The sequence below is a fragment of the Streptomyces sp. GLSS-08 genome (genome assembly GCF_056387915.1).
Genome location: NZ_JBWJAQ010000009.1, coordinates 114,103 through 171,773, shown reverse-complemented (window position 1 = coordinate 171,773; position 57,671 = coordinate 114,103). Strand labels below are relative to the sequence as shown.

The 57,671-nt window shown below is 68.4% G+C and carries 51 protein-coding genes and 1 pseudogene (1 of these 52 running past the window's edge); 26 read left to right on the top strand and 26 right to left on the bottom strand.

Annotated elements, in window-relative coordinates:
* Nucleotides 1–829: 829 nt before the first annotated feature.
* Nucleotides 830–2,899 (bottom strand): chromosomal replication initiator protein DnaA, encoded by a 2,070-nt coding sequence (gene dnaA / locus AC0ZLC_RS18255; protein WP_476753016.1) that lies wholly within the window; start codon nt 2,897–2,899, stop codon nt 830–832.
* Between the two features lie 396 nt (nt 2,900–3,295).
* On the opposite strand from dnaA, the gene rpmH reads away from it, so the two are divergent.
* The 9 genes from rpmH (at nt 3,296) to AC0ZLC_RS18210 (ending at nt 10,344) form a co-directional block, all read left to right on the top strand.
* Nucleotides 3,296–3,433, top strand: a complete 138-nt coding sequence (rpmH, locus tag AC0ZLC_RS18250; RefSeq protein WP_006381191.1) for a 50S ribosomal protein L34 — start codon at nt 3,296–3,298, stop codon at nt 3,431–3,433.
* A gap of 20 nt (nt 3,434–3,453) precedes the next feature.
* Complete coding sequence (rnpA, locus tag AC0ZLC_RS18245; protein ID WP_476753015.1) at nt 3,454–3,825, top strand: ribonuclease P protein component; 372 nt, start codon at nt 3,454–3,456, stop codon at nt 3,823–3,825.
* A complete protein-coding gene (gene yidD / locus AC0ZLC_RS18240) occupies nt 3,822–4,187 on the top strand; it encodes a membrane protein insertion efficiency factor YidD (RefSeq protein ID WP_476753014.1) in 366 nt (121 codons plus the stop codon). The genes rnpA and yidD overlap by 4 nt, the downstream gene beginning before the upstream one ends.
* Nucleotides 4,188–4,190: 3 nt before the next feature.
* Complete coding sequence (gene yidC, locus AC0ZLC_RS18235; protein ID WP_476753013.1) at nt 4,191–5,471, top strand: membrane protein insertase YidC; 1,281 nt, start codon at nt 4,191–4,193, stop codon at nt 5,469–5,471.
* Nucleotides 5,472–5,486: 15 nt separating this feature from the next.
* Nucleotides 5,487–5,996: a Jag family protein gene (locus AC0ZLC_RS18230; protein ID WP_476753012.1), complete on the top strand. Its 510-nt coding sequence runs from the start codon at nt 5,487–5,489 to the stop codon at nt 5,994–5,996.
* 159 nt (nt 5,997–6,155) lie between these two features.
* Nucleotides 6,156–6,872: a 16S rRNA (guanine(527)-N(7))-methyltransferase RsmG gene (gene rsmG / locus AC0ZLC_RS18225; protein ID WP_476753011.1), complete on the top strand. Its 717-nt coding sequence runs from the start codon at nt 6,156–6,158 to the stop codon at nt 6,870–6,872.
* A 353-nt stretch (nt 6,873–7,225) separates the two neighbouring features.
* Nucleotides 7,226–8,299: a ParA family protein gene (locus AC0ZLC_RS18220; RefSeq protein ID WP_476753138.1), complete on the top strand. Its 1,074-nt coding sequence runs from the start codon at nt 7,226–7,228 to the stop codon at nt 8,297–8,299.
* On the top strand, nt 8,296–9,405 hold the full coding sequence (locus AC0ZLC_RS18215) for a ParB/RepB/Spo0J family partition protein (protein WP_476753010.1): 1,110 nt from the start codon (nt 8,296–8,298) through the stop codon (nt 9,403–9,405). The genes AC0ZLC_RS18220 and AC0ZLC_RS18215 overlap by 4 nt, the downstream gene beginning before the upstream one ends.
* Before the next feature lie 321 nt (nt 9,406–9,726).
* Nucleotides 9,727–10,344, top strand: a complete 618-nt coding sequence (locus AC0ZLC_RS18210) for a GNAT family N-acetyltransferase (protein WP_476753009.1) — start codon at nt 9,727–9,729, stop codon at nt 10,342–10,344.
* A 105-nt stretch (nt 10,345–10,449) separates the two neighbouring features.
* Here AC0ZLC_RS18210 and trxA read toward each other — a convergent pair whose 3' ends face one another.
* The 7 genes from trxA to AC0ZLC_RS18175 form a co-directional block, all read right to left on the bottom strand.
* Nucleotides 10,450–10,782 (bottom strand): thioredoxin, encoded by a 333-nt coding sequence (trxA, locus tag AC0ZLC_RS18205; RefSeq protein WP_007383275.1) that lies wholly within the window; start codon nt 10,780–10,782, stop codon nt 10,450–10,452.
* Nucleotides 10,783–10,825: 43 nt separating this feature from the next.
* Nucleotides 10,826–11,797, bottom strand: a complete 972-nt coding sequence (gene trxB / locus AC0ZLC_RS18200; RefSeq protein WP_476753008.1) for a thioredoxin-disulfide reductase — start codon at nt 11,795–11,797, stop codon at nt 10,826–10,828.
* Between the two features lie 249 nt (nt 11,798–12,046).
* Nucleotides 12,047–12,979, bottom strand: a complete 933-nt coding sequence (locus AC0ZLC_RS18195) for an anti-sigma factor family protein (RefSeq protein ID WP_476753007.1) — start codon at nt 12,977–12,979, stop codon at nt 12,047–12,049.
* 5 nt (nt 12,980–12,984) lie between these two features.
* On the bottom strand, nt 12,985–13,731 hold the full coding sequence (gene sigM, locus AC0ZLC_RS18190; protein ID WP_476753006.1) for an RNA polymerase sigma factor SigM: 747 nt from the start codon (nt 13,729–13,731) through the stop codon (nt 12,985–12,987).
* A 28-nt stretch (nt 13,732–13,759) separates the two neighbouring features.
* Nucleotides 13,760–15,478 carry a protein kinase family protein gene (locus AC0ZLC_RS18185; RefSeq protein WP_476753005.1) on the bottom strand — a complete coding sequence of 573 codons (1,719 nt, stop codon included), beginning with the start codon at nt 15,476–15,478 and terminating at the stop codon, nt 13,760–13,762.
* Nucleotides 15,479–15,596: 118 nt separating this feature from the next.
* Entirely contained in the window at nt 15,597–17,819 is a 2,223-nt protein-coding gene (gene murJ, locus AC0ZLC_RS18180) for a murein biosynthesis integral membrane protein MurJ (protein ID WP_476753004.1), read from the bottom strand.
* 46 nt (nt 17,820–17,865) lie between these two features.
* Nucleotides 17,866–20,286: a DUF6049 family protein gene (locus AC0ZLC_RS18175; RefSeq protein ID WP_476753003.1), complete on the bottom strand. Its 2,421-nt coding sequence runs from the start codon at nt 20,284–20,286 to the stop codon at nt 17,866–17,868.
* Between the two features lie 233 nt (nt 20,287–20,519).
* Here AC0ZLC_RS18175 and AC0ZLC_RS18170 point away from each other — a divergent pair, with 233 nt between their 5' ends.
* A complete protein-coding gene (locus AC0ZLC_RS18170; protein WP_476753002.1) occupies nt 20,520–21,986 on the top strand; it encodes a CCA tRNA nucleotidyltransferase in 1,467 nt (488 codons plus the stop codon).
* A 111-nt stretch (nt 21,987–22,097) separates the two neighbouring features.
* Here AC0ZLC_RS18170 and AC0ZLC_RS18165 read toward each other — a convergent pair whose 3' ends face one another.
* From AC0ZLC_RS18165 to AC0ZLC_RS18150, 4 genes are all read right to left on the bottom strand, one after another.
* Nucleotides 22,098–22,568, bottom strand: a complete 471-nt coding sequence (locus AC0ZLC_RS18165; protein ID WP_358854524.1) for an LppU/SCO3897 family protein — start codon at nt 22,566–22,568, stop codon at nt 22,098–22,100.
* Nucleotides 22,569–22,684: 116 nt separating this feature from the next.
* The gene (locus AC0ZLC_RS18160) at nt 22,685–23,947 is read right to left on the bottom strand and encodes an MFS transporter (protein WP_476753001.1); all 1,263 of its coding nucleotides are present in this window, start codon (nt 23,945–23,947) and stop codon (nt 22,685–22,687) included.
* Between the two features lie 77 nt (nt 23,948–24,024).
* Nucleotides 24,025–25,107: an inositol-3-phosphate synthase gene (locus AC0ZLC_RS18155; RefSeq protein ID WP_476753000.1), complete on the bottom strand. Its 1,083-nt coding sequence runs from the start codon at nt 25,105–25,107 to the stop codon at nt 24,025–24,027.
* Between the two features lie 44 nt (nt 25,108–25,151).
* Complete coding sequence (locus tag AC0ZLC_RS18150) at nt 25,152–25,835, bottom strand: PadR family transcriptional regulator (RefSeq protein WP_358854521.1); 684 nt, start codon at nt 25,833–25,835, stop codon at nt 25,152–25,154.
* A 374-nt stretch (nt 25,836–26,209) separates the two neighbouring features.
* On the opposite strand from AC0ZLC_RS18150, the gene AC0ZLC_RS18145 reads away from it, so the two are divergent.
* Nucleotides 26,210–28,927, top strand: a complete 2,718-nt coding sequence (locus AC0ZLC_RS18145) for a transglycosylase domain-containing protein (RefSeq protein WP_476752999.1) — start codon at nt 26,210–26,212, stop codon at nt 28,925–28,927.
* A 108-nt stretch (nt 28,928–29,035) separates the two neighbouring features.
* On the top strand, nt 29,036–30,544 hold the full coding sequence (locus tag AC0ZLC_RS18140) for a glycosyltransferase family 87 protein (protein ID WP_476752998.1): 1,509 nt from the start codon (nt 29,036–29,038) through the stop codon (nt 30,542–30,544).
* Nucleotides 30,545–30,641: 97 nt separating this feature from the next.
* Here AC0ZLC_RS18140 and AC0ZLC_RS18135 read toward each other — a convergent pair whose 3' ends face one another.
* The 3 genes from AC0ZLC_RS18135 to AC0ZLC_RS18125 form a co-directional block, all read right to left on the bottom strand.
* A complete protein-coding gene (locus tag AC0ZLC_RS18135) occupies nt 30,642–31,673 on the bottom strand; it encodes an alanine racemase (RefSeq protein ID WP_476752997.1) in 1,032 nt (343 codons plus the stop codon).
* Nucleotides 31,674–31,801: 128 nt separating this feature from the next.
* Nucleotides 31,802–32,923, bottom strand: coding sequence for a peptidoglycan bridge formation glycyltransferase FemX (gene femX, locus AC0ZLC_RS18130; protein ID WP_358854517.1), 1,122 nt, complete (start codon nt 32,921–32,923; stop codon nt 31,802–31,804).
* A 210-nt stretch (nt 32,924–33,133) separates the two neighbouring features.
* Entirely contained in the window at nt 33,134–33,448 is a 315-nt protein-coding gene (locus AC0ZLC_RS18125) for a hypothetical protein (protein ID WP_358854516.1), read from the bottom strand.
* A 287-nt stretch (nt 33,449–33,735) separates the two neighbouring features.
* On the opposite strand from AC0ZLC_RS18125, the gene rpsF reads away from it, so the two are divergent.
* The 4 genes from rpsF (at nt 33,736) to rplI (ending at nt 35,450) form a co-directional block, all read left to right on the top strand.
* Nucleotides 33,736–34,026 (top strand): 30S ribosomal protein S6, encoded by a 291-nt coding sequence (gene rpsF, locus AC0ZLC_RS18120; protein WP_004950685.1) that lies wholly within the window; start codon nt 33,736–33,738, stop codon nt 34,024–34,026.
* Between the two features lie 78 nt (nt 34,027–34,104).
* Nucleotides 34,105–34,704: a single-stranded DNA-binding protein gene (locus AC0ZLC_RS18115; RefSeq protein ID WP_476752996.1), complete on the top strand. Its 600-nt coding sequence runs from the start codon at nt 34,105–34,107 to the stop codon at nt 34,702–34,704.
* Nucleotides 34,705–34,748: 44 nt separating this feature from the next.
* Entirely contained in the window at nt 34,749–34,985 is a 237-nt protein-coding gene (gene rpsR, locus AC0ZLC_RS18110) for a 30S ribosomal protein S18 (RefSeq protein ID WP_003949403.1), read from the top strand.
* A gap of 18 nt (nt 34,986–35,003) precedes the next feature.
* On the top strand, nt 35,004–35,450 hold the full coding sequence (rplI, locus tag AC0ZLC_RS18105) for a 50S ribosomal protein L9 (RefSeq protein ID WP_121404978.1): 447 nt from the start codon (nt 35,004–35,006) through the stop codon (nt 35,448–35,450).
* A gap of 170 nt (nt 35,451–35,620) precedes the next feature.
* Here the strand turns inward: rplI and AC0ZLC_RS18100 are convergent, their stop codons facing one another.
* Nucleotides 35,621–36,967, bottom strand: coding sequence for an MATE family efflux transporter (locus AC0ZLC_RS18100; RefSeq protein ID WP_476752995.1), 1,347 nt, complete (start codon nt 36,965–36,967; stop codon nt 35,621–35,623).
* Between the two features lie 450 nt (nt 36,968–37,417).
* Here AC0ZLC_RS18100 and dnaB point away from each other — a divergent pair, with 450 nt between their 5' ends.
* On the top strand, nt 37,418–38,896 hold the full coding sequence (gene dnaB, locus AC0ZLC_RS18095; protein ID WP_476752994.1) for a replicative DNA helicase: 1,479 nt from the start codon (nt 37,418–37,420) through the stop codon (nt 38,894–38,896).
* 91 nt (nt 38,897–38,987) lie between these two features.
* Complete coding sequence (locus AC0ZLC_RS18090; protein WP_476752993.1) at nt 38,988–40,373, top strand: serine hydrolase domain-containing protein; 1,386 nt, start codon at nt 38,988–38,990, stop codon at nt 40,371–40,373.
* A gap of 70 nt (nt 40,374–40,443) precedes the next feature.
* On the opposite strand, the gene AC0ZLC_RS18085 is transcribed toward AC0ZLC_RS18090, so the two are convergent.
* Together AC0ZLC_RS18085 and AC0ZLC_RS18080 are read right to left on the bottom strand one after the other, a co-directional pair.
* A complete protein-coding gene (locus tag AC0ZLC_RS18085) occupies nt 40,444–40,896 on the bottom strand; it encodes an N-acetyltransferase family protein (protein ID WP_476752992.1) in 453 nt (150 codons plus the stop codon).
* A gap of 61 nt (nt 40,897–40,957) precedes the next feature.
* Entirely contained in the window at nt 40,958–41,416 is a 459-nt protein-coding gene (locus AC0ZLC_RS18080; protein WP_476752991.1) for a MarR family winged helix-turn-helix transcriptional regulator, read from the bottom strand.
* 142 nt (nt 41,417–41,558) lie between these two features.
* On the opposite strand from AC0ZLC_RS18080, the gene AC0ZLC_RS18075 reads away from it, so the two are divergent.
* Nucleotides 41,559–42,767 carry an MFS transporter gene (locus tag AC0ZLC_RS18075; RefSeq protein WP_476752990.1) on the top strand — a complete coding sequence of 403 codons (1,209 nt, stop codon included), beginning with the start codon at nt 41,559–41,561 and terminating at the stop codon, nt 42,765–42,767.
* A 54-nt stretch (nt 42,768–42,821) separates the two neighbouring features.
* Nucleotides 42,822–42,936 (top strand): annotated as a pseudogene (locus tag AC0ZLC_RS18070) (heme-binding protein); the annotation flags it as partial.
* Nucleotides 42,937–42,968: 32 nt separating this feature from the next.
* Here the strand turns inward: AC0ZLC_RS18070 and AC0ZLC_RS18065 are convergent.
* The gene (locus AC0ZLC_RS18065; RefSeq protein WP_476752989.1) at nt 42,969–43,835 is read right to left on the bottom strand and encodes a GNAT family N-acetyltransferase; all 867 of its coding nucleotides are present in this window, start codon (nt 43,833–43,835) and stop codon (nt 42,969–42,971) included.
* A 563-nt stretch (nt 43,836–44,398) separates the two neighbouring features.
* Here AC0ZLC_RS18065 and AC0ZLC_RS18060 point away from each other — a divergent pair.
* Entirely contained in the window at nt 44,399–45,973 is a 1,575-nt protein-coding gene (locus tag AC0ZLC_RS18060; RefSeq protein WP_476752988.1) for a globin domain-containing protein, read from the top strand.
* A gap of 32 nt (nt 45,974–46,005) precedes the next feature.
* Here the strand turns inward: AC0ZLC_RS18060 and AC0ZLC_RS18055 are convergent, their stop codons facing one another.
* From AC0ZLC_RS18055 to AC0ZLC_RS18040, 4 genes are all read right to left on the bottom strand, one after another.
* Nucleotides 46,006–46,488 carry an NUDIX domain-containing protein gene (locus AC0ZLC_RS18055; protein ID WP_476752987.1) on the bottom strand — a complete coding sequence of 161 codons (483 nt, stop codon included), beginning with the start codon at nt 46,486–46,488 and terminating at the stop codon, nt 46,006–46,008.
* A gap of 106 nt (nt 46,489–46,594) precedes the next feature.
* Entirely contained in the window at nt 46,595–47,500 is a 906-nt protein-coding gene (locus tag AC0ZLC_RS18050) for a LysR family transcriptional regulator (protein ID WP_476752986.1), read from the bottom strand.
* Nucleotides 47,501–47,744: 244 nt separating this feature from the next.
* On the bottom strand, nt 47,745–48,890 hold the full coding sequence (locus AC0ZLC_RS18045; RefSeq protein WP_476752985.1) for a cystathionine gamma-lyase: 1,146 nt from the start codon (nt 48,888–48,890) through the stop codon (nt 47,745–47,747).
* 145 nt (nt 48,891–49,035) lie between these two features.
* Nucleotides 49,036–49,416: a phage holin family protein gene (locus AC0ZLC_RS18040; RefSeq protein WP_476752984.1), complete on the bottom strand. Its 381-nt coding sequence runs from the start codon at nt 49,414–49,416 to the stop codon at nt 49,036–49,038.
* A gap of 81 nt (nt 49,417–49,497) precedes the next feature.
* On the opposite strand from AC0ZLC_RS18040, the gene AC0ZLC_RS18035 reads away from it, so the two are divergent.
* The 4 genes from AC0ZLC_RS18035 to AC0ZLC_RS18020 all read left to right on the top strand — a co-directional run bounded on the left by AC0ZLC_RS18035 (nt 49,498) and on the right by AC0ZLC_RS18020 (nt 51,854).
* Nucleotides 49,498–49,815, top strand: a complete 318-nt coding sequence (locus tag AC0ZLC_RS18035; RefSeq protein ID WP_476752983.1) for a cupin domain-containing protein — start codon at nt 49,498–49,500, stop codon at nt 49,813–49,815.
* A 195-nt stretch (nt 49,816–50,010) separates the two neighbouring features.
* Entirely contained in the window at nt 50,011–50,223 is a 213-nt protein-coding gene (locus AC0ZLC_RS18030; RefSeq protein WP_358852275.1) for a DUF5326 family protein, read from the top strand.
* Nucleotides 50,224–50,435: 212 nt separating this feature from the next.
* Nucleotides 50,436–51,317 (top strand): IclR family transcriptional regulator, encoded by an 882-nt coding sequence (locus tag AC0ZLC_RS18025; RefSeq protein ID WP_476752982.1) that lies wholly within the window; start codon nt 50,436–50,438, stop codon nt 51,315–51,317.
* Between the two features lie 99 nt (nt 51,318–51,416).
* Nucleotides 51,417–51,854: an SsgA family sporulation/cell division regulator gene (locus AC0ZLC_RS18020; RefSeq protein ID WP_476752981.1), complete on the top strand. Its 438-nt coding sequence runs from the start codon at nt 51,417–51,419 to the stop codon at nt 51,852–51,854.
* 42 nt (nt 51,855–51,896) lie between these two features.
* Here the strand turns inward: AC0ZLC_RS18020 and AC0ZLC_RS18015 are convergent, their stop codons facing one another.
* A complete protein-coding gene (locus AC0ZLC_RS18015) occupies nt 51,897–53,447 on the bottom strand; it encodes a YibE/F family protein (protein ID WP_476752980.1) in 1,551 nt (516 codons plus the stop codon).
* A gap of 220 nt (nt 53,448–53,667) precedes the next feature.
* Between AC0ZLC_RS18015 and thiC the strand changes: the two genes are divergently transcribed.
* The gene (gene thiC, locus AC0ZLC_RS18010) at nt 53,668–55,470 is read left to right on the top strand and encodes a phosphomethylpyrimidine synthase ThiC (RefSeq protein WP_476752979.1); all 1,803 of its coding nucleotides are present in this window, start codon (nt 53,668–53,670) and stop codon (nt 55,468–55,470) included.
* A 147-nt stretch (nt 55,471–55,617) separates the two neighbouring features.
* On the opposite strand, the gene AC0ZLC_RS18005 is transcribed toward thiC, so the two are convergent.
* Both AC0ZLC_RS18005 and AC0ZLC_RS18000 read right to left on the bottom strand, forming a co-directional pair.
* A complete protein-coding gene (locus AC0ZLC_RS18005) occupies nt 55,618–56,484 on the bottom strand; it encodes a hypothetical protein (protein ID WP_476752978.1) in 867 nt (288 codons plus the stop codon).
* Between the two features lie 183 nt (nt 56,485–56,667).
* Nucleotides 56,668–57,671, bottom strand: partial view of a metallophosphoesterase gene (locus AC0ZLC_RS18000; RefSeq protein WP_476753137.1) — the 3' portion only. It continues 82 nt past the right edge of the window; 1,004 of the gene's 1,086 nt are visible here — the last part of the coding sequence; its start codon lies beyond the right edge, outside the window; the stop codon is at nt 56,668–56,670.

Below are 57,671 nucleotides of genomic sequence, written 5' to 3'. Positions count from 1 at the left end.
CTCTAGTTGGGAGTAGTAGTAGGGGTTGTGGAAACCGTGGATAACCCTGTTTTCGCAGCTCAGACGGCAGATTTTGTCCACCGGCCCTGTGGGTGACGTCGGTGGACAACCGGGGCTCGCTGTGGACGGGGAAAAGTTCTGCACACCCGATGCACAGGCTCGGGGCACTTCTCCCCAGCGCCGTCCCCAGTTTTACCCGCGTTCCCCACAGGCCAACCAGACACCTTGGTGTGACGCCTTTCACTCGACACGGTGAGAAGGCGCGGCGCGTTGCCGAACAGTGGACAGGGGTGTGGAGAAGGTGCGAGACGCTGGGGACAACCCGCCCGGTCCTGTGGGCCGCCGGTGGACAACTTCGTGCACACCCTGTGGATCATTTCTTCGTCCACAGTCTGTGGAGAACCTTCGTCCACCGATCCACAGCCAGCTGACCTGGTCTGATGATCTTTCACCAGAGCGACCTGTGGACACCGTCTGGACAACTTTCCGGTCCCCAGGGTGTGGACGCAAGAAAGTCCCAGGATCTGTGGAGGAGGGCCGTAACCAGGACCGTATTCGAACAGTGGATGTCGGTTGTGCGTCGGCCTGTCGGCTCGGAGAGGGCGCCGAAAGCCTTCGGGAGGACCCACCGGGTGCCCGCCGAGGGCGTTCCGGGGGCGTTCCGGAGGTCCGGGAGGACGTTTCTGAGCGCCTCGGGGAGACGCGACGGCACCCGGGGAGAGCGCCAAGAGATCCGAGCCGCAGGGTGCCGGCCGGCGCACGAGGACGGCGAAAGGCGCCCCCGGGAACTCCTCCCGGGGGCGCCTTCGAAGCCGTACGGCTCTGGAAATCAGCCGTTCTTGATGCGGTTGGTCAGCTCGGTGACCTGGTTGTAGATCGAGCGCCGCTCGGCCATCAGCGCGCGGATCTTGCGGTCGGCGTGCATGACTGTCGTGTGGTCGCGGCCGCCGAACTGCGCGCCGATCTTCGGCAGTGACAGGTCCGTGAGCTCGCGGCACAGATACATGGCGATCTGGCGAGCGGTCACCAGCACGCGACTGCGGGAGGACCCGCACAGGTCTTCCACCGTCAGACCGAAGTAGTCGGCGGTGGCCGCCATGATGGCCGGCGCCGTGATCTCGGGGGCGGAGTCCTCGCCGCCCGGGATGAGGTCCTTGAGGACGATCTCCGTGAGCCCGAGGTCCACCGGCTGCCGGTTGAGCGACGCGAACGCCGTCACCCGGATCAGTGCGCCCTCCAGCTCACGGATGTTCCGCGAGATCCGGGACGCGATGAACTCGAGGACCTCCGGCGGAGCGTTGAGCTGCTCCTGCACCGCCTTCTTACGGAGGATCGCGATACGCGTCTCCAGCTCGGGCGGCTGGACGTCCGTGATCAGCCCCCACTCGAAGCGGTTCCGCAGCCGGTCCTCCAGTGTCACCAGCTGCTTGGGCGGCCGGTCCGAGGACAGCACGATCTGCTTGTTCGCGTTGTGGAGCGTGTTGAACGTGTGGAAGAACTCCTCCTGCGTCGACTCCTTGTCCGCGAGGAACTGGATGTCGTCGACGAGCAGGATGTCCATCTCGCGGTACCGCTTGCGGAAACTGTCGCCCTTGCCGTCGCGGATGGAGTTAATGAACTCGTTGGTGAACTCCTCGGAGCTCACGTACCGCACGCGCGTGCCGGGGTAGAGGCTGCGCGCGTAGTGCCCGATCGCGTGCAGCAGGTGCGTCTTGCCCAGCCCCGACTCCCCGTAGATGAAGAGGGGGTTGTACGCCTTCGCGGGCGCCTCGGCGACGGCGACCGCCGCGGCGTGCGCGAAGCGGTTCGAGGCGCCGATGACGAACGTGTCGAAGAGGTACTTCGGGTTCAGGCGTGCGGTGGGCTCACCGGGACCCGATGCCGGCGCGGGCTGCGCCGCGAGCGGCCCCGGGGCTCCGCCCGCCGCGGGCAGGGCGGGTCCGCCGCGGTGCACGTGCCCGGTGCCCGTGGGGGACGACTCCGACAGGTCGCGGCGGTCCATGTCGCGCCGGCCGTCACGCTGGTCGTAGTCGGGCCGCTGCTGCTCGTAGTCGGAGCGTGCCTGCTCGTAGTCCTGGCGCTGCTGGTCGTAGGACGGCCGCTCCATCGACTGCGGGCGGTAGTCCTGCGAGGGCGACGCGTACGGGTCGCGGTCGGGGAAGCCGAGGCGCTGCTGCTGCCAGCCGTAGTCGTCCTGCGACGGACGGGGCCAGGACCCCGGCTCGGGCCGCTGGTAGTCGGGATAGGCGGGGCGGGCGGTCGGCAGATGATCGCCGGGGCCGCCGGGCAGCTGCTCGGAGCGGTGGGGACGATGGTCGTCCGCGCGGTGCCGGCCGTAGCGCTCGTATCCGTCGCGGCCCTGGCTGTCGTAGGGGTTCCGCTCGTCGCGTCCCTGGCCCTCGTATCCGTCGCGGCTGTCGCGTGAGTGGCGCCCGCTTCCCTGGCCGCTGTGGCCGTCGCGCCCGTCACGGCCGTCACGCGGGTCACGGCTGTCGCGTCCCTGGCCCTCGTATCCGTCACGCCCGTCACGCCCGTCGCGGTTCGGGGCGTCGTACGCGTCACGGCCCTGATCCGGTCCGGCCGGGAGTTCCGCCTCCTCGTAGCGGGGCGGAGGGGGCTCGCCCACGGAGTCGTCGACGGTGATCGCGATGCGGATCGGCCGACCGCACTCGCGGCTCAGCGTCTCGCTGACCACGGGGGCCAGCCGCCCTTCCAGTACGCCCTTCGCGAACTCGTTCGGAACCGCGAGCAGCGCCGTGTCCGCGACGAGTGCCAGCGGCTGGCAGCGCTTGATCCAGTGCTCGTCCTTCGCCTCGACGCCCTGCACACGGCCCTCACCGAGGAGCTGTTCCAGTACTCGTGGCCACACTGCGGCAAGATCGGCAGGTACGTCAGCCACAGGGCACGCTCTCTCACGGGTCCCACGAACGTGTGGTTCTGGGAACAGGTCGGGATGTAACTCGGGTGGGGCGGCGGGAACGAATCAGATGGCGCGGGGGGAAGGGAACGAATCGGAGTCCAGCCACGGTAGTCAGGGCGACCCATACGGTTCAAGTTGTTGTCCCCAGCCTGTGGACAGTGTCCCCCGGCGACACCGGTTTGACCGAATGGCGTAGCCGCGCGTACCGTAACCAGGTCGAGTTGTCGATGGCTGCTGCCGCCTGCCTCCGATGGGCACAGGTCACGTTCAGTGATCGGGAAGCGGTGCACTCGGGCGTAATGCGAGCTACTCGTGGGCGCACGGTGACAGCCAGGACGGCACCCCGCCACCACCGATTCTTTCTGGAGCCCCCGAGTGAGCAAGCGCACCTTCCAGCCGAACAACCGTCGTCGCGCCAAGACCCACGGCTTCCGCCTGCGGATGCGCACCCGTGCCGGCCGCGCGATTCTCGCGAACCGTCGTGGCAAGGGTCGCGCGAGCCTGTCCGCCTGATCACTTAAACAGGTCATGACGTGCTGCCTACCGAGCATCGGCTGAGGCGGCGCGAGGACTTCGCGACCGCGGTACGTCGAGGACGCCGGGCCGGACGCCCGCTCCTCGTCGTCCATCTACGCAGCGGTGCAACGGACCCGCACGTGCCTGGGGAGAGCGCTCCCCCGACGCGTGCGGGTTTCGTTGTCAGCAAAGCCGTGGGCGGAGCCGTCGTACGCAACAAGGTGAAGCGCAGGCTTCGTCATCTGATGCGGGACCGGGTGGCCCTGTTGCCCCCCGGTAGCCTGGTAGTAGTACGAGCGCTGCCCGGTGCGGGCGACGCCGACCATGCACAGCTGGCCCGAGACCTGGATGCCGCCCTGGGGCGGCTGCTGGGAGGGGGCGCGCGATGAAGTACCCGCTGCTGGCGCTGATCAAGCTGTACCAGTGGACCATCAGCCCGTTGCTCGGGCCGGTGTGCAAGTACTACCCGTCGTGTTCCCACTACGGCTACCAGGCCATCGACCGGCACGGCGCGCTCAAGGGAACGGCACTCACCGCCTGGCGCATCCTCCGGTGCAATCCGTGGTCGCCCGGCGGTGTGGACCATGTGCCACAGCGCAGGCGTCCGCGGTGGCACGAGATGCTGCGCAACGCTTGGCGTGCACGCAAGGGCGGGACCTCCGCCGCCGAACCGGCCATCGAGGGGCATGGAATGTCCGACCATCCCCCGAGCCCGGCCGCCGAGACCCCGTCCCATGCTCAAGGAGCCTGATTAGTGGACACGATTGCCAGTCTTTTCAGCTTCATCACGACACCCGTCTCCTGGGTCATCGTCCAGTTCCACTCCGTGTACGGAAAGCTCTTCGGGGCCGACACGGGCTGGGCCTGGGGCCTGTCCATCGTGTCCCTGGTGATCCTGATCCGTATCTGCCTGATCCCGCTCTTCGTGAAGCAGATCAAGGCGACCCGGGCGATGCAGACGCTGCAGCCCGAGATGAAGAAGATCCAGGAGCGCTACAAGAACGACAAGCAGCGCCAGTCCGAAGAGATGATGAAGCTGTACAAGGAGTCGGGTACCAACCCGCTCTCCTCGTGCCTTCCCATCCTGGCGCAGTCGCCGTTCTTCTTCGCGCTGTACCACGTGCTCAACGGCATCGCGACCGGCAAGACGATCGGCGTCATCGACGACCAGCTGCTCGAGAGCGCACGTAAGGCGCACATCTTCGGTGCCCCGCTGGCCGCGAAGTTCACCGACGGCGCGGCGAAGGTCACGTCCCTCGGTGCCACCCTGACCGACGTCCGCGTGGTGACCGCGGTCATGATCGTGATGATGTCGGCGTCGCAGTTCTACACGCAGCGCCAGCTGATGACGAAGAACGTCGACACCACCGTGAAGACGCCGTTCATGCAGCAGCAGAAGATGCTGATGTACGTCTTCCCGGTCATGTTCGCCGTCTTCGGCATCAACTTCCCCGTGGGTGTCCTCGTCTACTGGCTGACCACCAACGTGTGGACCATGGGCCAGCAGATGTTCGTCATCCACAACAACCCGACTCCGGGCAGCAAGGCGCAGGCCGCCTACCTGGAGCGCCTGCAGAAGCACGTGCTGAGCCACGGCAAGGTCCGCAGGCGTGGCGAGAAGGCCATCGTCAAGGCGATCGTCGCCAAGGGGCGTGACCGCAACGAGTTCGAGCGCAAGTTCATCAACAGCCTGACGAAGGCGGGTCTCGCGGCCCAGTCCGACGGCACGGTGGTCAAGAGCGAGACTGCGACCGTCACGGAGCTCGAGGACGGCACGACGACGACTGTCACGGGCGCCCCGAAGCGGCAGCAGCCGAAGCGGCAGTCGAAGTCGCAACGCCAGGCGGCCTTGGCCAGGCCGGCGGGAGAGGCCGAGCCGAAGACCTCGTTGATCAAGTCGGACGATCCTCAGGACGCCAAGCCCGGCACCGCCAAGCCGGCGGGCGGCGGCACCAAGCCCGGCGCCGGTACCCGCAGCAAAGCCCAGTCCGGGCGCAAGGGCCCACAGCGGCCCAAGTCCCCGTCCAAGAAGTAAGAAGGAGTCCATCCCGTGACGGAAGGCACCATCTCCGCCGCCGCCGAGGGCGACACCCTGAGCCGCCTGGAGCAGGAGGGCGAGATCGCGGCGGACTACCTCGAGGGTCTGCTCGACATCGCCGATCTCGACGGTGACATCGACATGGACGTCGAGGCCGACCGCGCCGCTGTCTCGATCATCAGCGATGCCGGCGGCCGTGACCTGCAGAAGCTGGTCGGCCGGGACGGCGAGGTGCTGGAAGCCCTCCAGGAGCTCACGCGCCTGGCCGTGCACCGGGAGACCGGCGAACGCAGCCGCCTGATGCTGGACATCGCGGGCTATCGCGCACAGAAGCGTGAGGAACTCTCCGAGCTCGGCGCCAAGGCCGCGGCGGAGGCCAGGAGCTCCGGTGAAGCCGTGAAGCTGCCGCCGATGACGCCCTTCGAGCGCAAGGTGGTCCACGACGCGGTCAAGACCGCAGGACTGCGCAGCGAGTCCGAGGGCGAGGAGCCGGAGCGCTTCGTCGTCGTGCTTCCCGCCTGATCGGTACGTACGTCCCTCCGGCCCCGTCTGTTGCGCAGACGGGGCCGAGCTTTGTCAGCCTGGTAGTCCCCCGGCAGCTGCGGTTCCGACAGCTGTAGTCCCTGATAGTCCTGGAAGTCAGCGCCAAGTGCGCTTATGCGGTACGGAAGGACGGTCCCCGTGACGGAGGCAGCGGAACTCCCCCCTACGCCCGAGGAGGCCCGCGCGGTATTCGGCGATCGCTTCGCGGACGCGGTCCGGTACGCGGAGCTGCTGGCCGAGGCGGGAGTACAGCGTGGCCTGATCGGTCCTCGCGAAGTGCCCCGCCTGTGGGAGCGGCATCTGCTGAACTGCGCGGTGCTCTCGGAGGTCGTTCCCGAGGGCGTGACCGTGTGCGACGTCGGCTCCGGCGCCGGACTGCCGGGCATCCCGCTGGCCCTGGTCCGTGAAGACCTCAAGATCACGCTGCTGGAACCGCTTCTGCGCCGCACCACCTTCCTCACCGAGGTGGTCGAGCTGCTCGGCCTCGACCACGTGACCGTCGTGCGTGGTCGGGCCGAGGAAGTCATGGGGAAGTTGCCGCCGGTTCACGTCGTGACCGCTCGGGCGGTCGCACCGCTGGACCGGCTGGCGACGTGGGGCATCCCCCTGCTGCGGCCCTACGGGGAGATGCTCGCGCTCAAGGGGGACACTGCCGAAGAGGAGCTGAAGAGCGCCGCCACGGCGCTGAGCAAGCTCGGCGCCGTGGAGACGTCCGTCCTGCACGTGGGTGAGGGAGTCGTGGATCCTCTCTCCACCGTGGTGCGGGTCGAGGTCGGGGAGAGCCCGGGCGGGGTGCGCTTCGCGGCGAAGCGGGCCAAGGCGGCCAGGACTACTCGGACCCGACGCCGTCGCTGACCCCCAAGAACGCCACGACGCCCCTGAACTCTCGGCTCCACTGCGGTGGAGCCGAGAGTTTTTTGTCACTCGGGCTCTCGCGCATTGATCCGTCCTGCCGGTGAGTCGTACGCCACACAAGCTGCCAAACCTACGCATATCGGAGTGTCGCGCCACTATGGGGACGGCCGCTAGGCATCGTGTTTCACGTGAAACGTCGCTCACTGCTGCACGGCATCATCAGTCGCGGCCGCGCCGCGGCCGAACCCCGCGACCGGAGGCCTCTCGGTTCACTCGAAGAGGGTGCGGAGTTGTCCACAGAGGTGGATATCTCCACAGAAGAACGGGCCTCGCTGGTTCATGACCCCGAAGACATGGGAGGCTCTGTTCATTGCGAGCCTGAAGTCGAGGAGAGTGAATCCTTGCGGTCCAACGCCAACATCGCGGGACCGATGACCGATCCGGTCCCCGGTCCCCGTACCGAGTCGATGGGGGAGGATGTTTCACGTGAAACACCGCCCCCGATGGACGACACTCCCATCGGTCGTGCTGCCCAACTGGCAGTAGAGGCTCTGGGGCGTGCCGGCGAGGGCCTGCCACGGCCGGAGCAGACACGCATCATGGTGGTCGCCAACCAGAAGGGCGGGGTGGGCAAGACCACCACCACGGTGAACCTGGCCGCGTCTCTCGCCCTGCACGGTGGCCGTGTCCTGGTGATCGACCTCGACCCTCAGGGCAATGCCTCCACCGCGCTGGGCATCGACCATCACGCCGAAGTGCCTTCCATCTACGACGTGCTGATCGACAGCAGGCCGCTTTCCGAGGTCGTCCAGCCGGTCCCGGATGTCGAGGGACTCTTCTGTGCACCCGCCACGATCGATCTCGCCGGTGCGGAGATCGAGCTGGTGTCTCTGGTGGCACGGGAGAGTCGTCTGGAGAGGGCGATCCAGGCGTATGAGCAGCCGCTGGACTACATCCTCATCGACTGCCCGCCCTCGCTCGGTCTTCTCACGGTCAATGCCCTCGTCGCCGGCGCGGAAGTCCTGATCCCGATCCAGTGCGAGTACTACGCGCTGGAGGGGCTGGGTCAGCTTCTGCGTAACGTCGATCTTGTCCGGGGTCACCTCAACCCGAACCTGCATGTGTCAACCATCCTCCTCACCATGTACGACGGCCGGACGCGCCTGGCGTCCCAGGTCGCGGACGAGGTGCGCAGCCACTTCGGCAAGGAGGTCCTGCGGACCAGCATCCCGCGCTCCGTCCGTATCTCGGAGGCCCCGAGCTATGGGCAGACGGTGCTGACTTACGATCCAGGATCGAGCGGTGCCCTCTCCTATCTGGAGGCGGCACGAGAAATCGCTTTGCGCGGCGTCGGAGTGGCCTACGACGCGCAGCATGCCCACGTGGGCGCACAGAAGGATCAGAGCATGGTGGAGGGGATCCAGTGAGCGAGCGACGGAGGGGGTTGGGCCGTGGTCTCGGCGCACTGATCCCGGCTGCCCCGACAGGGGAAAAGGTAGCGGGGCCGGTTTCGGGCGGCGCCGCAGGTGGCGCATCCACCTCGCCGACAGCCGTACCTGTACTCACCGCCGAGCGCGGGGTGGCGGCGGCGAGGGTGGCCGCGCTTCCCCCTGTTCCACGTGAAACAGAGGAGCAGTCGTCCTACGCGGTAGTGGAGGCGCCTGCCGAGCCGGTCGGCGCCCACTTCGCGGAGTTGCCGCTGGACTCCATCACCCCGAACCCGCGGCAGCCCCGTGAGGTGTTCGACGAGGACGCGCTCGCCGAGCTGGTCACCTCTATCAAAGAGGTCGGACTGCTTCAGCCGGTCGTCGTACGTCAGGTCGGCCCCGGGCGCTACGAACTCATCATGGGGGAGCGGCGCTGGCGAGCCTGCCGGGAGGCCGGGCTCGATGCGATTCCCACCATCGTGCGCGCCACGGACGACGAGAAGCTCCTCCTGGACGCTCTCCTGGAGAACCTGCACCGGGCTCAGCTGAACCCGCTGGAAGAGGCGGCCGCCTACGACCAGCTCCTCAAGGATTTCAACTGCACCCACGACCAGCTGGCAGACCGCATCGGTCGTTCGCGTCCACAGGTGTCCAACACTCTGCGTCTGCTGAGGCTTTCGCCCTCGGTCCAGAAGCGGGTGGCGGCAGGGGTGCTGTCCGCGGGGCATGCGCGGGCTCTGCTCTCCGTCGACGACTCGGAGGAGCAGGACCGGCTTGCTCACCGGATCGTGGCCGAGGGGCTGTCGGTGCGGGCCGTCGAAGAGATCGTCACTCTTATGGGATCCCGACCACAGAGTGCGCCGCGGTCCAAGGGCCCACGAGCCGGGGCGGTGCTCTCTCCAGCCCTGAGTGATCTCGCGACGCGCCTCTCGGACCGCTTCGAGACACGGGTGAAGGTCGACCTGGGGCAGAAGAAGGGCAAGATCACCGTCGAGTTCGCCTCCGTGGAGGATCTGGAGCGGATCCTCGGCAGTCTTGCCCCAGGGATGGGTCCAGTCCTGCAGAAGAGTCTTCAGAACGACGACTCCGACGAGACGGACGCGTGAGACAGACGGCGTAACGATCCCGTCTGCCACGTTGAGCGGGCCGTGTCCGGTGTGTACCGGAAAACGGCCCGCTCTTTGCTTTCTGGCGGTATCTATGGAATCGCATCGTGGATACGATGCGATTGGGTATGGCTTCTACACCTGGCGACACTTTCCTCGGGGAGGCGGACGGGGGCATGCGGACCGTGAGCGTTGCGGACTGGTCACCACCGGCCTGGGCCCAGTGGTGGTCGGCGGCTTCGTCGGCAGCCTCCTCGGGGAGCGAAGCACTCTGACAGCCGCCCGTGGCGCAGCGGGCGAAGGAAGCGAGGAACTGCCTTCATGGGGCGACGGCTCGTACCGCTCACGCTGGACAACCTTCAGGACCTTCCCCAGCGCTGCCGCTCGTGTGTCTTCTGGGAACTCGACCCCGTCAGCGGTGAAGCCGCGATAAAGGCGGGCACGCCCGCCTTGGAGAAGGAAGCCTGGATCTCGGCTGTCCTGCTCGACTGGGGATCATGTGGCCGCGTCGTCTACGTCGACGAGGAGCCGGTCGGATTCGTGATGTACGCGCCACCGGCCTACGTCCCCCGCTCCACGGCCTTCCCCACCAGCCCGGTCTCGCCGGACGCGGTCCAGCTGATGACCGCCTTCATCCTGCCGGGGTATCAGGAGCAAGGACTGGGCCGCGTGATGGTTCAGACGGTGGCCAAGGATCTGCTGCGCCGGGGCTTCAAAGCGATCGAGGCCATCGGGGACGCTCAGTGGAAAGAGCCGGCGTGCCTGCTGCCGGCCGACCATCTGCTGGCCGTTGGTTTCAAGACGGTGCGACCCCACCCCAGGTATCCGCGACTCCGCCTGGAGCTGCGTACGACGCTCTCCTGGAAGGAAGACGTGGAGCTGGCACTGGACCGCCTGTTGGGGGCGGTCCAGAAGGAGCCCGCACTGCGCCCCTTGTGATCACGCGTGGGCGCTGAGACTTCTCATGCCAATGGGCCAACCCCAGCGGGTTGGCCCATTCGTGTTTCACGTGAAACATCGCCGTCGGCGTGACGGCCTCCACGACTACTCGGCGATGAAGTCCTCGAGGTCACGCACGATGGCCGCCTTCGGCTTCGCACCGACGATGGTCTTGGCGACCTCTCCGCCCTGGTACACGTTCAGGGTCGGGATGGACATGACGCCGTACTTGGCGGCCGTGCCCGGGTTCTCGTCGATGTTCAGCTTCACGATCTCGATCTTGTCCCCGTACTCGGCGGCGATGGCCTCGAGCGACGGGGCGATCTGGCGGCACGGACCGCACCAGGCGGCCCAGAAGTCCACCAGGACGGGCTTGTCGCTCTTCAGGACGTCCTGCTCGAAGGAGTCGTCGGTCACGTTCTTGAGGGTGCCGGCCACGGCGGGCTCCTTAACTCGGTGATGCGGTGAGGCGTACGGGGGGTCAGACAGTGGTCTTCTCGGGCTCGGCGGTTGCCTCGCCGTCAGCCAGGGCGGCGAGGAAACGCTCCGCGTCGAGAGCGGCGGAACAACCGGTGCCGGCCGCGGTGATCGCCTGCCGGTACGTGTGGTCCACGACGTCGCCGGCACCGAAGACGCCAGTGAGGTTCGTCCGGGTCGAGGGAGCGGCGACCTTGAGGTAACCCTCGTCGTCCAGCTCGAGCTGACCCTTGAAGAGCTCGGTGCGCGGGTCGTGGCCGATCGCGATGAACAGGCCGGTCACCGCCAGGTCGGAGATCTCGCCGGTCTTCAGGTTCCGCAGTTTGAGGCCGGAGAGCTTGGGGTCGCCCTCGATCTCGGCGACCTCGCTGTCCCAGATGAACTTGATCTTCGGGTCGGCGAAGGCCCGCTCCTGCATGGCCTTGGAGGCGCGCAGGGTGTCCCGGCGGTGGACGATCGTCACCGACTTGGCGAAGCGGGAGAGGAACGTGGCCTCTTCCATCGCGGTGTCGCCGCCGCCGATCACAGCGATGTCCTGGTCCTTGAAGAAGAAGCCGTCACAGGTGGCGCACCAGGAGACGCCACGTCCGGAGAGAGCGTCCTCATTCGGCAGGCCGAGCTTGCGGTGCTGCGAGCCGGTGGTGACGATCACGGCCTTCGCGCGGTGCACCGTGCCCGCGGTGTCCGTGACGGTCTTGATCTCGCCGGTCAGGTCGGCGGAGACGACGTCGTCCGGGACGAGCTCGGCACCGAAGCGCTCGGCCTGGGCACGCATGTTGTCCATGAGCTCGGGGCCCATGACCCCGTCCTGGAAGCCGGGGAAGTTCTCCACCTCGGTGGTGTTCATCAGCGCGCCGCCCGCGGTGACGGCGCCTTCGAACACCAGCGGCTTCAGTGACGCGCGCGCGGTGTAGAGCGCCGCCGTGTAGCCGGCGGGCCCGGAGCCGATGATGATCACGTTACGGACGTCGCTCACGGCTTGTTTCCTCGTCTCTGGAGACTGCTGCGTACTGCCGGTGGGAGCCTCGCTCTGAACTCTCACCCGACCCAACGGATCCTAAGGGGCTTGCATTCCCAGTGTGTCCGGGCACACGGAGTCGGCACAGGGTACGCGGGTGCGGCGGATGGCGCAGACCGAGTCCGCCCGACGTCCAGGACGGCACGGACAGCGCCGGTTCGGTGTGCGCGGACCGGACCGCTCGGCAGTCCGCCCCGCACGTGATGATCAGCGCCTCGCGTAGGAGCGCTTCACCAAAACCTTCCCCGCGGACGTTGACTGCTGGTCCACGCACGTCGCGTCGACGACATAGACCGTGACCTGTGCGGTGTCCGATGTGTGTGGCAGGACGACCAGGTAAGCACTCGTGCCCTTGTACACACCTTCGGAGGCGGCGAGGACGGTGTCGCTGCGGTTGATGGCCCGTTCAATGCACACCGGCACCTGTACGCCGGTCTCCTGGAGAGTCCTCGGCTCGCTGCTCCCGGACCCCGAGGTACCCGACTCGACGCCCCAGGGCTTCTTGCTGCCGGTGCCGGAGCCGGATTGCGCCAGCAGATCCGCCACTTGGTTTCCCAGCTTGCCGTCGACGAAGGTGTGCGCCTCGTCGGTGTGCCTCTGCGTCGCTGTGGCGGGAGTGTCCCCGGGTTTCTCGTCGGTCAGCGATTGGACGAGGAGCGTTCCGAGCCCGAGTGCGGCGGCAGCGAAGGCGGCACCCAGAGCAAGGGTGCCCCGGCGACCGTGCCGCAGGCGAGGGGCGCGCCCCGGGCCGGTGGTGGCGCGGGCATGACCGCGGGGCCGGTTTCCTACGGAGGTGGTGGATGTTTCACGTGAAACACGCTCGCCCTCGGCATCGAGCTCGGCCGACGCGTCGGACCGGGCGGGAGCATCCGCACCATCCAGGCCGGCAGTCGTGGCGCTCAGCAGGGCCTCCGCTGCCAGCGCGGCATCGATCCGTTCCGCCACGTCGGCGGGCATCCGGGCGGGACCGGGCAACGTACCCAGCAGTCCTCGGACTTCCTCCAGGGAGGCGTAGACGTCGGCGCAGAGCGGGCAACCGTCCAGGTGCTGCCGGACATCCGCACTGCGGGAAGGGGGGAGCAGGCCTTCGGTGAGGTCGGAGAGCTCCGATACGTCCGGGTGGCCGGCCGTGCCGGTCATGGATGTCACGCTCGCCCACCTCCGCCCTTCACCGCGGCCGAGTCGCTCGGCCCTGACTCCTGTGATCCCGCGTCCTGCGGTTCCGTGTCCCGTGACGCTGCTGCGGGTGGGACGGATGTCCCCTGCGTCCGGTTCCTTCCGCCGCCCGGCTTCTCTCCGTCCTGGTCGCTTCCGCTTCCCGTACGGAGATGGGCGAGCAACGGCAGCAGTCTGGCTCTGCCCCGGGCGCAGCGGCTCTTCACCGTGCCGGTGGGTACGTCGAGGACGCGAGCGGCTTCGGCCACGGGGTACCCCTGCATGTCCACCAGAACGAGGGCCGCTCGCTGGTCGGGCGGGAGCGTGCCCAGAGCCTCGACGAGTTCGCGGTGGAGGTCGTTGCGCTCGGCAGGCGCGGAAGCCGACTCGTGTGGCCCGAGGAGCTGTTCGAAGCGCTCGGCGTCGTCGACCGGTGACGTTTTTCTGGACGCGGTCTTCCTGGCTCGGTCCAGGCAGGCGTTCACCGTGATGCGGTGCAGCCAGGTGGTGACGGCGGACTGGCCACGGAAGGTGTGGGCGGCCCGGTAGGCGGACACCAGTGCGTCCTGAACCGCGTCAGCGGCCTCCTCGCGGTCTCCCAGCGTTCGCAGGGCCACCGCCCACAAGCGGTCGCGGTGTCGCCGCACGAGCTCGCCGAAGGCCTCGGAATCCCCCTCGACGTGGCGGGCCAGGAGATTCTGATCGCTCACGTCGCCGTATGCGCCGTCATCGGCCATCGGACCCCTCCCCTCCGTCGACGAGTCGTCAGCCGGTGAACTTCACATCCGTCACGGCCTGCTTGAAGCCGGCACCGCTGAACTCGTCCTTGCCCGCGTACGGCGCCGCCGTGATCCACACCAGGACGTACCGCGTCTTCACGGCCTTGTCCGCGGGGATCTTCAGCTGCCGGCCGGAGGTCGTCGCCGAGGCGATCTTCTTCATGGAACCGAGCGAGGCGGACGAGGAGAACGAGTCCGCCGCATACAGCGAGACCGTGGTGTGGTCGCCGATGTAGTTCAGCCCTATCGATGCCGACGCGAGGCTGCGGTCGGGTCCGAGGTCGTAGATGATGCCCACACCCTGCTTGAACGGTGCGAGCACCGGCCCGTCGTTGTAGGAGTAGGTCCGCCAGTACGTCGAGCTGTCGCCGTCGTAGGTCAGGCCGACATCGCTGGCGTGCTGCGGCTTCCCGTCCGGGAAGTACTCCTGGGCGCCCCGGATCGAGATGGGTCTGACCGGCCTGTTCTTGTCGCTGTTCTTGTCGTTGCCGTCGGTGGTCTGCGTCTTGTTGGTCTCGTCGTTCTCGCTGCGGTCCTTGAGGGCGTCCGCCAGTTGCCAGCTGCCGAGACCCAGCGCGGCGATGAGCAGTGCGGAAACCGCCCACTTCAGCGCCTTGCCGGTGCGACTTTGCAAGGGGGACGGCGGGGGTGCGACGGACTGGGTGACGCCCGGATGGAGCGTCTGGCGCCCGTACGTGCCCTGTTGATAGGTGGTGCGCTGATAGTCGGGCGGGGCGGTGAAAGCGGGCTCCGGCGGGCGGATGCGGGGCATCTCACCGATCGCCTTCACCAGCTCCTCCGGCGTCGTGCACGCCGGCTCCTGGCGCGAGGCGGTCGCGCCGTCGTTGGCGAGCGCGCGCATGGCCAGTTCCGACAGGCCGCGGTGGACGCCGGCCCGGACCTGGTCGGGAGCGATCAGTCCGACGCCCTTGGGCAGCCCGGACAGGCCGTACGCGTCGTCTTCGTAGGGCCAGCGCTGAGTGAGTGCCGCGTACAGCAGTGCGCCGATCGCCTCGGTGTCCGTGCGCTGCGGCGTGTCGGAACTGATACCGCGCAGGGCGGCGTTGACGGCGAGGCCGCGGATGCGCCACTGGCCCGACGAGGAGCGCAGGACGGCACCCGGTGTCAGCCGGAGATGTGCGAGCCCTTCGCGGTGGGCGGCAGCCATGGCCTGGGAGACCTGGGTGACCATCTGGTAGGCCTCGTGCACCTCCAGCGGACCCGCGGCGAGGAGGGCGGTCAGCTCCGTGGCGTCGGGGAGCCACTCGTGCACGACGTAGACGAGGTCGTTCTCCTCGACCGCGTCCAGGACCTGGACGAAGCGGGGGTCACCGAGCAGCGCGGAGGACCGGGCAGCGGCCAGCACCGAGCGGGCCCGGCTGTGGTCGGCGGGAAGCAGATGCACGCCGACGGCGCGGCGGAGCTTCTCGTCCACCGCGCGCCAACTGCTGAAACCGTCCAGACGAGTGACGCACTCCTCGAGACGGTAGCGTCTGGCGAGCTTGTGACCGCTGTGCAGTTCGGGCGGTGAGACCCTTCCGGGACTCTCGATCCCCCCGCTCACTTGTGCCTCGTCGCTCTCCGTGTCCCGCTCCAGGTTCTGGGCCACCCCGTCGGCCGTGGACTGGTCCGCCTTCGCGGTCAGCGGCTCGTCATCACCGCTGTTGTCTGCCACGTCGACGGCAGCCGTGCTCCGTTCCGCCACCGTCGCTCCTGCCTCCCCATCCGTTGCGCGCTGTCCGACGCAGAAACCAATTGTGCCCACAGTCCGGTGCTATGCACGACACACAGCAGCGAACGATGGTTGTGCGCTTACCCGCGCGTCAACGCCCCAGCCGCCCGCGGACCATGCCGACCATGGAGTTGAGCTCCTCGATGCGCATCTTCCGCGCGGCGACGTAGAAGACGCCGAGCAGGAGAGCGCCGCCGCCGACGAGCGCGAGGAAGGAGCCACCGACACCCTGTCCGAGGGAACGGCTCATGCCGTAGCAGGCCGCACCGCTGATGAGCGCGGCCGGGACCGCCGCGATAGCCAGCCGTGCGTACGTGCGCAGGACGCGGGCTCCGTCCAGGTCGCCCCCGAGCCGCTTGCGCAGCCTGCCCCAGGCGATACCGACGCCGATCGCGTAGGCGAGGCCGTACGAGGCGGCCATACCGACCACCGCCCACCGGGAGGGCAGTACGAAGAAGCAGAGGGCGGAGGCACCGGCGTTGACGGCGGCGACGATGACCGTGTTGTAGAAGGGCGTCCGCGTGTCCTCGTAAGCGTAGAAGGCGCGGAGGACCACGTACTGGACGGAGTAGGGGATCAGGCCGAGGCCGAACGCCATCAGCATGTAACCCATGTTGGTGGCTTCGCTGGTTCCGGAGGAACCGAAGATCAGCGTGCACATGGGGATGCCGAGCGCCACGAACCCGAACGAGATGGGCACGATCGCGACGGCCGTGGTGCGAAGGCCCTGGGAGATGTCGTCGCGGACGGCGCCGGTGTCGCCCTCGTTGGCCGAGCGGGACAGCCGCGGCAGCAGGGCGGCCATCAGCGACACCGTGATGATGGCCTGCGGCAGACCCCAGATGAGCTGGGCGTTGGCGTAGGCGGCCAGACCGGTGCCGCCGACAGGTGAGGCCTTGCCCGCCGAGGTGGAGAGCTGGGAGACCACGAGCGCGCCCGCCTGGTTGGCCAGGACGAACAGCACGGTCCACTTGGCGAGCATCGCCGCCTTGCCCAGGCCGTGGCCCTTCCAGTCGAACCGGAGCCGCAGCCGGAACCCGGTCTCCCGCAGGTACGGGATCATCGCGAGGGCCTGCACGACGAGGCCGAGCAGAACGCCGACGCCCAGGAGCTTCTGGCCCTCCGGAGGGATGGTCGTGACATTCATGCCCGAGTTCGCCGCGGAGCCGTACACCCAGATGAACAGGCCCAGGGTGACGATGATGACGATGTTGTTGAGGACCGGCGTCCACATCATCGCGCCGAACCTGCCGCGCGCGTTGAGGATCTGCCCCATCACCACGTGGACGCCCATGAAGAAGATCGTGGGCAGGAAGTAGCGGGTGAAGGTGACGGCCACGTCGTTGGCCGCCGGATTGTCGGCGATCCCCGTCGACAGCATGCGGACCAGCAGCGGTGCGCCGAAGACCGCGAGCACGGTGAGCGCCCCAAGGACCACCATGACGAGCGTCAGCAGCCGGTTGGCGTAGGCCTCGCCGCCGTCCTCGTCGTCCTTCATCGCGCGGACGAGTTGCGGTACGAAGACGGAGTTGAGTCCGCCGCCGATGGTGAGGATGTAGATCATCGTCGGCAGCTGGTAGGCGATCTGGAAGGAGTCGCCGAGGACGCCGAGACCCAGTGCCGAGACAATGAGCGCAGAGCGGATAAACCCGGTGAGCCGGGACACCATCGTGCCCGCGGCCATCACCGCGCTCGACTTCAGGAGCCCGGAGGCCCGGCCGCCCTTTTTCGGTGCGGCGGCCGGAGACGAGGCGGCGGGCGCCGGGGAGGCCGCGTCCGGCCCCTGGTGGGAGGCGGGCGCAGGGGACGGGCTGGGCACCGTCGCGGACGCCATGGCAGGCCGGGTGCCGTCCTGCTGCTGGTCCCGGAAGAGGTGGGCGAAGGCGTCGGGCTCGTGACGCTCCTCGCCGGCCTGGGTGACCAGGTCGTCCACGCCCACGAACTGGGTCGTGCGGGGGTCCTCACCGTAGGGGAGGTGCCGGGTCGGCCCGGCGGGCTCGGGCGGGGGCGTCTGGGCCCACACACGCGGGTCGGGTGCGTACTGCTGCGGCTGCGGCTGGGCGTAGAGCGGCGGCTGCGGCGGGTACGTGCCCGGCGGAGGCGGCGGGTGTGCGGCACGGTCGTAGAGCGCCTCGGTCACCGGATCCTGGGCCGAGAGGTCCTGCCCGCGGTACGGATCCTGGTCGTAGGCGTCCTGGAAGTACATGTCCGCGGGGGGCCCCGGTGGCGTCTGGCCGGGCTCGGGCGGCGGACCCTCGGGGTAGCCCGAATCGCCCGCGCCCTGACCGCGGTCACCGTCGTACGGCGCGTTCATGGTTACCCCACCTCATCGTCCCCGGGCCCACCGGCCACGACATCGCTCAACGGTCCACTCTCTCACCCGTGCCGGACGGGTCGGTGCTTTCCGGTGCGGTGTCCGGTGTCGGGTCACTCGGGTGCTCCGGGTTGCCTGCCCCCGGCTCCTTGCCGGACTTCCCCCCGGGGCGGTCCTGGGAGCCCGTGGCGTCGGTGTCCTCAGTGTCTACGGTGCCGTCGCCGTCCCTGTTCAGGATCTCGTCCTCGGGACCCTCCTCCGGTTCCTCCTCGGCCTGCCGGGCCACCGCGCGCTTGCGCTGCGTGTACATCCGGAAGCCGGCGAGCACCAGGAGCAGGACGCCGCCGGCGATGACCAGCATCACCGTGGGCGTGATCTCGTTGACGTCCACGTCGAAGGCGACGGGGGCGCCGTAGGCCTGGCCGTCCGTCGTGTAGAGCTGGGCGACGACCCTGACGGGGCCGTTCGCGTTGGCGTTGGTGATGAACTTCACCGACTGGCTGTGTCCGCCCGAGACACCGATGGGCTGCTCGCCGTAGGGGCCGTCATCGATCTTGAGACGGGTGGGCTGCTCCGACGTGAGGCGCAGGACGAGGTTGTCGACGCCCTGAACCAGGTTGTTCTGCACCGTCACCGGGATCTTGGCACTGCGGCCCGAGAGTTTGGTCTCGGACTTGTCGATCAGCCTGACCTGATCCGTGAGCACCCTGAGATACGCGTTCACCCCGGAGCGGAAGGTCGCCGCCTCCGTGGCACGGCCGCGCCACGAGGTGGACATGCTCCGGTCCATGGCCCGCCCGAAGGGGGTGACGACGCGGTCGGGGCTGATGAGGATCACTTCGAAGCCGTCCAGCTTGCGCTGGATCTTCTCGATGTCCCCGAAGGCCGACACCGGCAGCTGCTGCCGGCGCAGCGCGGAGGAGTACGCGGAGGCGGCCGGGACCCGGGTCGCGGCGTCCGGGTCCGGCTTGGCGTCGGCGGCCGCGGTCAGCTCCTGGGACCGGGACCAGTTCCCGTCCTGGAGCGCCGTCAGCGCCTGCGCCATGGTCTGGGCCTGGCTTCCCGAGGGCATCCGCTGCGGGGCGACCACGATGCTGCGCTGCTTGTCGGGCTGCTGCAGGCTGGTCACCAGGCTCTGGGCGAGGAACTCCTGGACGGCACGCGTCGAGGTGTCCGCCTTGGTCATGTCGCCCTGGAACACCGTGGACAGACGGGCGTCCGCGACGACCGCCGTGGTGCCGCCGCCGATGGGCCGGGCCGCATTGGGCGTGTACGGGAGGCCGCCGGTCTCCCTGAGGCTGTCACTGCGGGCGATCACCTTGTCGGCACCGGCGGAGGTGGCCACCTTGACGATCGACGGGTCGATCGCGCCGTCGACGGGCCAGGCGAAGTCGGTGCTCGGAGTCACGTGCAGGATCGTCTTCACGGTGTCCGAGGCGACGTCGGTGGCGTCCTTGAGGTGGCTCAGGGAGCCGGTGACGTTCCTGCCGTTGTGGGCGAGCGAGGCGAGGTCGGGATCGGCGAAGGGGAGGGCGACGACCTCCTTGTCCGCAACCGTCTTCTCCAGCTTCAGCAGCCAGGCGTCGGCGACCCTGCGGTTGCTGCCCGCCGTCGTGGTGCCGCCCTTGCCCTGGATCCGGTAGCCGTCCCTCATCGCGTCGACGGAGGCCAGCAGGTCCGGGTCGACGACCCAGGTGACGTCGAGCGTGCTGCCCAGCGACAGGAGCTGGTCCAGGCGGCCGCCGGGGGAGATCTCCTTGGCCAGGTCGTCGTTCTGGAAGACCGGGGTCTGCTGCTCGTTCGAACCGGTCTCCGCCGTGAGGTGCACGCTCGAGATCAGCGGCCAGAGGTACGTCGTTCTGGTCCTGGTGTCCGCAGGCTCGGGCTGCCAGGGGAGAAACGTGCGCTGGATGCCGAGCACCTGCTCGTACGGCAGGGCCGCCGACCGGCCGGAGACGGAGACACCGAGCGGGTAGACGCCGTCCTCCCCCAGGTCCAGTTCCTTGACCGGCACCGAGATGCTGAAGTGCTGCGAGACGCCCGGCGTGAGCTTCGTGAACTCCTCGGCGTACTTGTCACCCACCGGCGCGCCGTCGAGTCCCGGCTGGTAGCGGGTGCGCTTGGTCACGGTGTCGAGCGCGGTGCGGCTGTCGAGCGAGGGTCCGAGGCGCAGGTCCACGCGGGCGTCGGTGACCGGTTGCCTGCCCCTGTTGGTGACCGTGCCCGAGACGGTGAGGGTGTCACCGTCCGTAGGGGCGCTGGGGCTGAGGGAGTCCACGGAGACGTCGACGGTGCCGGACGACGAGGCGTCGGCCGGGGAGGTCGGCTCGGCGGCCTGGGCAAGCGGGGACGACAGCTGGACCAGGCCGGCCAGCAGGGGCAGACCCGCGAGCAGGACACCGGTGCGCCGCATCCAGCGGCGGGCAGGTGAGGGACTCATCCCCTGGAAGTCTGCCGCCTCGGCCACGCGCTCGCCCGTCCTCGTCGTCGTCAGTGGTCGTCGGAATGTGCGTCCACGCATGGTAACGATGTGCGCGGAGGGGAAGTGCCGCGGTCTGCTCCACAAGATCGGCAGCCACTGCCGGCCTGTCCTCTATGTGCGTGTATCAGGGGTCGCGTCCCGGCCCGTTCCCCAGGACAGGGGTGTGCACGTTCAATGAAGGCGCCCGAGGTGGTGCGGGCCACGTACCCTTTTCTGTTGTGCCGAACGCCAACGAAGAGAACCCCAGCGCCCTGAGTCAGGTGCAGCGCCGCGCAGTGAGCGAACTGCTGCGGGTGTCCCCTGTCGCCGACGACCTCGCCCGCCGTTTCCAGGAGGCCGGGTTCTCGCTGGCCCTGGTGGGCGGCTCGGTCCGGGACGCGCTCCTCGGCCGGCTCGGCAACGACCTGGACTTCACGACCGACGCCCGTCCCGAGGACGTCCTGAAGATCGTGCGGCCGTGGGCGGACGCCGTGTGGGAGGTCGGGATCGCCTTCGGCACCGTGGGGGCGCAGAAGGACGCTCGTGTCGGTGACGTGCAGCAGTCCTTCGAGATCGAGATCACGACGTACCGCTCCGAGGCGTACGACCGGACCTCGCGGAAGCCCGAGGTGTCCTACGGCGACTCCATCGAGGAGGACCTGGTCCGTCGCGACTTCACCGTGAACGCGATGGCCGTCGCGCTTCCGGAGAAGGAGTTCATCGACCCGCACGGTGGACTGGAGGACCTCGCGGGGCGTGTTCTGCGTACGCCCGGCACTCCGGAGGAGTCCTTCTCCGACGATCCGCTCCGGATGATGCGCGCCGCCCGGTTCGCGGCACAACTCGACTTCGAGGTCGCGCCCGACGTCGTCGCCGCGATGAAGGACATGGCCGGGCGCATCGAGATCGTGTCCGCGGAGCGGGTGCGGGACGAGCTGAACAAGCTGATCCTGGCCGCCCAGCCGCGCAAGGGCCTGACGCTGCTCGTTGAGACGGGGCTGGCGGATCACGTGCTGCCGGAGCTTCCCGCGCTGCGTCTTGAGCGGGACGAGCACCACCGGCACAAGGACGTCTACGAGCACACTCTGATCGTGCTGGAACAGGCGATGGCGCTGGAGGAGGACGGCCCCGACCTCGTTCTTCGGCTCGCCGCGCTGCTGCACGACATCGGCAAGCCCAGGACGCGCCGCTTCGAGAAGGACGGGCGGGTCTCCTTCCACCACCACGAGGTGGTGGGCGCCAAGATGACCAAGAAGCGGATGACGGCTCTCAAGTACTCCAACGAGCTGGTGAAGGACGTCTCGCGCCTGGTCGAACTCCACCTGCGCTTCCACGGGTACGGCACGGGTGAGTGGACGGATTCCGCGGTCCGGCGTTACGTCCGCGACGCGGGGCCCCTCCTCAGTCGCCTCCACAAGCTGACTCGGTCCGACTGCACCACGCGCAACAAGCGCAAGGCGACCGCGCTTTCGCGTGCGTACGACGGTCTGGAGGAGCGCATCCTCCAGCTCCAGGAGCAGGAGGAGCTGGACTCCATCCGGCCGGACCTCGACGGCAACCAGATCATGGAGATCCTCGGCATCGGCCCGGGCCCGGCGATCGGACAGGCCTACAAGTTCCTGCTCGAACTACGCCTGGAGAACGGCCCGATGGAGCAAGAGGCGGCGGTGGCGGCTCTCAAGGACTGGTGGGCCGCGCAGGTCTGAGTTCCGTGGACGGAAGAACGGTGTCGTGTTTCACGTGAAACATGACACGGATACGCCGAGGGGCGGTGTTTCACGTGAAACACCGCCCCTCGGCGTATACCGACCGAGCTGTTACTTGGTCTCCTTGAGGCAGAGCACCACGTTGTGGCCGCCGCCGGACTGGACGTAGTACACCGTCGCGGCGGAGACGCTCTCGCACTTGCTGTCGTCGCTGGTGTTGTCGAACTTCTCGACAACCTTGTACTGGGAGTCGCTTGAGGAGCAGTCGACCTCGTTGAGGTCGGCGTTGGAGGTGGTGCCGTCGTTGTGCATGCAACTGCCCACCGACGTGGTCTCCGCGTCGCTCTGACCGAAGTACCACTTCGCCCCGTACAGACCTATGGCGACCAGGATCAGGGCGACGACGCGCATGGCCTTCTTGCCGAACCGCTTGGCCGGAGCCGGCGGCGGGACCGGGGCTCCGGGCTGCTGCGGGAACGGCGCGTAGGGCTGCTGCGGGGGGACCCCGGGCTGCTGGTCCGCCGGAGCGGTGGGCTGGGCGGCGTAAGGATTCTGGCCCTGCGGCGGCGGCGAAACGGTCACTTGGGGGTCCCCCTCGAACGATGTGAGCACGTGGCGTGAAATAAGACGCACGTAAACTATCGGGATTCACAGGCCGCTCTGTAGCCAGGAGGAGCTCTGTGGCGTTGATGTGACACTTACTGGCGCGCAAAGCGGGTCATAGACACAGCAACTGTCGCGTAGATAACGGCGATCGTGACCACCAGGATCACCGATCGTCCGTCAGGGGGCAGCAGGAGAGCGGCCACTGCGGCCGCGCCGACGAATGCGATGTTGAACAGCACGTCGTAAACGGAGAAGATCCGGCCACGGAAGCCGTCATCGACGGAGGACTGGACGATCGTGTCCGTGGCGATCTTCGCGCCCTGCGTGGTCAGGCCCAGGACGAAGGCCGCGGCCAGCATCGGGGGCACGGCGAACGGAAGGGCCAGCGCGGGCTCCAGAAGCGCGGCGCAGGCGGCACAGACGGCGATCCAGCGGACCGGCCCCATGGTCCCGGCGACCGCTGGAGACAACACGGCGGCAGCGAAGAAGCCGGCGCCGGAGACGCCCACCGCGAGTCCCAGAAGAGCGAGGCCGTCCTCGGAGTCCGACGACCAGGCGTACCGGCAGAGCATCAGCACCATGACCGTCAGGGCGCCGTAGCAGAAACGCATCAACGTCATGGACGCGAGAGCCCAGGCGGCGTCCCTGCGGGCCGGCTCGGACAGATGACGCATGCCCGCCGCGAGCCCGCGGGCCGTGTCTGCGAGCGTCGCCCACAGGCGCGGACGCACGAGGTGGCGGTCGGGTCCGAGCAGTCCCGGCGGTATGCGCAGGGCGGCGAGCGCCGCGCACAGGTACACGGCTGCTCCCAGGAGCACCACGACGGCATTGGAGTCCACGGTCAGCAGCCGTACGGCGAGGGCGAGGGCTCCGCCCGCGGTCGCGCTGAGTGTCCCCGCCGTCGGGGACACCGAGTTCGCGATGACCAGCCGTTCGGAGTCGACGACCCGCGGCAGTGAGGCCGAGAGGCCAGCCAGGACGAAGCGGTTGAGCGCCGTGACGCACAGCGCGGAGGCGTAGAAGAGCCAGTCGGGGACGTGGCTGAGCATCAGGACGGCCGTCACGCACGCCAGCAGCGCCCGCAGCAGGTTGCCGTGGACGAAGACCTGCCGACGGCGCCAGCGGTCGAGCAGGACGCCCGCGAAAGGACCCACGAGGGAGTACGGAAGGAGCAGTACCGCCATGGCCGAGGCGATGCCGGCGGCCGAGGTCTGCTTCTCCGGCGAGAACACGACGTATGTGGCGAGCGCGACCTGGTACACGCCGTCGGCGCCCTGGGACAGCAGCCGGACGGTGAGCAGGCGTCTGAAGCCCTCGAAGCGCAGAAGTACGCGCAGGTCACGCACGACGGACATGGGGCCCAGCCTCACATACGAGGAGGGTCCCCGGGCGACGACCCGGGGACCCTCAACTGGCTCGCGACAGTGGCGCTTTAGCGCTCGACCTCGCCCTTGATGAACTTCTCGACGCTGGCGTAGGCCTCGTCGTCGAAGTACTGGACGGGCGGGGACTTCATGAAGTAGCTCGACGCGGAGAGGATCGGGCCGCCGATGCCGCGGTCCTTGGCGATCTTCGCGGCGCGCAGGGCGTCGATGATGACACCCGCGGAGTTGGGGGAGTCCCAGACCTCGAGCTTGTACTCCAGGTTCAGCGGAACGTCGCCGAAGGCGCGGCCCTCGAGGCGGACGTACGCCCACTTGCGGTCGTCCAGCCAGGCCACGTAGTCCGAGGGGCCGATGTGCACGTTCTTCGCGCCCATGTCGCGGTCGGGGATCTGCGAGGTGACGGCCTGCGTCTTCGAGATCTTCTTCGACTCGAGGCGGTCGCGCTCCAGCATGTTCTTGAAGTCCATGTTGCCGCCCACGTTGAGCTGCATGGTGCGCTCGAGACGGACACCGCGGTCCTCGAACAGCTTCGCCATCACACGGTGCGTGATGGTGGCGCCGACCTGCGACTTGATGTCGTCACCGACGATCGGGACGCCGGCCTCGGTGAACTTGTCGGCCCACTCCTTGGTGCCGGCGATGAAGACCGGAAGGGCGTTGACGAAGGCGACCTTGGCGTCGATGGCGCACTGGGCGTAGAACTTCGCCGCGTCCTCGGAGCCGACGGGCAGGTAGCAGACGAGAACGTCGACCTGCTGGTCCTTGAGAACCTTGACCACGTCGACCGGGGTCTCGGCGGACTCCTCGATGGTCTCCCGGTAGTACTTACCGAGGCCGTCGAGGGTGTGGCCGCGCTGGACCGTGACGCCCTTGTTCGGGACGTCGCAGATCTTGATGGTGTTGTTCTCGCTGGCGCCGATGGCGTCCGACAGGTCGAGGCCGACCTTCTTGGCGTCGACGTCGAACGCGGCGACGAACTCGACGTCACGCACGTGGTACTCGCCGAACTGCACGTGCATCAGGCCCGGCACCTTTGACGCCGGGTCGGCGTCCTTGTAGTACTCGACGCCCTGGACCAGCGACGCGGCGCAGTTGCCCACGCCGACGATGGCTACGCGAACCGAACCCATTCCGGTTGCTCCCTGTGTGTACTCGGTGAGACCCCGAATGGGTCTCACGTGGTGGTGTCGTCGGACGGATCCGGCCGGGAGCTGTCCCGGTGCCGGGGCAGGCCGCCCGTCTCTCCAGATGTGCTGTCCTGCTGAGCGGGTCCTTCGGGGCCGGAACGCTTCTGGTCCCGTCCGGCCCGCTCACTCTCGATGAGCTCGTTCAGCCAGCGCACTTCGCGCTCCACGGACTCCATTCCGTGCCGCTGGAGCTCGAGGGTGTAGTCGTCGAGGCGCTCCCGGGTGCGCGCCAGCGAGGCGCTCATCTTCTCCAGGCGTTCCTCGAGCCGACTGCGGCGGCCCTCCAGTACGCGCATGCGTACGTCGCGCGACGTCTGTCCGAAGAACGCGAAGCGGGCGGCGAAGTGCTCGTCCTCGTACGCGTCGGGGCCCGTCTGCGCGAGCAGCTCCTCGAAGTGTTCCTTACCTTCCGCCGTCAATCGGTAGACGATCTTGGCGCGACGCCCCGTGAGTGAAGCGGCGAGGGCGTCCTCAGGTGTGGACCCCGGCTCCTCGATCAACCAGCCGTTGGCGACCAGCGTCTTGAGGCAGGGGTAGAGCGTTCCGTAGCTGAACGCACGGAACACCCCAAGTGACGTATTGAGACGTTTGCGCAGCTCGTAGCCGTGCATCGGAGACTCGCGAAGCAGGCCGAGTACGGCGAACTCAAGGATGCCGGAACGCCGGCTCACGATCGCCTCCTCCCTGTCGCTGTCACGTCGGCACGGCCTCTATGCCGGGCTGATGTATCGACTCGATACATCAGCACGATAGAACGCCTCTACGGATGCGACAAGAGGGGAGATGGTGAACGGCGTCACATCACTGATTCGTAGCAAGTGAGTTGCCTGATTTGGGGTGAACTTGGGCCCTCGGTGGGTTTTGACGGTGCGTAGTCTGTGCGCCATGCAGACCGCCGGGAACCGAGTGATGCCCGGGGACGTCCCTGTCCTCGGTGCAGTACGGGTGAATGCGATGACTGCCGCATCCGTACTTCGGGGGGACCGGAAACCAGCCGCCGTTTCCAGGTGCGCAAAGGTGCGCCTGCCCGAGGAGTAATCGTTCGATGAGCGAGCACCGTCGCAAACCGCCGCAGCCGCAGGGCGGCGGGCGTGCCGCGGCCCGACGCGGTCAGCCCGGCCCGTCCTCCGGTCGCCGTGCCGCACCGCGGGGCGTCACCGGGTCTCCTTCCGATGCCTACGGCCCGGGGGGTGAGGAGCGCCCGTACGGGAGCCGTGCCGAGGCCCGGCGGGCGGTCCAGAGGAGCAGTGGGGGCGGCCGACGCCGAGCCGCCGAGGGTTCAGGCGCCGGCGGGCCCGGAGGCGTGGGCGGCGGCGGGCGCGGCGGCCCCGGTGGACCCGGCGGTCCGGGGCGCGGCCGAGGCCGTCCAGGACCCGCCAAGAAACGCTTCATCGACTATCCCCGTGCGGGCAGGTACGGCGCTTCGCGCTGGGTGCCGTCCTGGAGGCTCGTGACAGGGCTCTTCATCGGGTTCTTCGGCAGCCTGGTGGCGGTCGCGGGCGTCGCGTACGCGCTGGTGGACGTGCCGGACGTGGCCAAGACCGCCGAGGCGCAGAACAACGTCTACTACTGGTCGAACGGCAAACAGATGGTCGCGACCGGCGGGGAGACGAACCGCCAGATCATCAGCTACGAGAAGATCCCCAAGGCGATGCGCTTCGCCGTCATGTCGGCCGAGAACAAGACGTTCGAGAACGACAGAGGTGTCGACCCGATGGGCATCGCCCGGGCCTTCGTCAACATGGCCAAGGGCGGTCAGACGCAGGGCGGCTCCACCATCACCCAGCAGTACGTGAAGAACGCGATGCTGGACGACCAGTCGCAGACGATCTCCCGGAAGTTCAAAGAGCTGTTCGTCTCCATAAAGGTGGGTGCTCAGGAGCCCAAGGAGAAGATCATGGCCGGCTACCTGAACTCCGCGTACTACGGGCGCAACGCCTACGGGATCCAGGCGGCCGCACATGCGTACTTCGACAAGGACGCCCAGAAGCTCGATGAAAGCCAGTGCGCCTTCCTCGCCGCGGTGCTGAAGGGCGCCACGTACTACGACCCGGCCGGTGCCGAGTCGATCGACCCCGTCGGCGCCACTCCCGAGGCCAATCGCAAGCGGGCCGAAGCGCGGTGGCGGTGGATCCTCGAGGAAGAGGTCAGCGACGGGCGTCTGCCTGCCACGGTACTCAAGAAGTTCAAGACCTTCCCCAAGATCCAGAACCCGCGTTCGAACGCCCAGCTGAGCGGTCAGGTCGGCTACCTCGTCGACCTGGCGAAGGCATACCTGATCAACAACTCGGACAAGACCGGGGTCACGGCGAACAAGCTTCAGCAGGGCGGCTACGAGATCCACACGACCTTCGACCAGGAGAAGGTCAAGGCTCTCGAGAAGGCCGTGAAGGACGTCCGCAAGAAGAACATCAAGCCCGGGCTGCGTCCGGACAAGGACAAGTACGTCCAGTTCGGCGGAGCCTCCGTCGACCCCGACACGGGCGCGATCAAGGCCATCTACGGCGGCGAGGACGCGACCAAGCACTTCACCAACAACGCCGACCAGACCGGTGCCCAGGTGGGTTCGACGTTCAAGCCTTTCGTGCTGGCAGCGGCCATGTCCTGGGGGGTGCGCAACCCTGACGGCGACCCGGAGCAGGCACAGGACGAGCGCACCATCGTTTCGCCGAAGAGCCTGTACAGCGGCAGGAACAAGCTCAAGATCGAGGAGTACAACGGGAACGTCTGGCAGGACAAGGACGGCAACGAATGGCTGCAGAAGAACGACGGAAATGAGTCGTACAACCCGCCGTCCTTCAACATCGACCTCCGCGAGGCGATGAGGGTCTCCGCGAACTCCGCGTACGTGCAGCTCGGCATGGACGTCGGCTTGGAGAAGGTCAGGGATGCCGCCATGGAGGCGGGCATCCTCAAGACCAGCCTGGCCAGCGCCAACTTCCCGTCGTTCTCGATCGGCACCTCCGACCCGAGCGCGATCCGGATGGCCGGCGCGTACGGCACCTTCGCCGACAGCGGCAAGCAGCACGACCCGTACTCGGTCGAGGAAGTGACCGACAAGCACGGCACGGTCTTCCGGCACGAGAACAAGTCCAAGCAGGCCTTCACCTCGGCGGTGGCCGACAACGTCACCGATGTGCTGAAGACCGTGGTCGACGAGGGCACCGGTACGGCCGCCCAGCTCCCCGGCCGTCCGGTGGCCGGCAAGACCGGTACCACCGACGGCAACAAGTCCGCCTGGTTCGTCGGCTACACCCCGCAGCTCTCCACCGCGATCACGATGTACCGGATGGACGACAACGAGAGCAGCAAGAAGCGCGAATTCCTGGAGATGTACGGAACGGGTGGCCAGGAGAAGATCCACGGCGCCTCGTTCCCGGCCGAGATCTGGCACGACTACATGGCACAGGCTCTCAAGAAGGAGCCGGTGAAGAACTTCCCGACGCCCGAGGACATCGGCACGGTCGTCAATGACGTACCGACGCCGACCGTGACTCCCTCGGTGACCGAGAGCCACGAGGAAAGTCCGACGCCGAGCGAGACGCCCAGCGAGACCCCCTCGTCGTCCTCGCCCTCGCCCTCGCCCAGCGAGAGCTGTGGCAAGTGGGACTGGAACTGCAACAACAACGGCGGGACCGACACGGGCGGCCCCGACACCGGCGGTACGGACGGCGGCGTGACGTCTTCGCCCACGGAGTCCACCGGGACCGGAAACACACGAGGCAACGGCAACGGAGGCCTGTTCGGCGGCCCGGGCGGATAGCAGCACCCTGCCCACCGACGTGTGTTTCACGTGAAACATGGGCCGCCGCACCGACCAGGTGCGGCGGCCCTCGGCGTATTCCCAGGTGCGTACGGCAGGATGTGCGTCATGCCCAGTGCAGAAGCGACGCGAGCGAGCGTGCACGAGCCGGAACCCGTACACCCGACCAGGGAGGACGAGGTCGCCGCGAACGGCAGTGAGCTGATCGGTGGCCCCTTCGGACGACGAGCGCTGCCGGGGACGTCCTGGTGGACACCCGTGCGGGTCGTCGCCCTCATCGCGATCGGCATGTTCGCCCTCGGCATGGTGCAGAAGCTGCCCTGCTACGACGGCGCCTGGTTCTTCGGTGCCAGCTCCCAGTACACGCACGCGTGCTACTCGGACATCCCGCACCTCTACCAGGGACGCGGCTTCGCCGACGGGCTCGTGCCGTACTTCGACAAGCTCAGCGGCGACATGGACTACCTCGAGTACCCGGTGCTCACCGGTGTGTTCATGGAGGTCGCCTCCTGGCTCACCCCCGGTAGCGGCAGCATCCAGCACCAGGAGCAGTTCTACTGGATGGTCAACTCCGGGATGCTGATGGTGTGCGCGGCGATCATCGCCGTGTGCGTCGCACGCACCCACGCACGCCGCCCCTGGGACGGTCTGCTGGTCGCCCTCGCCCCCGCCTTCGCCCTGACCGCCACCATCAACTGGGACCTGCTGGCCGTCGCTCTGACCGCTGTCGCCATGCTGATGTGGTCCCGGGGCCGCTCCCTCGCGTTCGGCGTCCTGCTGGGGCTCGCCACGGCCGCCAAGCTCTATCCGTTCCTGCTGCTGGGCCCGCTGCTGATGCTGTGCTGGCGTGCCGGAAGGTGGCGTGAGTTCCGGATCGCGGTGGGTGGCGCGGTCGTGGCCTGGCTCGCCGTGAACCTGCCCGTGATGGTCTTCGCCTTCGAGGGCTGGTCGAAGTTCTACACGTTCAGCCAGGAGCGCGGTGTCGACTTCGGATCCTTCTGGCTGATCCTCTCCCAGCGCTGGCAGAGCTCTCTCCTGACCACGGACAACATCAACACGTTCGCCAGCGTCCTGATGCTGCTGGCCTGCGTGGGCATCGCCGCGCTCACGGTGACGGCCCCACGCCGTCCGCGCTTCGCGCAGCTCGCATTCCTGATCGTCGCGGCCTTCATCCTCACCAACAAGGTCTACTCGCCCCAGTACGTGCTGTGGTTGGTCCCCCTTGCCGCGCTGGCCCGCCCGCGCTGGCGCGACTTCCTCATCTGGCAGGCGTGCGAGGTCGCGTACTTCGTCGGGATCTGGATGTACCTCGCGTACACGACCAGCGGAGAAGCCCACAAGGGGCTGCCCACCGAGGGGTACCAGGCCGCCATCGCCGTGCACCTGCTGGGGACGGCGTACATCTGTGCCGTGGTGGTGCGGGACATCCTGATGCCGGAGCGGGACCCGGTGCGCCGGGCCGGCGACGACGATCCGTCGGGAGGTGTGCTGGACGGCGCGGAGGACGTGTTCGTCGTGGGGGCCGCGGCGCATCCGCCCCGGCACGCGGCGCACTCCGAGGGGACTCAGGTCGAATGGGGTGCGCGGAACGCGACCACGGAGGACAGTTCGCTCTGAGCGAACGAGTGGTAGCAGCCACGCGAAAGGCCGTACACGGTGTCCGTGTACGGCCTTTCGTCCTTGGTCCAGGCGGTCCCGCCCGGCCCTCGTGCGGTCAGCGGTCGACGATCCGGTCGAACTGCGTGGTGGTGTGCCGCAGATGGGCCACCAGCTCCTCGCCCACCTTCGGCTCCGGCGCGTCCGAGGGTACGAAGAGGATCGAGACCTGCATGTGGGGCGGCTCCGCGAACCAACGCTGCTTGCCGCCCCAGACGAACGGGGACAGGTTGCGGTTGACCGTCGCGAGGCCCGCGCGGGCGACGCCCTTGGCGCGCGGCATGACGCCGTGCAGCGCCTTGGGGGCCTCCAGCCCCACCCCGTGCGACGTGCCGCCCGCCACGACGACCAGATAGCCGTCCGAAGCCGCCTTCTGCTGCCGGTAGCCGAAGCGCTCGCCCTTGGACACGCGCGTGACGTCCAGGACGGCGCCGCGGTACTCGGTCGCATCGTGGTCCCCCAGCCACAGCCGCGTACCGATGCGGGCGCGGAAGTGGGTCTGCGGGAACTGCTGCTGAAGGCGGGCGAGTTCGTCGGCCTTGAGGTGGCTGACGAACATCGTGTGCAGCGGCAGACGGGCCGCGCGCAGGCGGTCCATCCAGCCGATGACCTCCTCGACGGCGTCCGAACCGTCCGTGCGGTCCAGCGGCAAGTGGATGGCGAAGCCTTCCAGCCGCACGTTCTCTATGGCGGAGTGCAGGTGGGGCAGATCCTGTTCGCTCACACCGTGCCGCTTCATCGAGGACATGACCTCGATGACGACGCGGGCGCCCACGAGGCCGTACACGCCGTCTATCGACGATACGGAGCGGATGACACGGTCGGGCAGCGGTACGGGCTCCTCGCCCCTCCTGAACGGCGTCAGGACCAGCAGATCGCCACCGAACCAGTCCTTGATCCGGGCGGCCTCGTACGTGGTGCCGACGGCGAGGACGTCCGAGCCGAGGCGCGTGGCCTCGTCGGCGAGCCGCTCGTGGCCGAAGCCGTAGCCGTTGCCCTTGCAGACGGGGACGAGCCCCGGGAACTGCTCCTGCACGTGCTTGTGGTGTGCCCGCCAGCGCGCGGTGTCGACGTTGAGCGTGAGCGCCATGGCCGGTCCCGGAACCTTTCTCGTGGCTGCGGTGTATCAGAGGTATGAAAGGAAAGTGTGGCGGATGCGCCGGACGTTCGCGGCGATACCGCGCCGCGAAGGCGGCGCGGAGGGCGGACCCGGCCGGGTCAGCGGCGCGACATGTACATGTCGAGAGCCTTGTGGAGCAGCTTGTTGAGCGGGAAGTCCCACTCGCCGAGGTACTCGGCCGCCTGCCCGCCCGTGCCCACCTTGAACTGGATCAGACCGAAGAGGTGGTCCGTCTCGTCCAGCGAGTCGGAGATACCGCGCAGGTCGTAGACCGTCGCGCCGAGGGCGTACGAGTCGCGCAGCATCCGCCACTGCATCGCGTTCGAGGGCCGGACCTCGCGGCCGATGTTGTCCGAGGCGCCGTACGAGTACCAGACGTGGCCGCCGACGACGAGCATCGTCGCCGCGGACAGGTTCACCCCGTTGTGCCGGGCGAAGTACAGCCGCATGCGGTTGGGGTCCTCGTTGTTGAGCGCCGTCCACATGCGCTGGAAGTACGAGAGCGGGCGGGGCCGGAAGTGGTCGCGCAGTGCGGTGATCTCGTACAGCCGCTGCCACTCCTCCAGGTCCTGGTAGCCACCCTGGACGACCTCGACGCCCGACTTCTCGGCCTTCTTGATGTTGCGGCGCCACAGCTGGTTGAAGTTCCCGTGGACCTCTTCCAGCGACCGGTTCGCCAGCGGCACCTGGAAGACGTAGCGGGGCTGCACGTCACCGAAGCCGGCGCCGCCGTCCTCGCCCTGCTGCCAGCCCATGCGGCGCAGCTTGTCGGCGACCTCGAAGGCGCGGGGCTCGATGAAGTCCGCCTCGATGTCCCGCAGGCGCTTCACGTCGGGGTTCTGGATGCCGCCCTTGATGGACGCGGCCTCCCAGCGCCGGATGATCACCGGCGGGCCCATCTTCACGGAGAAGGCACCCTGCTGCTTGAGGTGCGCGAGCATCGGCTGCAGCCAGTCGTCGAGGTTCGGAGCGAACCAGTTGATGACCGGGCCCTCGGGAAGATAGGCGAGATAGCGCTTGATCTTCGGCAGCTGGCGGTACAGCACCAGGCCCGCGCCGACCATTTCGCCGGTCCTGTCGTCGAACCATCCGAGGTTCTCGGAGCGCCACTCCGCCTTGACATCGGCCCAGGCGGGGACCTGCATGTGGCTCGCCGCGGGCAGGCTCTGGATGTATGCCAGATGCTGCTCTCGGCTGATGGTCCTCAGGGTCAGGCTCATTCGGGGCGCTCCTTGGCTGGTGTGGCCCACGGGTGCAGGGGCTCCGGCTCTCGCGCCGAAGCCTACTGTGCCCCGCGAGCGCCCTGTTTGGCCGTGTGCACCCTCCGTCCCCGGCCGAGGGGGCGGCCGGGGACGTGAGGCGTGTGGTCCGGCAGGTGCCGGGTCAGGCGGACAGCCGGCCCTCCGGCGGCGCCGGCGGGCACGGAGCCGTCAGTTGATGACGCCGCCGAAGAGACCGCCGTGGGCCATGCCGAGGAAGAAGCCGAAGGCCGAGGCGCCGAGACCCAGGATCAGGCCGAAGCGTTCGCGGGTCGTCTCGGAGATGAACTGGCCGTAGGCCCCGGTGATGACGCCCACCAGGCCGGCCCAGGAACTGATCAGGTGGAGGCTGTGGAACATCGCGGTCACGAAGGCGATGACACCGAGGACGGCGGTCACCCACAACAGCGTGTCCTGGAGAGGGTGGGGCTTGCCGTCGGTCGCGAGCAGGGAACCACCGATGTTGGGGCGCATTGTCTGTGCCATAGGGCACCTCCTGCGGAAGGTGGCGCATCGTAGCGCCATTCACACCCGATGTGTACAGACTGACGCTCTCCCCCGCCGGATTTCAACCGGAAGCCACCCTGCGGGTACTCTGTACTCTCTGCACCGGTGTCTGCCCAGGCCGTGGCCGAGTCACGACAGGGACTCCCGCTCGGATCTCCGATCGAGAAACCCCATTGTCAGTGGCGGCGGATACCGTTGCGTACGCATAACAACCCTCCTGCCACGGAACGACCGTGGCCGCTGAGTCCAAAGGAGGTGGGTTCCACATGCGTCACTACGAAGTGATGGTCATCCTCGACCCCGATCTCGAGGAGCGTGCTGTCTCCCCGCTGATCGAGAACTTCCTCTCCGTCGTCCGTGAGGGCAACGGAAAGGTCGAGAAGGTCGACACCTGGGGCCGTCGTCGTCTCGCGTACGAGATCAAGAAGAAGCCCGAGGGCATCTACTCGGTCATCGACCTGCAGGCCGAGCCTGCGGTCGTCAAGGAGCTCGACCGCCAGATGAACCTGAACGAGTCGGTCCTCCGGACCAAGGTCCTCCGCCCCGAGACCCACTGAGCCATCCCGCTCAGCTGATCTCGGGATCCGAGTAGCAGCACCAAGCAGCCAGCAGCAAACCCGCCGAGAGGTTCCCCCATGGCAGGCGAGACCGTCATCACGGTCGTCGGCAATCTTGTCGACGACCCCGAGCTGCGCTTCACCCCTTCCGGTGCGGCGGTCGCGAAGTTCCGTGTCGCGTCCACCCCCCGCACCTTCGACCGTCAGACCAACGAGTGGAAGGACGGCGAGAGCCTGTTCCTGACCTGCTCGGTCTGGCGTCAGGCGGCGGAGAACGTCGCAGAGTCGCTTCAGCGAGGCATGCGCGTGATCGTGCAGGGCCGGCTGAAGCAGCGGTCCTACGAGGACCGTGAGGGCGTCAAGCGCACGGTCTACGAGCTGGACGTCGAGGAAGTCGGCGCCAGCCTGAAGAACGCCACGGCCAAGGTCACCAAGACCACCGGTCGAGGCGGCCAGGGCGGTTACGGCGGCGGTGGCGGCGGCCAGCAGGGCGGCGGCAGCTGGGGCGGAAGCTCCGGCGGCACTCAGCCGCAGGGCGGCGGCGCTCCCGCCGACGACCCCTGGGCGACCAGCGCTCCTGCCGGCGGCGGTAACCAAAGCGGCGGCGGCGGTGGCGGCGGCTGGGGCGGAAGCTCCGGCGGCTCCGGCGGCGGCTACTCGGACGAGCCTCCCTTCTAAGGGCCGGTTCGTACCCCACTTCTTGATCACACAGGAGATACATCATGGCGAAGCCGCCTGTGCGCAAGCCGAAGAAGAAGGTCTGCGCTTTCTGCAAGGACAAGGTCACGTACGTGGACTACAAGGACACGAACATGCTGCGGAAGTTCATTTCCGACCGCGGCAAGATCCGTGCCCGCCGCGTGACCGGCAACTGCACGCAGCACCAGCGTGACGTCGCCACGGCTGTGAAGAACAGCCGTGAGATGGCGCTGCTGCCCTACACCTCCACCGCGCGATAAGGGAAGGGTGACCGAAAAATGAAGATCATCCTCACCCACGAGGTCTCCGGCCTCGGTGCCGCGGGCGACGTCGTCGACGTCAAGGACGGTTACGCTCGCAACTACCTGATCCCGCGGAACTTTGCGATCCGCTGGACCAAGGGTGGCGAGAAGGACGTCGAGCAGATTCGTCGTGCTCGCAAGATCCACGAGATCGCGACCATCGAGCAGGCCAACGAGATCAAGGGCCGCCTTGAGGGCGTCAAGGTCCGTCTGGCCGTCCGCTCCGGCGACGCCGGTCGTCTCTTCGGTTCCGTCACCCCGGCCGACATCGCTTCGGCGATCAAGGCCTCCGGTGGCCCCGAGGTCGACAAGCGCCGCATCGAGCTGGGCTCGCCGATCAAGACCCTGGGCGCCCACGAGACGTCCGTGCGTTTGCACCCCGAGGTTGCCGCCAAGGTCAACATCGAGGTCGTCGCTGCCTGAGTGCAGCGCTCAGCACAGCTGAGAGAAGGGCCGCATCCCTCCGGGGGTGCGGCCCTTCTTCGTCGTGGTGGGACCGATCTGGAATGGTGCGACTGGGAGCGTTTCGGCTCTTCGTGTTTCACGTGAAACACGCAGTTTCACGTGAAACAACCGGGCAGCGCTGACAGCCGTCAGCGGGTGGCACCGGTGATGATCCAGCGGCCCGAGCGGGATCGCAGCCACAGGGTCAGCATCCGCACCGTCATCATCAGGCTCATGGCGGCCCAAAGGACGGTCAGCCCTCCACCGAGAGCCGGTACGAGCAGCGCGACCGGAGCGAAGACCGCGAGCGTGAGGATCATGGCCCGTGCGAGGTACGGGCCGTCCCCTGCGCCCATGAGTACTCCGTCGAGGACGAAGACGATGCCGGAGACCGGCTGCACGATCGCCACCACGAGAAGAGCGGGCAGAGCGGTGTCCCGCACCACGGAATCGTCGGTGAAGAGCGGCAGGAACAGCGGCCGGGTGAACACGAGCAGCAGACCGAGAACGATCCCGACAGCGACACCCCACTGCACCATCCGTCGGCAGGCTTCGCGGGCTCCTCCGGCATCGTTCGCGCCGAGATAACGGCCGATGATGGCCTGCCCGGCGATGGCGATCGCGTCGAGTGCGAAAGCGAGAAGATTCCACAGGGAGAGGATGATCTGGTGCGCCGCCATCTCGGCATCTCCGAGCCGCGCGGCGACGGTAGTGGCGATCATGAGGATTGCCCGCAGTGACAGTGTGCGCACCAGGAGCGGGGCACCGGTCTGGGCGCAGGCCCGGATCCCGTCCAGGTCCGGTCGCAGTGAGGCACCGTGCTTCCGGGCACCTCGGACGACGACGTACAGGTAGACGGCGGCCATGCCGAACTGGGTGGTGACCGTGCCCCAGGCCGAGCCGGCGATGCCGAGGCCGGCGCCGTAGACGAGGCCCGCGTTGAGGGCGGCGTTGGCCACGAAGCCGGCGACGGCGACGTACAGCGGAGTTCTCGTGTTCTGCAGGCCTCGCAGGACGCCGGTGGCGGCGAGTACGACAAGCATGGCCGGGATGCCGAGCGCTGAGATCCGCAGGTAGGTGATCGCGTAGGTGGCGGCTGTGTCCGAGGCACCGAAGAGGTGCACCAGGGCGGGTGCCGTCGGCAGGGTGACGGCGATGACGCTCGCGCCGATCAGCAGGGCGAGCCAGATGCCGTCCATGCCCTGGCGGATCGCGGCGCGCAGATCGCCCGCCCCGACACGCCGGGCGACGGCGGACGTCGTGGCGTAGGCGAGGAAGACGAAGACGCCCACCGCGGTCATGAGGAGCGCCGAAGCCACCCCGAGGCCGGCCAGTTGGGCGGTGCCGAGATGTCCGACTATCGCGCTGTCGGCCATCACGAAAAGGGGTTCGGCCACCAGCGCGCCGAAGGCCGGAACGGCCAGCGCGACGATCTCGCGGTCGTGGCGACGCCGGACGGCCCTGGATGTCGCGGGAGCCTGTGTCATGGGCACCAATCTAATCTTCCACAGGTAAGAGATGCAAACCTTCTTCAACCCTTACTTGTGGGCGCGTGACGGACGCCGTCGTGCAGTGTTCGAGGAGATCTTGTCCCGGCTGGGAAAGTTTTTCTTCTGCACAGCCAGTGGACGGCAAAGTGCCTGGTCAGGGCGGTTGTGTCGCGGGGACTGAGTGCTTGTTCACAGGGCTGTCCACCGGCTCGTGCACAGCTTTGGCCAGGTTCTCCACAGCATCCGGGCGGTCGTCCACATGGCCTGTGGATAACCAGATTGGCTGACGGTGCCCGCAGGCCTAACGTGGGGCGCGCCCGCTCTCTCCTCCGTCCTCGGCAACCAGGCAAAACCGACGCGTCAGAACCGGAGTTGGGTGACTTCATTTGTCAGTGCCGTGCCGTAGAAAAGAGGGGCACGGCTAGGTCCGCTCGGCGGACGGGAGGAGGTGGCTCGGTGAGTATTTCCGAGCCCTTGGACGACCCGTGGGCCGACAGCGGTCCCAGTGATCGTCTGCCCGCCTCCCGTCAGCGCCGCGACGTCGGCCGGAGCCGCGACGAGCAGCATGACCGAGGCCGCGAGGGCGGCGAATGGGACGGCGGAGGCTCCGCCTTCGAACGCGTACCGCCGCAGGACCTGGACGCCGAGCAGTCGGTTCTCGGCGGCATGCTCCTGTCCAAGGACGCCATCGCAGACGTCGTCGAGGTCATCAAGGGCCACGACTTCTACCGGCCCGCGCACGAGACCGTCTACACGGCGATCCTCGATCTTTACGCGAAGGGCGAGCCGGCCGACCCGATCACGGTCGCGGCCGAACTCACCAAGCGCGGCGAGATCACCAAGGTCGGCGGCGCATCGTATCTGCACACTCTCGTCCAGACGGTTCCCACCGCGGCCAACGCCGAGTACTACGCGGAGATCGTCCACGAGCGTGCCGTCCTGCGCCGCCTGGTCGAGGCAGGTACGCGGATCACGCAGATGGGATACGCGGCCGACGGCGATGTGGACGAGATCGTCAACAGCGCGCAGGCCGAGATCTACGCGGTCACCGAGCAGCGCACCAGCGAGGACTATCTGCCCCTCGGCGACATCATGGAGGGCGCGCTCGACGAGATCGAGGCGATCGGCTCGCGCAGCGGCGAGATGACCGGCGTGCCCACCGGGTTCACGGACTTCGACTCGCTCACGAACGGCCTGCACCCTGGCCAGATGATCGTCATCGCCGCCCGCCCCGCCATGGGTAAGTCCACCCTCGCCCTGGACTTCGCGCGCGCCGCTTCGATCAAGAACAACCTGCCCAGCGTCATCTTCTCGCTCGAGATGGGCCGCAACGAGATCGCGATGCGTCTACTGTCCGCCGAGGCCCGCGTAGCCCTGCACCACATGCGTTCCGGCACGATGACGGATGAGGACTGGACCCGGTTGGCCCGCCGGATGCCGGACGTCTCGGCCGCCCCCCTCTTCATCGACGACTCTCCCAACCTGTCGATGATGGAGATCCGTGCCAAGTGCCGCCGTCTCAAGCAGCGCAACGACATCAGACTGGTCGTCATCGACTACCTCCAGCTGATGCAGTCCGGTGGCTCCAAGCGTGCCGAGAACCGCCAGCAGGAGGTCTCGGACATGTCCCGAAACCTCAAGCTGCTCGCCAAGGAGCTGGAGGTCCCGGTCATCGCGCTGTCGCAGCTGAACCGTGGTCCCGAGCAGCGCACGGACAAGAAGCCGATGGTCTCGGACCTTCGTGAGTCGGGTTCCATCGAGCAGGACGCCGACATGGTCATCCTGTTGCACCGCGAGGACGCGTACGAGAAGGAGTCGCCCCGCGCCGGTGAGGCCGACCTGATCGTGGCCAAGCACCGTAACGGTCCGACGGCGACCATCACAGTGGCATTCCAGGGCCACTACTCCCGTTTCGTGGACATGGCGCAGACCTGATCGGGCAGCGGCCGGAGAGACGAGCAGGTCATGCCCCGGCCACGGATGAAATGCGCTCGACGTGCGCCGGCGGCCGGGGTGGACTGGGGGTATGACAACACCCGAGGAAGAGCTGCTTCCCGCCACGCGCCGCGCCCTGCTGCACCGCATCGCCACCGCTCAGGCCGAGGGGAGGGCGCCGTCGCTGGTCGCGACAGTCGTGAGGAACGGACAGCCGGTGTGGACGGGGTCCCGTACGTCGGTGGAGGGGCACGGCCCGGACGGGAACGTGCAGTACCGGATCGGTTCGATCACCAAGACCTTCACCGCCGTACTTGTCCTGCGGCTGCGTGACGAGGGCGTGCTGGACCTCGGCGACCCGCTGGAGAAGCATCTGCCGGGTACCGGAGCGGGGGAGGCCACGATCGCCGAACTGCTCGCGCACACGGGCGGATTGGCGGCGGAGTCACCCGCTCCGTGGTGGGAACGGACGCCCGGTTCGTTGCGCCCGGAGCTCGCCGATGTGCTGGGCGAGCAGCCCTTCCGGCATCCGGTCGGGCGGCGGCACCATTATTCGAATCCCGGTTACACGCTGCTCGGCGCCCTGGTGGAGGAGTTGCGGGGGGCGCCTTGGGAAGAGGTGCTGCGACGCGAGGTGCTCGAGCCGCTGCGCCTGCACCGTACGAGCGGTCGTCCGCAGGCCCCGCATGCGGGCGGATGGGCGGTGCATCCGTGGGCGGACGTGATGCTTCCGGAGCCCTCCGAGGACCTCGGGAGGATGGCTCCGGCCGGTCAGCTGTGGTCCACCGCCGGGGACTTGGCTCACTTCGCCGTCTTTCTGGCCCGGGGTGACGACCGGGTGCTGAGCGCGGGGTCCGTGCGCGAGATGCGCACCCCCGCCGCGCCGGCCGAAGCCGCGGAGGTGGCAGCCGGTTCCGCGTACGGACTGGGTCTGCAGATCCAGCAGCGGGACGGGCGGCTCCTCGTCGGGCATTCCGGTTCTCTGCCGGGCTTTCTCGCGAACGTGACGATCAGCGTGGAGGACGACTTGGCGGCCGTGGTGCTGGCCAACTGCACCTCGGGCCCACCGGTGTCGAACGTGGCCGCAGATCTCGTCCGTCTGGTGGCAGAGGCCGAACCGCGGATTCCGTCCCCGTGGAGGCCGCTGTCGGAGCTTGACGCGAGTGTGCTGGAGCTGGCGGGGCCCTGGTACTGGGGGACGCAGGCCGTCGCGCTGCGTCTGTCGGCCGACGAGGGCCTGTCGCTGGGCCCGTTGTCCGGCCACGGCCGGCGCTCGCGATTCCGGGTGAACGGCGACGGGACGTGGACGGGGCTCGACGGCTACTACGCGGGGGAGCTGCTGAGGGCCGTACGGCGGCCTGACGGAGCCGTGAGCCACCTGGACCTCGGATCGTTCGTGTTCACGCGTCAGCCGTACGACGAGGGCGCCCCGGTGCCGGGCGGCGTCGACCCTGAGGGCTGGCGCGGGATTCGCTAGAGCCTTCGCGTGAGGGGCGTCCTGTTTCACGTGAAACAGGACGCCCCTCACGCAGAAACGGCAACCGCGTTCAGAGCGGGAGCTTGAAACCGACGTGCGATGCGGTGAAGCCGAGCCGCTCGTAGAAGCGGTGCGCGTCGGTGCGGGTCACGTCAGAGGTGAGCTGGACCAACTGGCATCCCTGGCGCCTGGATTCGCCGATCGCCCACTTGATGAGCTGCGTGCCGAGACCGCCGCCGCGCTCGTCGGCGTGGACGCGTACGCCCTCGATGATCGAGCGGGTCGCTCCCTTGCGGGAGAGGCCGGGAACGACCGTGAGCTGCAAGGTGCCGACGACCCGGTCCTCGCGCACGGCCACCATCAGGTGCTGGTTCGGATCACCGCTGAGGCGTTCCAGCGCGGCGAGGTACGGCGTCAGATCATCGGGCGACTCCCGCTGGGCTCCCAGCGGATCGTCCGCGAGCATGGCGACGATGGCCGAGACATCGTGTGCGACTGCGGGTCGAATCTCAAGATCTCCCATGACGGCACCCTATGCAGGCGTGGTCGTCGCCTGTGGGCAGGGCTGCCGCAGGAGGCCGTGGCTACGCCGGCACGCTCACGGACTCCACGACCCGGACCAGTGGGACCAGCTCGGGAACCTTCGCCGCGGCGTCGAGTGCCTCACGCAGGGCGGCGTCATTGGTGGGCCGTGCCGCTTCCAGCAGCTCGAGCCCTGCCTCGCTGACGTTCGTGTAGATGCCGCGGCGGTCGGTCGGGCACAGGTAGCGGGACAGGAGCCCGCGGTCCTCGAGCCGGGTGACCAGTCGGGTGGTGGCGCTCTGGCTGAGAACGACCGCATCGGCGACCTGCTTCATCTGCAGGTGGCCGCCCTCACCGTCGTGCTGCCGGCTCAGCACGTCGAGCAGGGAGTACTCCCGCACGCTCAGGTCGTGCCTGGCCTGCAGGGCGCGCTCGATGTGCGCCTCGATCCTTCCGTGCAACAGGGAAAGGGCGCACCAGCCCTGGGCTAGGGCGGTGAGTGCGGGGTCCGTCGCTGTCATGGCGTGTTCCTCCGTCCCGGAGCGGCTGTACCCAGGATAGAGCACAGACGCAATAGACGTCGTTTGCACATAAGCCGCGTGTGCAATTATTGTGTAAGCACGTAAAGCGCTCCTGCAAACATCTGGGAAGGTGTATCCACCCATGCCTCTCGCGCTTCTGGCCCTCGCGATCGGGGCCTTCGGAATCGGCACCACGGAGTTCGTGATCATGGGCGTACTGCCTCAGGTCGCGGGCGACTTCGGTGTCTCCATCCCCACGGCCGGGCTTCTGGTGACCGGCTACGCGCTCGGCGTCGTGATCGGCGCCCCGATCATGACGGCGCTGGGCACGAAGGTGTCCCGCAAGCGGATGCTGATGTTGCTGATGGGGCTGTTCGTCCTCGGCAACCTTCTCTCGGCCGTGGCCCCAGTCTTCGGCCTGATGCTCGTGGGCCGCGTTGTCGCCTCCCTGGCCCACGGAGCCTTCTTCGGCATCGGTTCGGTGGTTGCCGCGGAGCTGGTCGCTCCGGAGAAGAAGGCCGGTGCCATCGCCATGATGTTCAGCGGGCTCACCATCGCCAACGTGGTCGGTGTCCCGCTCGGCACCCTGATCGGGCAGTCAGCCGGCTGGCGCGTCACCTTCGCCGGTGTGGCCGTGCTCGGCGTGATCGGATTCCTCGGTATCGCCAGGCTGGTACCCGACATGCCGAGGCCGGAGGGCGTACACCTCCGAGACGAGCTGGCCGCGTTCAAGAACGTGCAGGTGCTGCTCGCCATGGCGATGACCGTCCTCGGTTTCGGAGGCGTCTTTGCCGCCATCACCTACATCGCGCCGATGATGACCCACGTCGCGGGATTCGCCGAGGGCTCCGTCACGTGGCTCCTGGTCCTCTTCGGCCTCGGCATGGTCGGCGGCAACCTCGTCGGCGGCAAGTTCGCCGACCGAGCCCTGATGCCGATGCTGTACGTGTCCCTGGGCGGCCTCGCACTGGTGCTCGCACTCTTCACGCTCACCGCGCACAACAAGATCCTCGCGGCCGTCACGATCGCGCTGATCGGCGCGCTCGGCTTCGCGACCGTGCCACCGCTGCAGAAGCGCGTCCTCGACCAGGCCCACGGCGCTCCGACGCTCGCTTCCGCCGTGAACATCGGTGCCTTCAATCTGGGCAACGCCCTGTCCGCCTGGCTCGGCGGCATCGTCATCGCGGCGGGCCTCGGTTACACCGCCCCGAACTGGGTGGGGGCCGTCCTCGCCGCCGCTGCCCTGGTTCTGGCCATGGTCTCGGCCGCCCTGGAGCGCCGGGCCGGTGCAGGCAGCACGGTGCCCGCGAGCGCCGTGCCCGCCGAGCAGCACGCCGCCGTCCACCACTGACCCGGCTCTGCCGGCTGCGGGACCGGGGCTGTCCCCGCCCCCGGCTCGGAACCGGCGCTTACCGCCGACCTCGTCGACGCGGTCCAGCCCGGCGGCCCCTTCCATACCCCGCCCACCGCGCGCGACCGTCAGCTGCTGTTCATCGCGGGCGGAGTGCCGGTCCCCCAGCATGGGGGACCGGCTCCTGCACCAGCGGGCCCCTCAGCCCGCCGCCACGGTCAACGGGGCGAAGCGCCGCGTCCAGTCACCGGGCAGTTCCGGGATCCCGTACGTCATGACCGCGTTGAAGGCGACGGGCTTCAGGCCGTGGTCCTTGGCCCAGCTCAGGAGCTCACCGTGGCGGACGTCGATGTCGGTGCGCAGGGGACGGTCCGTGTGCGCCGCCAGTGAGGCGATGAGCGCCTTGGCCGTCTCCGTGTCCCGGGCGATCAGCGGACCCACGACGTGGGTCTCCATGTTCGGCCAGGCGGCCGCGTAGCCGGTGATGCGGCCCTTCTCCTCGGCGACGCGCAGCTGATCCGCGAAGGCCGGCAGCCGGGTGATCACGGGGGTGCGGTCGCAGCCGAAGACCTCTTCGTCCAACCGCAGGATGGCGGGGAGATCCTCGGCGGTCGCAGAGCGCGTTGCGACCTGCGGCGCCTCCCCGTCCAGGACGAAGTGGCCCCAGACCATCTCGGCCCGACCGGTGGTCTTGAAGCCCAGCTCCTCGTAGAGAGGGCGGCCGTAGGGGGTCGCGTGGAGCGTCAGCGGGGTGGAGCCCATCTCCGCGACGACATGGCGCATCAACCGGCGGCCGACACCCTGGCGCGCGTACCGGTCGGCGACCAGCACCATGCCGATCGCGCTCAGGTCGGGGCGGTCCCGTGGCCCGTACTCCGTGACGACACACGCGGCGACGAGCCCGCCCAGGGGATCGTCGATGCCGTATCCGGTCCCCGCCGTCAGCAGGAAACCCCATTTGTGTTCTTCGCGGGGCCATCCGCGGTTCTCGGACAGGTCGGCGCAAGCAGTGAGATCACGGAGCGTCAGACGGCGGATGGGCAGGGCAGCGAGGGAAGGTGTCGACACGCAGGTCAGGCTGTACGACAGGTACCCATGACGTCCACCGGTTTGCGCGGACACAACTGTTCTTTTGGCCAGTTCACGCAAGGCCGCACCGCCGCGGACCGATGTTTCACGTGAAACACCGCACGTCAGCGAAAGGGTTCGCCCGTCCGTCGTGAGAATTGCGGAATTGGCGGCTGGGCCGCCGAATTCGGGATCGAGCAGGGTACGACTTGTGCGCGTGCCGTCGGCCGGTAGGGTCGACTCCGATTCGCGTACGGGCGGGGGACGGAACTTCCGATCGCGAGTACAGGCCGAGGCAGCGTAACGGGACGGAGAGATCGAAGACCGCGCTTTTCGCTATGAGGACGACTGCCGGCCGACGATGGGATGCTGCGGGAGGATGGTGCGGCCAACGTCACACTCTCGTCTTACTTGTCCGCAAGGGGCAGTAACCCGGTGAGAATGTGGCCGCATTGGTTGACGGGACTGAACGGGGATGCAAAGGGCACCGGCTGCGGGGGAAACAAACATCCCCCCGACGAAGTGCGCAGACCGACCGAAAGATGTTCGAGGCGAGGCACACCATGGACGCTCCGACCACAACGCCGGCCGACAACGGCGCAACCGGCGGCGACGGCGGAGGCGGTTGGTTCACACCGCGCACCAAGCCCGAGTCCCCCGCAGGGGAGACGTACGCGCCCGAGGGCAGCCGTCTGGCGGGCATGAGGCCGCGCGGCAGGTCCGTGCCCGGCGAGAGTGCGGCGGAGCCGGAACGAATAGGGGAGACGCCGACCGGAGTGCCCGTTGCCGAGGGCACACCCACTGCCGCTGCGCCCGGCGAGGCACCCCGGCCCGGCCCTGCCCCATCCGTAGCGACGCGCCGGCCCGGCCCTGTCCCCGCCCGGGCTCCGCGGTCCGAGCCCACGCATGGAGCCACCCGCCCGGAGGCCGACTCCGCCGAGGCCGAACGGCACACCCCTCGCCCGTACGCCCCGGTTCCCGAACCGCCCGAGGCCGCGGAGCGTCCCGCGCCCACGGCGTCCGCTTCCCCCGACGCGGTGCTGATCCAGCGGACCATGGCGGAGATCGGCCCGGTCGCCGACAAGGTCACCTCGTACTTCTACGCGCTGCTCTTCGTGCGCCACCCCGATCTGCGGTCGCTCTTCCCGGCGGCGATGGACACACAGCGGGACCGGTTGCTCAGGGCCCTGCTCACCGCGGCCGAGCACATCGACAACACCGATGTCCTTGTTGCGTACCTGCAGAACCTCGGCAGGGGCCACCGCAAGTACGGCACGCGTCCCGAGCACTACCCGGCCGTCGGCGAGTGCCTCATCGGTTCGCTGAGCCGGTACGCCTCCTCGGTCTGGGACGAGCAGACCGAGGCGGCCTGGGTGCGGGCGTACACGACGATCTCCCAGGTCATGATCGATGCGGCGGCCGCCGACGAACTGCGTGCTCCGGCCTGGTGGCACGCGGAAGTCGTGTCGCACGAACCACGGACCCCGGACATCGCCGTGCTCACCGTGCGCCCGGACCAGCCCTACCCCTTCCTGGCCGGGCAGTACGCAAGCATGGAGACGCCCTGGTGGCCGCGGATCTGGCGGCACTACTCGTTCGCCTCGGCACCGCGCTCCGACGGGTTGCTGTCGTTCCACGTGAAAGCGGTCCCGGCGGGCTGGGTGTCCAACGCGCTGGTCCACCGCGCCCGGCCCGGTGACATCGTCCGCCTCGGCCCGCCGGCCGGCACGATGACCGTCGACCACACCACGGAGAGCGGGCTGCTCTGCCTGGGTGGCGGCACCGGCATAGCGCCCATCAAGGCCCTGGTCGAGGATGTCGCCGAGCACGGCGAGCGGCGCCCCATGGAGGTCTTCTACGGCGCTCGTACGGGGCACGACCTGTATGACATCGACACGATGCTGCGGCTCCAGCAGAGCCATCCCTGGCTGTCGGTGCGTCCGATCGTCGACCAGCAGGCCCATCTGCAGCTCCCCGATGCCGTACGCGAGTACGGACCGTGGAACGAATACGACGCCTACCTCGCCGGCCCCCCAGGCATGATCCGCAGCGGGGTGGACGCGCTGAGGGACATCGGCATCCCGTCGAACCGCATCAGGCACGACTCAGTGGAGGAACTGGTCTCGGCGGGCGCCTGAAACCGAGTACCGAGGGCGCATCCGGACGAACGTCAGCCCAGATCCGGCGCGTGCATCGCCCGCACACCCTCGATGTTGGCGTCGAGGTAGTGCCGCAGGGACAGCGGGACGAGGTGCACGGAGGCGATGCCGACCCGGGTGAAGGGGATCCGCACGATCTCGTACTCGCCGCACGGGTCGTCCACCTCCGGCCCGTGCCGCTGAGAGGGATCCATGGACTCGAGGTGGCAGACGAAGAAGTGCTGGACCTTCACGCCGGTCGCGCCCCCGTCCTCCCCGATGTGCTCGACGGTGTCCACGAAGCAGGGCACCACATCGATGATCTTGGCGCCGAGTTCCTCGTGGAGCTCCCGGTGGAGTGCGTCGACGACGGTCGTGTCCTCCGGCTCGACCCCGCCACCTGGGGTGATCCAGTAGGGATCGACGCCGGGCTTGGTCCGTTTGATCAGAATGAGGTCGTCGCCATCGAGCAGGATGGCGCGGGCGGTGCGCTTGACCACGGGTCGGACGGTCATGGGAGGAATGTGGCCCGGCTGGTTCCACGTGAAACATCGCGGCGCTGCGGGAGCGCCAGAAGGGCTCTCACGCCGTCGCCTGTCGACCGGAGGGCCGGTCTCGCCCTCAGCTCCACTCCCCGGCGGCGCGCAGCAGCCACTCGTACGCCCGCGCGATGTGCGGCATGGCCAGAGTTCCGGTGCGCACCACCAGGAAGTACGTCCGCAGCGGTGGTACCGCCGGATCGAACAGCGCCACGACGTCACCGGCGTCCAGTGCCGCGGCGCACAGATAGCGCGGCAGCACCGCGAGGCCCGCACCCGCTGTCGCACAGGCGAGGACGGCGCGCAGGTCGGGCACGACGACCGTGCCCGAGGCGGCGGGGCGGGAGTCGAATACGGAGGCCCAGTAGCGGGTGACGAGCGGCAGCGACTCGTGCACCTCGACCACGGGGAGGCCTTCCAAATCGCATGAACCCTTGAGGCGGAGCTTTCCGGCACCGATGCGGGCGGCCCAGCGTGGAGCGGCGACCAGGACGTGTTCCTCGTCGCAGAGCGGAGTCCCGGTGAGCAGGGCACCACGGGGGCGGACCGTCGTGATGGCCAGATCATGATGTCCGGCGGCGAGTCCCTCCAGTGCCTCCTCGGCGTTCCCGAAGGAGGCGCGCAGCGCCAAACCCTGGCCGTCGTCGCCGGTGAGCGCCGTCAGGGCGGGCAGGGCCCGTTCCGCGGTGAACTCCGGAGGCCCGGCGAGATGGAGTGTGCGCAGGGACGATTTCTCGTCGAGGCCGCTCCCGGCGATCTTCACCAGGGCGTCCAGATGCGGGGCGGCCTTGTGGGCGAGCTCGTCGCCCATCGTCGTGGGTGTCACTCCGCGGGCCTGACGCAGGAAAAGGGGCCGCCCCAACTGGCTCTCCAGGGTGCGGATCTGAGAGGTCACGGCGGGTTGTGAGAGGCCCAGGAGCGCGGCGGCGCGGGTGAAGGAGCCGGCCCGGTGCACGGTCACGAACGTGCGCAGCAGGGCCAGATCCATCCTGCCCCTCCCCTCCCGGCACCCCCGCGCGGACCCCAACTATAAATAAGTCGATAGGTCGCTGTCGCTACCGTGATTGGACACTGACACCAAGTCAACTAGCCTTGTTCGCACGGTTCTTCGCGCGCAGAGCCGTGACGGTCCGAGCCACGAGGGGGGAGGCTCGGACCGTTTGGCGCGCGGAGTGGAAAACCTTCGCCGTCGTCCCGCGCACCAGCGGACCGGCCGGTCGCTCAGGAGGCCTTTACCGCGCCGACTCGTCGAGCGCGCGCAGCACGTCCGCCACGAGGTCCTGCGGGTCCTCGGCGCCGGCCGAGAAACGGATGAAGCCCTCCGGCACCGCGTCCCCGCCCCACCGGCCGCGCCGCTCCGCCGTGGACCGTACTCCGCCGAAGCTGGTCGCGTCGTCCACGAGCCGCAGCGCGCCCAGAAAACGTTCGGCACGCGCACGCGTGGGCAGCGTGAAGGACACCACGCACCCGAAGCGCCGCATCTGCTGCGAGGCGATCTTGTGCGAGGGGTCGTCGGACAGCCCGGGATAGCGCAGCCCGCTCACCTCGGAGCGGCCGCGCAGCGCCTCGGCGATCACGAGAGCGTTGGCGTTCTGCCGGTCGGCACGCAACTGGAGCGTGGCGAGCGAGCGGTGCGCCAGCCAGGCCTCCATGGGGCCGGGAATCGCCCCCACGATCTTGCGCCAGCGGCGCACGGGGACCATCAGCTCGGCGTCGCGCCCGCTGACGTAGCCGAGCAGGACATCGCCGTGCCCGGTGAGCATTTTGGTGCCGCTGGCCACGGAGAAGTCGGCGCCCAGTTCCAGCGGTCGCTGGCCGAGCGGGGTCGCCAGGGTGTTGTCGACGGCGACGAGGGTCCCTTGTGCGTGGGCGGCCGCGACGAGCCGCCGCACGTCGCAGACGTCGAGCCCGGGGTTGGAGGGGGTCTCGATCCACAGCAGCTTCGCTCCGTCGAGAACGTCGAGCTGCGCGTCGCCTGCGGTCGGCGCGGTGCGCACCTCGATGCCGTAGGCGGTCAGCTGCTCGCGCACCAGGGGCAGCACCTGGTAACCGTCGTCCGGAAGGACCACGACGTCGCCGGCGCCCAGCTGGGAGAAGAGGACCGCCGAGATGGCCGCCATGCCCGACGGGAAGGCGAGCGTGGTGACGTCACTCCGCGAGGGCGCCTCGAGCTCGCCGATCGCGCGCTCCAGGAGCGTCCAGGTCGGGTTCTCGTCCCGGCCGTAGGTGTACGGGCCCGTGGGGTCGCCCGGCAGATGGAAGTGCGCCGCGAAGACGGGCCCCGGGAGGGTCGGCTCGTACTTGACGGGTTCGGGCAGTCCGGCCCGCACCGCGCGCGTGCCGTCACCGGTCTCCGTACCGAAATCCCCGGATGTCATGCTGCCCGTCCCTTCACGTGCCGGTCTGTCGAGGCGGGCAGTTCCGCTGCTCGCCCCTCCACCTTCTCAAGACATCCCTCGACGCAGTTCATACGTCCGTCATACGGATCGGCGGCGTCCGCATACGCAGCCGCCCGACGGGCACTCAGTCCTCGCTGTCGGGCAGGACGACGTTCAGAGCCCAGGACACCACTGAGATGATCAGACCGCCCAGCACGGCCGTCCAGAACCCGTCGACGTGGAAACCGAGGTCGAGCTTGTCGGCCAGCCACGAGGTCAGCAGCAGCATCAGGGCGTTGACCACGAGGGTGATCAGGCCGAGGGTGAGGATGAAGAGCGGGAACGTCAGGATTTTGACGAACGGCTTGACCAGGACGTTCACCAGGCCGAAAACCAGCGCGACCAGGATCAGGGTGCCGGCTTTCCTGCCAAAGCTGTCACCGGTCAGGGTGATCTTGTCGAGCAGCCATACGGCGACGGCCAGGGCGCCCGCGTTGGCGATCGTCTTGACTACGAAATTGTTCATGTGTCTGATCGTGGCAGAAGAGATCGATTCATCAGTACGGCCGTGACGGCGGTCGGCTGCGCACAGGAGCGGACGAGGTCGATGAAGGCATTCCGGCTGGACGAACTGGAGGCGGAACGCGCCGCCAACGACGGCGCGTATCTGCAGTTCCTGCACGAGCGGAACATGTCCGCGGGCCTGTACGCGCTCGACGCGGGCGAAGTGGATCCGCAGAAGCCGCATCAGCAGGACGAGGTGTACCTCGTCGTGAGCGGGCGCGCCTCGATCACGGTCGGCCTGGAGACGACCCAGGTCGGGCGCGGCAGTGTCGTCTACGTCCCCGCGGGGGTGGCCCACAAGTTCCACCACATCACCGAGGACCTGCGGGTTCTGGTGGTGTTCTCTCCGCCCGAGAGCTGAGTTTCGCTCCAGGGTTCCCTAGGGGACCGATCAGGGGTGGACAAGGGGCGCCGGGCCCCCGCCGGGCCCCGTCCCGGCCCTAGCATCGAAGGCAGGACGTCGGAGATGCCGGAAGTCGGTGATTCCGGAATGCGAAGAACCCGGAATCACTGCCCCGGTCCCGGGGCGACGGGGCGGAGAGGCAAGGACGGGGCTATGCGAGAGATCTTCAGCAGTATGCCGTGGTGGGTGAAGTGGGTCGCGGTGCCGGTCATCGCCCTGGTCGTGTTCGGCAGCGTGATAGTCAGCGTCGTCAGCGTGGTGATCTGGCTGCTCTTCAAGGTGCTGGTCTTCGTCGCGCTGGTGGGCGGACTGATCTATGTCGTACGGAAGTTCATGTCGAGTTCCTCGTCGCGCAGCGACTGGTGACGCCGAACCGAGTCTCCCGCGTCGGTAACGGGGAGCGGGACACGGGAAGCTGAGGTTCCCTCGGCAGGGGGAAGTTTGCCGCCAGGGCGGCCGGTGAGTGGTGGCAGGCGGTTAAAGTCCGGATTCGACGCGGGGTCGACCCCCGCGGGCGGCGCACACCCCTCCCGTGTCCCCCCGCACGGGCGGCCCTTCTCGCGCTCCGGGAGTGACCCTTGGCCACGGCTGACACCGCACCCGCAGAATCCTCCGCTCCACCCGTCCAGCGGTCGAACGCCTCGGCGGGGACGCGGGTCCCGCCCGTCCAGCCGCGTACGTCGCCCACCGAGGCCCCGTCCACGGAACCGCACTCCACGACCCTCATCGGTTCCGTGCAGCGCGCGATGCGGCTCCTGGAGGCCGTGGCCGCACGGGAGAGTGGAGCCCCCGCCAAACAGCTCGCCCGCGAGGCGGGGCTCGCGCTTCCCACGGCGTACCACCTGTTGCGCACGCTGGTGCACGAGGGTTATCTGCGCCGCGAGAAGGGGCTCTTCCACCTCGGCGAGGCGGCCGAGCGGCTGAGCAGCAGCGGAGCCCAGCAGAAACGTCGCAGCACGGTGAACGACGCGCTGGCCCGGTGGAGCGAAGCCCTCGGCGTACCGGTCTACTACGCCGTCTACCGCGACGGTGAGATCGAGGTCGTGTCCGTCGCCGACACCCCGGGCAGCCCGGCGGTCGAGGAGTGGGCGGACTTCCGGGAGACCGGGCACGCCCACGCGATCGGCCAGTGCCTGCTGTCCCAACTGGACGGGAAGGCGCGGCGGGACCACCTCGACCGCTACCCGGTGCAGTCCATCACTCCGAACACGGTGCGTGACGAACGCACCTTGCTGCGCCGCCTGGAAAGGACGGGGCGGATGGAACCGATCGTCGAGCGGCAGGAATACGCCCTGGGGACGGTGTGTGCGGCGCTCCCCATCACCGCCGGGGCAACCGCCGGGACAGTCGCCATTTCCCTGCCCTTTCATCAGGTCGAGCGGCTGCTGCCGACGGCCAGGCAACTCCAGGCCGAGATCGGCCGGATGCTGGGGGCACTGACGATCTCTATCAGCATCTGAAAACTCACTCCTTGTGATATGCCGTGTACGTTGAGCAAGATGCCAGCGGTGTCAGGAGGATGATTCCTGGCCAGTCGGCGGCAAATGACGGGGTTGACGATGCGTGAGTCGGTGCAGGCAGAGGTCATGATGAGCTTTCTCGTCTCGGAGGAGCTCTCGTTCCGCATTCCGGTGGAGCTCCGTTACGAGACCAGTGATCCCTTCGCCGTGCGGCTGACCTTTCATCTGCCCGGTGATGCCCCGGTGACCTGGGCGTTCGGGCGGGAGCTTCTGATCGACGGCGTGGGGCGGCCGTGCGGTGACGGGGACGTGCACATCGCGCCGGCCGACCCCGAGGCGTTCGGCGAGGTGCTGATCCGGCTTCAGGTCGGCTGCGACCACGCGCTGTTCCGGACGGGTGCCGCCCCGCTCGTGGCCTTTCTCGACCGTACGGACAAGTTGGTGCCACTGGGGCAGGAATGTTCCCTCGCCGACTTCGACACCCATCTCGACGAAGCCCTCGACCGCATCCTGGCGGAGGAGCAGAGCGCGGGCTGAAGCGCCCGGACCTTTTCGAGGGGAGTACGGCTTCCTCACCCCTCAGTGCTTGCGGCGCCGGCCCTTCCCGCTACGCGCCGGGGTTCTGACACCGGCGGGTGCCGCCGCCCCCGCGGCCTCCCTGCGGTCCGCGGAAACCACCAGAGCGGCCAGGGCGGTGGTCACCGGAACCGCGGCCACCAGACCGATCGAGCCGACCAGAGTGCGCACGATCTCCTCGGCCACCAGCTCGCTGTTGGCCACCGTACCGACGCTGCTCTGAGCGATCGAGAAGAGCAGCAGCAGGGGCAGGGCCGCGCCCGCGTACGCCAGTACCAAGGTGTTGACGACGGAGGCGATGTGGTCGCGGCCGATCCGGATGCCCGCCCGGTACAGCCCGCGCCAGCCCAAGGTCGGGTCCGCCTGGTGCAGCTCCCAGACGGCGGAGGTCTGGGTGACCGTCACATCGTCGAGCACACCGAGCGAGCCGATGATGACGCCCGCGAGCAGCAGACCGCTCATGTCGATGGACGGATACAGACCGTGGATCAGGCCCGTGTTGTCGTCCACGTTGCCGGTCAGTGCGGCCCAGTCGATGAATCCCGAACCGAGTACGCCGATCAGCAGCAGCGAGAGCAGCGTGCCGAGCACCGCGACCGAGGTGCGGGCCGACAGGCCGTGACACATGTAGAGCGCGATCAGCATGATCGCGCTGGCTCCGACCACCGCCACGACCAGCGGATTCGAGCCCTGCAGGATCGCGGGCAGGATGAAGGACGTCAGGATGAGAAAGCTCACGGCCAGCGCGACCAGTGCCATGAGTCCGCGCAGCCGGCCCACCACCACGACGGCCAGCGCGAAGATCCCGGCGAGCAACGCCATGGGGAACTTGCGGTTCACGTCGGTGACCGAGTACTGCAGGTCGGCGGGCGCGGAGGGTTCGTACGCGACGACGACCTTCTCGCCCTGGTGCAACTGCCGTGACTGGTCCGGCTGGACGATCTCGGTGAACGTGCGGCCCTTGTCCTTGCCGGTGTCGATCCTGATCGTCGCCTTCTTGCAGTCGCCCGTCGCCTGCTGCTGCGCGGAGGAGCCCTCGGCGGTGGAGGTGTCACCGGTCGGGGTGTCTCCCGAGGCGTTGACGGACTTGCAGTCCACCTTGTCGACCTTGGTGACCGTGGCCTCCTGGGACTGCCGGTCGAAACCGACGCCCGTGCGCTCGTGCGAGGGCGCGCCGCCCGGCCACAGCACCACAAGACCCACGACGACCGCGGCCGCGAAGGGGATCAGCACCGCGGCGATGACCTTGCGCAGATGCCGGGAGACCGGGGCGGCGGGTCCGTGGCTGTGCGAGTGACCGTGCCCGCCGCCGTGCCCACCTCCGTGGCCAAGCCCTTGGCTGCTTCCCCAGTCCGGACCGCCCCCGCCGTCCGGGCCGCTGCCGCCGCGTGACGCCGGGCTGCTTCCGCCGCCCACCCGTTCGCTTCGGGAACTGTCACCGGGACCGGGACCGGGACCGGGTGCGTGTCCAGGGCCGCGATTGGCTCCTGGACCCGCGCCGTGCCCGTGCGGCGGCTCGGACGGTGGGAACGGGGGCTGCTGCGTCGTGGTCACCGACCGATCATCGCAAGAACGCCGGGGGCCCTCTGTTCACCGCGCCAGATATGACGCTAGCGTGGAGGCACCTTTGCACACGCGGGAGCTCGGAGCACCGGGCTGAGAGGGCGCTGACCTTCGTCTCAGCGATGTTTCACATGAAACATCGGCGGACGGACATCGCTGCGTCGACCGCTGAACCTGTTACCGGGTAATGCCGGCGTAGGGAGTAGGTCTCATGACCAACAAGGACGTAAGCACGCCTGTCTCCAGCCAGACGGACGGGGCACCCGCCTCGCTCCCGAACGGCGAGGCCGGGAAGTCCATCGGCTGGCACAAGGCGTACGTCGAGGGTTCGCGCCCCGACCTGCTGGTGCCGGTCCGTCAGGTGCACCTCACGAACGGGCAGTCGGTCACGCTGTACGACACCTCCGGCCCGTACACCGATCCGGCCGTCGGCACCGACGTACGCAGGGGACTGGCGCCGCTGCGCGAGAACTGGATCATCGCGCGCGGTGACACCGAGGAGTACGCGGGCCGTGCCGTGCGCCCCGAGGACGACGGCATCAAGCACACCTCACCACGCGGCGGGCTGCGCAACCTGGACGCGGTCTTTCCCGGACGGCCCCGTCAGCCGCGCCGGGGGCGCCCCGGAGAGGCCGTCACGCAACTCGCGTACGCCCGCCGCGGCGAGATCACCCCTGAGATGGAGTTCGTGGCGGTCCGCGAGAACGTCGACCCCGAAGTCGTCCGCGAGGAGATCGCCGCCGGCCGGGCGGTCCTGCCCGCGAACGTCAACCACCCGGAGATCGAGCCGATGATCATCGGCAAGCGGTTCCTGGTGAAGGTGAACGCCAACATCGGCAACTCGGCGGTCACGTCCTCCATCGAGGAGGAGGTGGACAAGATGACCTGGGCCACCCAGTGGGGCGCGGACACGGTCATGGACCTGTCCACCGGGCGCAACATCCACACCACCCGCGAGTGGGTACTGCGGAACTCCCCCGTGCCCATCGGCACCGTGCCGCTGTACCAGGCGCTGGAGAAGGTCGACGGCCGTGCCGAGGAGCTCACCTGGGAGATCTACAAGGACACGGTCATCGAGCAGGCCGAGCAGGGCGTGGACTACATGACGGTCCACGCGGGCGTGCGCCTGCAGTACGTGCCGCTCACCGCCAACCGCAAGACCGGCATCGTCTCGCGAGGCGGCTCGATCATGGCGGCCTGGTGCCTGGCGCACCACAAGGAGAGCTTCCTCTACGAGAACTTCGAGGAACTCTGCGAGATTCTCGCCGCCTACGACGTCACGTACTCGCTCGGCGACGGGCTGCGGCCCGGGTCGATCGCCGACGCCAACGACGCCGCGCAGTTCGCGGAGTTGAGGACGCTCGGGGAACTCAACAGGATCGCGAAGCGTTTTCACGTACAGACCATGATCGAGGGCCCGGGGCATGTCCCCATGCACAAGATCAAGGAGAACATCGACCTTCAGCAGGAGATCTGCGATGAAGCTCCGTTCTATACGCTCGGCCCGCTGACGACGGACGTCGCCCCGGCGTACGACCACATCACCTCCGGTATCGGTGCCGCGATGATCGCCTGGTGGGGCACGGCGATGCTCTGCTACGTCACGCCCAAGGAGCACCTCGGACTGCCCAACCGTGACGACGTGAAGACCGGCGTCATCACGTACAAGATCGCGGCTCACGCGGCGGACCTCGCCAAGGGGCATCCGGGCGCGCAGGAGTGGGACGACGCGCTGTCCGACGCCCGCTTCGAGTTCCGGTGGGAGGACCAGTTCAACCTGGCCCTCGATCCGGACACGGCGCGGGAGTTCCACGACGAGACGCTGCCGGCCGAACCCGCCAAGACGGCCCATTTCTGCTCGATGTGCGGGCCGAAGTTCTGCTCCATGAAGATCTCGCACGACATCCGCCGTGAGCACGGGGGTTCGCCGGCGGAGATCGAGGAGGGCATGGCGCAGAAGTCCAAGGAGTTCGCGGCGGCGGGCAACCGGGTCTATCTCCCGCTGGCGGACTGAGCCCGGCCGGCCGAGGCCACGGCGGTGTCCCACGGGCGGTCCCCGGCGGGACGCCGCCGCGCCTCACCGCCGGTTTCCGTGACCGGTATGCAGGCCGGCTGGGGCGCGGCGGGATCGCCGCTTCGGGGAGCCATCCGGGGCCGGGTGTCACTCCGGCTGGTGTTCCGGGCCTCCGAAGTCCGGGCTGGAGAAGTCCGGACTGCTGTAGCTCGGGCGAGGGCCGGCCGCGGGGCCGCCGTCCGGGCTGCTGAATCCCGGCCGGTTGTAGCCCAGGTGGGGCATACGGCCGGTCCGTTCCGGGGACGTGCGGTGCACGGCGGGCGTCTCCGTACCGGCCAGTGCCTCCCGGAGGAACGGCAGGATGCCGCGCTCCAGCAGGGCCTCCCGCCAGGCGTCCCCCGCCCGGTCCACCTCCTCGTTCACCTCGCCCCGGTCGTCCGCCTGGAAGGAGGAGCCGCCGTCGCGCAGTGCGGTGAGCAGGAGTCCCACCGCGGCGACCAGGATCGCTGCGGCCGTGACCGCGCCGAAGACCCACCCGGTGGTCCGGAGGGTGCCGGCGAAAGCCGGCTCCGGATCGAGCAACTTGAGGAGGTAGCCCACGAGCAGGAATATCGCCGCGGCCGTCCCGGCGAGAACGGGAGCGAGCACCGCGACGACGGCGATGGCACCGGCTCCGGCCGTCTCGGCGGCCTCCCCCACGGTGGTGGCGAGCCCCACGGCGCTCGCGCCGGGCTCCGCGGAGCCGGGCTCCTCGCGCACGGGCGGGGCGGACGGCGCCGGGTGACGCAGGTCCTGGCGGACCTTCACATAGCGCTGGTACTCGGTCGCCGCGGCCGCCGTGATGAGAGCCGTCGCGTCGAGGGCCATCGTGCGCAGTTGCTCGGGGTTGAGCCGCTCGCCGACAGCGGCGAGTTCCGGACGGTGTGGTGCGGAGCGCAGCGCCTCATCGAGGAGCCGCTCGTAGTCCTGGCGGTCCTCGCTCAGCAGGTGCTGCGGAACGCTGTTCATGTGCATCCCCCGATGCTCCGTAGGGCTGGTGGCTCGCACGCTGACGAGCCGTCGGGCAGAAACGGAGGGGAGCCTGCTACGGACAAGCCGATGTTAGAGCGGGGAGGGTACACGGTGACAGGGGGTTTCCGGAAATTGCCCCCTGGGCCAGCGAGGTCCTTTCGCGGGGGATGCCTGACCGTCGACCGTTCAGGAATCCAGGGGGAGTTGCTGGACCAGCAGCTTTCCGGCCATGGTCACTCCGCCGTCCATGGCGATGGCCAGTCCGTCGGCGTAGATGTGCGGGCCTTCGACCGTGGGGCCCGCGCTGTCCTCGCCGTCCTCCGAGCCGACCTCGCCCAGGAGGTAGGGAATCGGACTGTGACCATGGACGATGCGGGCACCGCCGTAGGTGTCGAGGAGCGAGCGGACCGCCTCGGCGCCACCGTCGTCGCGGAAGGCGAAGCGCTTGGTGAACTTGCGGAAGAGATCCCAGCACTCGTCGGCGTCGTGGCGCGTGAGGGTCTCGCGGACGGTGTCGTTGACCGCTTCGATGGAGTCGCCGTAGTCGAGGTAGGCGGTGGTGTCGGAGTGCACCAGGAGGTGTCCGTCGGAGATCTCCATGGCGTCCAGGCGGGCCATCCACTGCAGATGGTGGTCCTGGAGACGGTCCATGTCGGTCTTCTGGCCGCCGTTGAGCAGCCAGGCGGCCTGGAAGGTGGCGGTGCCGGCACCGGAGTTGACGGGGGTGTCGCCGAACCGCTTGGCGCCGAGGAGCAGCAGCTCGTGGTTGCCCATGAGTGCCTTGCAGTAGCCGCCGACCGCGGCAGCCTCGGCGGACAGCCGCATCACCAGGTCGATGACACCGATGCCGTCCGGCCCGCGGTCCGTGAAGTCGCCGAGGAACCACAGCCGGGACGTGCCCGCGCACCAGCTGCCCGCCGCGTCGACGAGGCCCTGCGCCTGGAGGGCGGCGACGAGTTGGTCGAGGTAGCCGTGGACGTCGCCGACGACGTACAGCGGGCCGGGGCCTTCGGCGGGCTGGGGGGCCGGCGCGGCGGCCGGATCGACGGCGACCTGAAGCGTGTCACCTCGGTTGATGACGGGCAGGTCGCGCTGCGTGGGCGTGTACTCCGCCGGTTCCGGGGCGGCCGGCACGCCCTCCTCCGGGGGCGAGCTCTGCGCGTACGGACCGGTCTCGTGGACGTACGCGG

Coding starts and splice junctions, on each gene's coding strand:
- yidD (WP_476753014.1), top strand. CDS start 3,822: ATGAAGTACCCGCTGCTGGCGCTGATCAAGCTGTACCAGTGGACCATC.
- AC0ZLC_RS18220 (WP_476753138.1), top strand. CDS start 7,226: ATGGGAGGCTCTGTTCATTGCGAGCCTGAAGTCGAGGAGAGTGAATCC.
- AC0ZLC_RS18210 (WP_476753009.1), top strand. CDS start 9,727: ATGGGGCGACGGCTCGTACCGCTCACGCTGGACAACCTTCAGGACCTT.
- AC0ZLC_RS18195 (WP_476753007.1), bottom strand. CDS start 12,979: ATGACCGGCACGGCCGGCCACCCGGACGTATCGGAGCTCTCCGACCTC.
- sigM (WP_476753006.1), bottom strand. CDS start 13,731: ATGGCCGATGACGGCGCATACGGCGACGTGAGCGATCAGAATCTCCTG.
- murJ (WP_476753004.1), bottom strand. CDS start 17,819: ATGAACGCGCCGTACGACGGTGACCGCGGTCAGGGCGCGGGCGATTCG.
- AC0ZLC_RS18160 (WP_476753001.1), bottom strand. CDS start 23,947: ATGTCCGTCGTGCGTGACCTGCGCGTACTTCTGCGCTTCGAGGGCTTC.
- AC0ZLC_RS18155 (WP_476753000.1), bottom strand. CDS start 25,107: ATGGGTTCGGTTCGCGTAGCCATCGTCGGCGTGGGCAACTGCGCCGCG.
- AC0ZLC_RS18145 (WP_476752999.1), top strand. CDS start 26,210: ATGAGCGAGCACCGTCGCAAACCGCCGCAGCCGCAGGGCGGCGGGCGT.
- AC0ZLC_RS18140 (WP_476752998.1), top strand. CDS start 29,036: ATGCCCAGTGCAGAAGCGACGCGAGCGAGCGTGCACGAGCCGGAACCC.
- AC0ZLC_RS18135 (WP_476752997.1), bottom strand. CDS start 31,673: ATGGCGCTCACGCTCAACGTCGACACCGCGCGCTGGCGGGCACACCAC.
- femX (WP_358854517.1), bottom strand. CDS start 32,923: ATGAGCCTGACCCTGAGGACCATCAGCCGAGAGCAGCATCTGGCATAC.
- AC0ZLC_RS18125 (WP_358854516.1), bottom strand. CDS start 33,448: ATGGCACAGACAATGCGCCCCAACATCGGTGGTTCCCTGCTCGCGACC.
- rpsF (WP_004950685.1), top strand. CDS start 33,736: ATGCGTCACTACGAAGTGATGGTCATCCTCGACCCCGATCTCGAGGAG.
- AC0ZLC_RS18115 (WP_476752996.1), top strand. CDS start 34,105: ATGGCAGGCGAGACCGTCATCACGGTCGTCGGCAATCTTGTCGACGAC.
- rpsR (WP_003949403.1), top strand. CDS start 34,749: ATGGCGAAGCCGCCTGTGCGCAAGCCGAAGAAGAAGGTCTGCGCTTTC.
- rplI (WP_121404978.1), top strand. CDS start 35,004: ATGAAGATCATCCTCACCCACGAGGTCTCCGGCCTCGGTGCCGCGGGC.
- AC0ZLC_RS18090 (WP_476752993.1), top strand. CDS start 38,988: ATGACAACACCCGAGGAAGAGCTGCTTCCCGCCACGCGCCGCGCCCTG.
- AC0ZLC_RS18085 (WP_476752992.1), bottom strand. CDS start 40,896: ATGGGAGATCTTGAGATTCGACCCGCAGTCGCACACGATGTCTCGGCC.
- AC0ZLC_RS18080 (WP_476752991.1), bottom strand. CDS start 41,416: ATGACAGCGACGGACCCCGCACTCACCGCCCTAGCCCAGGGCTGGTGC.
- AC0ZLC_RS18075 (WP_476752990.1), top strand. CDS start 41,559: ATGCCTCTCGCGCTTCTGGCCCTCGCGATCGGGGCCTTCGGAATCGGC.
- AC0ZLC_RS18060 (WP_476752988.1), top strand. CDS start 44,399: ATGGACGCTCCGACCACAACGCCGGCCGACAACGGCGCAACCGGCGGC.
- AC0ZLC_RS18055 (WP_476752987.1), bottom strand. CDS start 46,488: ATGACCGTCCGACCCGTGGTCAAGCGCACCGCCCGCGCCATCCTGCTC.
- AC0ZLC_RS18050 (WP_476752986.1), bottom strand. CDS start 47,500: ATGGATCTGGCCCTGCTGCGCACGTTCGTGACCGTGCACCGGGCCGGC.
- AC0ZLC_RS18045 (WP_476752985.1), bottom strand. CDS start 48,890: ATGACATCCGGGGATTTCGGTACGGAGACCGGTGACGGCACGCGCGCG.
- AC0ZLC_RS18040 (WP_476752984.1), bottom strand. CDS start 49,416: ATGAACAATTTCGTAGTCAAGACGATCGCCAACGCGGGCGCCCTGGCC.
- AC0ZLC_RS18035 (WP_476752983.1), top strand. CDS start 49,498: ATGAAGGCATTCCGGCTGGACGAACTGGAGGCGGAACGCGCCGCCAAC.
- AC0ZLC_RS18030 (WP_358852275.1), top strand. CDS start 50,011: ATGCGAGAGATCTTCAGCAGTATGCCGTGGTGGGTGAAGTGGGTCGCG.
- AC0ZLC_RS18020 (WP_476752981.1), top strand. CDS start 51,417: ATGCGTGAGTCGGTGCAGGCAGAGGTCATGATGAGCTTTCTCGTCTCG.
- thiC (WP_476752979.1), top strand. CDS start 53,668: ATGACCAACAAGGACGTAAGCACGCCTGTCTCCAGCCAGACGGACGGG.
- AC0ZLC_RS18005 (WP_476752978.1), bottom strand. CDS start 56,484: ATGCACATGAACAGCGTTCCGCAGCACCTGCTGAGCGAGGACCGCCAG.